Source organism: Pantoea sp. Pa-EAmG, assembly GCF_030024295.1.
In the GTDB taxonomy this organism is placed as follows: domain Bacteria; phylum Pseudomonadota; class Gammaproteobacteria; order Enterobacterales; family Enterobacteriaceae; genus Pantoea; species Pantoea dispersa.
Genome location: NZ_JASEWO010000013.1, coordinates 1 through 46,216, shown reverse-complemented (window position 1 = coordinate 46,216; position 46,216 = coordinate 1). Strand labels below are relative to the sequence as shown.

At 58.2% G+C, this 46,216-nt stretch carries 42 protein-coding genes and 1 tRNA gene; 15 read left to right on the top strand and 28 right to left on the bottom strand.

What is annotated here, in order from left to right; all coding sequences use genetic code 11:
- Positions 1–95 precede the first annotated feature (95 nt).
- On the top strand, positions 96–1,013 hold the full coding sequence (locus tag QMM04_RS03650) for an alpha/beta hydrolase (RefSeq protein ID WP_150361092.1): 918 nt from the start codon (positions 96–98) through the stop codon (positions 1,011–1,013).
- 222 nt (positions 1,014–1,235) lie between these two features.
- Here the strand turns inward: QMM04_RS03650 and QMM04_RS03645 are convergent, their stop codons facing one another.
- On the bottom strand, positions 1,236–1,868 hold the full coding sequence (locus QMM04_RS03645; protein WP_058758170.1) for a response regulator: 633 nt from the start codon (positions 1,866–1,868) through the stop codon (positions 1,236–1,238).
- 395 nt (positions 1,869–2,263) lie between these two features.
- Between QMM04_RS03645 and QMM04_RS03640 the strand changes: the two genes are divergently transcribed.
- Positions 2,264–2,728, top strand: a complete 465-nt coding sequence (locus QMM04_RS03640) for an Rrf2 family transcriptional regulator (protein ID WP_104189531.1) — start codon at positions 2,264–2,266, stop codon at positions 2,726–2,728.
- Positions 2,729–2,740: 12 nt separating this feature from the next.
- Here the strand turns inward: QMM04_RS03640 and QMM04_RS03635 are convergent, their stop codons facing one another.
- The gene (locus QMM04_RS03635) at positions 2,741–3,118 is read right to left on the bottom strand and encodes a hypothetical protein (RefSeq protein WP_021506874.1); all 378 of its coding nucleotides are present in this window, start codon (positions 3,116–3,118) and stop codon (positions 2,741–2,743) included.
- 233 nt (positions 3,119–3,351) lie between these two features.
- Between QMM04_RS03635 and QMM04_RS03630 the strand changes: the two genes are divergently transcribed.
- Positions 3,352–3,750 carry a helix-turn-helix domain-containing protein gene (locus QMM04_RS03630; protein ID WP_104189533.1) on the top strand — a complete coding sequence of 133 codons (399 nt, stop codon included), beginning with the start codon at positions 3,352–3,354 and terminating at the stop codon, positions 3,748–3,750.
- Here the strand turns inward: QMM04_RS03630 and QMM04_RS03625 are convergent.
- The 6 genes from QMM04_RS03625 to xylF form a co-directional block, all read right to left on the bottom strand.
- On the bottom strand, positions 3,707–4,555 hold the full coding sequence (locus QMM04_RS03625) for an AraC family transcriptional regulator (protein WP_058775596.1): 849 nt from the start codon (positions 4,553–4,555) through the stop codon (positions 3,707–3,709). The two genes, QMM04_RS03630 and QMM04_RS03625, sit on opposite strands and share 44 nt — an antisense overlap.
- A 20-nt stretch (positions 4,556–4,575) precedes the next feature.
- A tRNA-Sec gene (locus QMM04_RS03620) sits at positions 4,576–4,670 on the bottom strand.
- Positions 4,671–4,730: 60 nt separating this feature from the next.
- Positions 4,731–5,909 carry a D-xylose utilization transcriptional activator XylR gene (xylR, locus tag QMM04_RS03615; protein WP_058775595.1) on the bottom strand — a complete coding sequence of 393 codons (1,179 nt, stop codon included), beginning with the start codon at positions 5,907–5,909 and terminating at the stop codon, positions 4,731–4,733.
- Between the two features lie 93 nt (positions 5,910–6,002).
- Complete coding sequence (gene xylH, locus QMM04_RS03610; protein ID WP_058758166.1) at positions 6,003–7,184, bottom strand: xylose ABC transporter permease XylH; 1,182 nt, start codon at positions 7,182–7,184, stop codon at positions 6,003–6,005.
- The gene (locus QMM04_RS03605; RefSeq protein WP_282995654.1) at positions 7,177–8,697 is read right to left on the bottom strand and encodes a xylose ABC transporter ATP-binding protein; all 1,521 of its coding nucleotides are present in this window, start codon (positions 8,695–8,697) and stop codon (positions 7,177–7,179) included. Before QMM04_RS03605 ends, xylH begins: the two co-directional genes overlap by 8 nt.
- 27 nt (positions 8,698–8,724) lie before the next feature.
- On the bottom strand, positions 8,725–9,717 hold the full coding sequence (xylF, locus tag QMM04_RS03600) for a D-xylose ABC transporter substrate-binding protein (protein ID WP_058758164.1): 993 nt from the start codon (positions 9,715–9,717) through the stop codon (positions 8,725–8,727).
- A gap of 357 nt (positions 9,718–10,074) precedes the next feature.
- On the opposite strand from xylF, the gene xylA reads away from it, so the two are divergent.
- The 3 genes from xylA (at position 10,075) to QMM04_RS03585 (ending at position 13,929) form a co-directional block, all read left to right on the top strand.
- Entirely contained in the window at positions 10,075–11,397 is a 1,323-nt protein-coding gene (xylA, locus tag QMM04_RS03595) for a xylose isomerase (protein WP_282995653.1), read from the top strand.
- Between the two features lie 17 nt (positions 11,398–11,414).
- Positions 11,415–12,857, top strand: coding sequence for a xylulokinase (gene xylB / locus QMM04_RS03590; protein WP_282995652.1), 1,443 nt, complete (start codon positions 11,415–11,417; stop codon positions 12,855–12,857).
- A 139-nt stretch (positions 12,858–12,996) separates the two neighbouring features.
- The gene (locus QMM04_RS03585; protein WP_141496809.1) at positions 12,997–13,929 is read left to right on the top strand and encodes a helix-turn-helix domain-containing protein; all 933 of its coding nucleotides are present in this window, start codon (positions 12,997–12,999) and stop codon (positions 13,927–13,929) included.
- On the opposite strand, the gene QMM04_RS03580 is transcribed toward QMM04_RS03585, so the two are convergent.
- Positions 13,914–14,909, bottom strand: coding sequence for an acyltransferase (locus QMM04_RS03580; RefSeq protein ID WP_282995651.1), 996 nt, complete (start codon positions 14,907–14,909; stop codon positions 13,914–13,916). The two genes, QMM04_RS03585 and QMM04_RS03580, sit on opposite strands and share 16 nt — an antisense overlap.
- A gap of 204 nt (positions 14,910–15,113) precedes the next feature.
- Between QMM04_RS03580 and glyQ the strand changes: the two genes are divergently transcribed.
- Both glyQ and glyS read left to right on the top strand, forming a co-directional pair.
- Positions 15,114–16,025 carry a glycine--tRNA ligase subunit alpha gene (gene glyQ, locus QMM04_RS03575; protein ID WP_021506863.1) on the top strand — a complete coding sequence of 304 codons (912 nt, stop codon included), beginning with the start codon at positions 15,114–15,116 and terminating at the stop codon, positions 16,023–16,025.
- Positions 16,026–16,034: 9 nt separating this feature from the next.
- Complete coding sequence (gene glyS / locus QMM04_RS03570) at positions 16,035–18,104, top strand: glycine--tRNA ligase subunit beta (protein WP_282995650.1); 2,070 nt, start codon at positions 16,035–16,037, stop codon at positions 18,102–18,104.
- Between the two features lie 51 nt (positions 18,105–18,155).
- Here the strand turns inward: glyS and selB are convergent, their stop codons facing one another.
- The 7 genes from selB to fdnG all read right to left on the bottom strand — a co-directional run bounded on the left by selB (position 18,156) and on the right by fdnG (position 27,647).
- Complete coding sequence (selB, locus tag QMM04_RS03565; RefSeq protein ID WP_282995649.1) at positions 18,156–20,009, bottom strand: selenocysteine-specific translation elongation factor; 1,854 nt, start codon at positions 20,007–20,009, stop codon at positions 18,156–18,158.
- On the bottom strand, positions 20,006–21,385 hold the full coding sequence (gene selA, locus QMM04_RS03560; RefSeq protein ID WP_058775588.1) for an L-seryl-tRNA(Sec) selenium transferase: 1,380 nt from the start codon (positions 21,383–21,385) through the stop codon (positions 20,006–20,008). Before selA ends, selB begins: the two co-directional genes overlap by 4 nt.
- Positions 21,386–21,393: 8 nt before the next feature.
- A complete protein-coding gene (locus QMM04_RS03555) occupies positions 21,394–22,005 on the bottom strand; it encodes a glutathione S-transferase (protein WP_021506859.1) in 612 nt (203 codons plus the stop codon).
- Between the two features lie 115 nt (positions 22,006–22,120).
- On the bottom strand, positions 22,121–23,047 hold the full coding sequence (gene fdhE / locus QMM04_RS03550; RefSeq protein WP_282995648.1) for a formate dehydrogenase accessory protein FdhE: 927 nt from the start codon (positions 23,045–23,047) through the stop codon (positions 22,121–22,123).
- Positions 23,047–23,688, bottom strand: a complete 642-nt coding sequence (gene fdoI / locus QMM04_RS03545) for a formate dehydrogenase cytochrome b556 subunit (RefSeq protein WP_031279592.1) — start codon at positions 23,686–23,688, stop codon at positions 23,047–23,049. Before fdoI ends, fdhE begins: the two co-directional genes overlap by 1 nt.
- On the bottom strand, positions 23,688–24,587 hold the full coding sequence (gene fdxH, locus QMM04_RS03540; protein WP_282995647.1) for a formate dehydrogenase subunit beta: 900 nt from the start codon (positions 24,585–24,587) through the stop codon (positions 23,688–23,690). The genes fdoI and fdxH overlap by 1 nt, the downstream gene beginning before the upstream one ends.
- Positions 24,588–24,599: 12 nt before the next feature.
- Entirely contained in the window at positions 24,600–27,647 is a 3,048-nt protein-coding gene (gene fdnG, locus QMM04_RS03535) for a formate dehydrogenase-N subunit alpha (protein ID WP_275027366.1), read from the bottom strand.
- Positions 27,648–27,790: 143 nt separating this feature from the next.
- Between fdnG and fdhD the strand changes: the two genes are divergently transcribed.
- Both fdhD and QMM04_RS03525 read left to right on the top strand, forming a co-directional pair.
- On the top strand, positions 27,791–28,621 hold the full coding sequence (gene fdhD, locus QMM04_RS03530) for a formate dehydrogenase accessory sulfurtransferase FdhD (RefSeq protein WP_058758153.1): 831 nt from the start codon (positions 27,791–27,793) through the stop codon (positions 28,619–28,621).
- 205 nt (positions 28,622–28,826) lie between these two features.
- On the top strand, positions 28,827–29,942 hold the full coding sequence (locus QMM04_RS03525) for a glycosyltransferase family 9 protein (RefSeq protein ID WP_282995646.1): 1,116 nt from the start codon (positions 28,827–28,829) through the stop codon (positions 29,940–29,942).
- 51 nt (positions 29,943–29,993) lie between these two features.
- Here QMM04_RS03525 and QMM04_RS03520 read toward each other — a convergent pair whose 3' ends face one another.
- Positions 29,994–30,767, bottom strand: a complete 774-nt coding sequence (locus tag QMM04_RS03520; protein WP_088516188.1) for a DeoR/GlpR family DNA-binding transcription regulator — start codon at positions 30,765–30,767, stop codon at positions 29,994–29,996.
- Between the two features lie 173 nt (positions 30,768–30,940).
- On the opposite strand from QMM04_RS03520, the gene QMM04_RS03515 reads away from it, so the two are divergent.
- Entirely contained in the window at positions 30,941–32,281 is a 1,341-nt protein-coding gene (locus tag QMM04_RS03515; protein ID WP_058758150.1) for an aspartate aminotransferase family protein, read from the top strand.
- Positions 32,282–32,373: 92 nt separating this feature from the next.
- On the opposite strand, the gene alsE is transcribed toward QMM04_RS03515, so the two are convergent.
- The 4 genes from alsE to QMM04_RS03495 are packed head-to-tail and all read right to left on the bottom strand — an operon-like array spanning position 32,374 to position 35,128.
- A complete protein-coding gene (alsE, locus tag QMM04_RS03510; RefSeq protein ID WP_021506849.1) occupies positions 32,374–33,054 on the bottom strand; it encodes a D-allulose 6-phosphate 3-epimerase in 681 nt (226 codons plus the stop codon).
- Positions 33,055–33,103: 49 nt separating this feature from the next.
- On the bottom strand, positions 33,104–34,366 hold the full coding sequence (locus QMM04_RS03505; RefSeq protein WP_058758148.1) for a PTS ascorbate transporter subunit IIC: 1,263 nt from the start codon (positions 34,364–34,366) through the stop codon (positions 33,104–33,106).
- Positions 34,367–34,401: 35 nt separating this feature from the next.
- Positions 34,402–34,668 carry a PTS sugar transporter subunit IIB gene (locus tag QMM04_RS03500; RefSeq protein ID WP_021313417.1) on the bottom strand — a complete coding sequence of 89 codons (267 nt, stop codon included), beginning with the start codon at positions 34,666–34,668 and terminating at the stop codon, positions 34,402–34,404.
- 19 nt (positions 34,669–34,687) lie between these two features.
- Positions 34,688–35,128: a PTS sugar transporter subunit IIA gene (locus QMM04_RS03495; protein ID WP_021506847.1), complete on the bottom strand. Its 441-nt coding sequence runs from the start codon at positions 35,126–35,128 to the stop codon at positions 34,688–34,690.
- Positions 35,129–35,440: 312 nt separating this feature from the next.
- Here QMM04_RS03495 and QMM04_RS03490 point away from each other — a divergent pair, with 312 nt between their 5' ends.
- The 3 genes from QMM04_RS03490 (at position 35,441) to QMM04_RS03480 (ending at position 38,382) form a co-directional block, all read left to right on the top strand.
- Entirely contained in the window at positions 35,441–36,466 is a 1,026-nt protein-coding gene (locus tag QMM04_RS03490; RefSeq protein ID WP_021506846.1) for a LacI family DNA-binding transcriptional regulator, read from the top strand.
- A 158-nt stretch (positions 36,467–36,624) separates the two neighbouring features.
- Positions 36,625–37,242 carry a superoxide dismutase [Mn] gene (sodA, locus tag QMM04_RS03485; protein ID WP_021506845.1) on the top strand — a complete coding sequence of 206 codons (618 nt, stop codon included), beginning with the start codon at positions 36,625–36,627 and terminating at the stop codon, positions 37,240–37,242.
- A gap of 177 nt (positions 37,243–37,419) precedes the next feature.
- On the top strand, positions 37,420–38,382 hold the full coding sequence (locus QMM04_RS03480) for a VirK/YbjX family protein (RefSeq protein WP_127833451.1): 963 nt from the start codon (positions 37,420–37,422) through the stop codon (positions 38,380–38,382).
- Between the two features lie 6 nt (positions 38,383–38,388).
- Here the strand turns inward: QMM04_RS03480 and QMM04_RS03475 are convergent, their stop codons facing one another.
- The 6 genes from QMM04_RS03475 to priA form a co-directional block, all read right to left on the bottom strand.
- Positions 38,389–38,751 carry a YibL family ribosome-associated protein gene (locus tag QMM04_RS03475; RefSeq protein ID WP_021506843.1) on the bottom strand — a complete coding sequence of 121 codons (363 nt, stop codon included), beginning with the start codon at positions 38,749–38,751 and terminating at the stop codon, positions 38,389–38,391.
- 149 nt (positions 38,752–38,900) lie between these two features.
- Positions 38,901–40,235 carry an HslU--HslV peptidase ATPase subunit gene (gene hslU / locus QMM04_RS03470; protein ID WP_021506842.1) on the bottom strand — a complete coding sequence of 445 codons (1,335 nt, stop codon included), beginning with the start codon at positions 40,233–40,235 and terminating at the stop codon, positions 38,901–38,903.
- Between the two features lie 11 nt (positions 40,236–40,246).
- Positions 40,247–40,777: an ATP-dependent protease subunit HslV gene (gene hslV, locus QMM04_RS03465; RefSeq protein WP_125310719.1), complete on the bottom strand. Its 531-nt coding sequence runs from the start codon at positions 40,775–40,777 to the stop codon at positions 40,247–40,249.
- A gap of 142 nt (positions 40,778–40,919) precedes the next feature.
- Positions 40,920–41,822 (bottom strand): cell division protein FtsN, encoded by a 903-nt coding sequence (ftsN, locus tag QMM04_RS03460; RefSeq protein ID WP_072209006.1) that lies wholly within the window; start codon positions 41,820–41,822, stop codon positions 40,920–40,922.
- A gap of 153 nt (positions 41,823–41,975) precedes the next feature.
- A complete protein-coding gene (cytR, locus tag QMM04_RS03455) occupies positions 41,976–43,013 on the bottom strand; it encodes a DNA-binding transcriptional regulator CytR (protein ID WP_021506839.1) in 1,038 nt (345 codons plus the stop codon).
- A 166-nt stretch (positions 43,014–43,179) separates the two neighbouring features.
- Complete coding sequence (priA, locus tag QMM04_RS03450) at positions 43,180–45,378, bottom strand: primosomal protein N' (protein WP_282995644.1); 2,199 nt, start codon at positions 45,376–45,378, stop codon at positions 43,180–43,182.
- A 276-nt stretch (positions 45,379–45,654) separates the two neighbouring features.
- On the opposite strand from priA, the gene rpmE reads away from it, so the two are divergent.
- Positions 45,655–45,870, top strand: coding sequence for a 50S ribosomal protein L31 (gene rpmE / locus QMM04_RS03445; RefSeq protein WP_021506837.1), 216 nt, complete (start codon positions 45,655–45,657; stop codon positions 45,868–45,870).
- 77 nt (positions 45,871–45,947) lie between these two features.
- Here the strand turns inward: rpmE and metJ are convergent.
- Positions 45,948–46,216 (bottom strand): met regulon transcriptional regulator MetJ (gene metJ, locus QMM04_RS03440; RefSeq protein WP_282995643.1); only part of this gene is annotated, 269 nt, incomplete at its 5' end.

Below are 46,216 nucleotides of genomic sequence, written 5' to 3'. Positions count from 1 at the left end.
TCATTATCTCGCGGGGGCCGGAGCGTCACTGAGCGATTTTATCCGCTCAGTTTGACTTTTGTTACTGTTTTTATTCAGGATTTGGAGCCAGTGCGATGAGAGGGTTGCGGATATTTAGCCTGTTTTTTTTACTGTATCTTCCGGCCGCGTTTGCCAATAAGGAAATTCCGATCTGGCCAGATGAAGTGTCAGCAAATAATAAATTTATTAATTTTAGTAAAAACCCGGCCATTAATAACCGGGCTGTTACCCACGTCGATGCGCCACAAATGATTTATGTTCCGGCAACAGGAAAAAATAATCATGCGGCGGTGCTAATCATTCCCGGTGGGGGTTTTTCTTATATTATGAAAGATCTTGAAGGGCTGGACGTGGCCAACGTGCTTAGCCAGCAGGGCTACGCTTCATTTGTGTTAATTTATCGTCTGCCACACGACGGTTCAGCGCAGTATCGCCAGCAGGCTTTTGCCGATACCCAGCGAGCGCTGCGGCTGATTCGGGCCAATGCGCAGCAGTACCAGGTAGCGCCTGACCGCATTGGCGTGATGGGCTTTTCCGCCGGTGCCTTTCTCGCCGCCAATCTGAGCAACACTCCCGATGAAGCTAACTATCAGGCGGTCGATGCGCAGGATAAGGTGTCGGCGCGCCCGGATTTCAGCGCGCTAATCTATCCGGTGCTGTCGCTGAAACAGGGCGTGACCCATCCAGGCACGCGCGCGGCGCTGTACGGAAAAGATCTCAGTGCCCAACAAATGGCGCAGCTTTCGCAGGAAGATCGCGTCAGCGCACACACGCCGCCGACTTTTCTGGTGCAGGCGCTGAATGATGGCACCGCCTCACCGCAAAACGCGCTGGGCATGTTCAGCGCACTGCGGCAGAACAAGGTCAACGTGGAGCTGCATCTGTTCCAGCAGGGCGGTCACGGCTTTGGCACCGGCCAGAAGCAACACCTGCCGGTGCAAAACTGGCTCACCCTGTTCCACGCCTGGCAAAGCAGCCTGGTGAAGCGGTAAGCGGGAAGCGCCGCGGTAACGCAGATGCCGCAGAGGAAACGGAATTCCTCCCTGGGCAGTTATACGGTGTCTGCCAGCACACCGTCGGTTAGCCTGGCAAGGATTTGATGATAACTGCTGCACGGCAACTTACCGATCAACACACGGTTATGGTTACCGGCCTGAGCGAGAGGGTGAGCGCTACGTCAAACGGCTGTGTCTCGATAACTCTTTGCAGACGATTTATGAGGCTTCCATTTGATTGCGGTGTACGAAAGCAAATAAATCACTCATGGTTTTGCAGTGAAGTTTATCCATTAACCGGCTTTTATAGGTACTGACGGTTTTATTACTGACGCCCATCCGCGCCGCGATGCGCATATTATTCAGGCCCTTAATAATGTGATGAAAAACCTGAAACTCCTGTGGTGACAATGATTCAATCATTTTTTTCTCCGCCAGCGTGCTTTCCTGCTCCATTTGCTGCATAAAACCGCCCAGCGGGAAATAACCGTAACCACGTTGTGTCGCCTGAATAGCAGTGGCGATCTCTGGCATATCGGTTTTTTTACTGACAAAGCCATTGGCGCCGCTGCGCAGGCTCTGCACGGCATACACGTTTTCATTTTTCCCGGAAATAACGATGATTTTTCCTGGAAAACTCTGATCGCGCAACGACTTAACCACTTCAATTCCGTCCAGCGACGGCAGGTCGATATCAATGATGACGATATCCGGCTGCTGCTGCTGAATCAACGTTACCGCTTCCCGGCCATCGGCGCTTTCGGCCAGCACCGTATGTCCATTTTGTTCCAGCAAATAACGAACGGCCATCCGCGCGATCGGATGGTCATCAACCACAACGACCTGAGCCATAGTTAACCTTTTCCTGATGAGTGAATGACAGGTCAAACTTTAGCCGCTCGCTGAATTTTATATATTGCGTATGATCAAGAACAATAAAATAATTATTTGTAGTCTATGTCCTACAAGATTAAATTAATTATAAAAGGGAAATGGTTATTCCGCCTGGAGGAGTTATCTTTCCTGGTGGGAAATAAATATTCCCTTTCTGTCACTCACTTCATTAATTAACTTATGCCCAATCGCCTTTTCACCGTAATTTCTTTTACTGTGGCGGTCTGCCTTTTCCCATTTGGCAGCCTGATTAACGCGGATGCCTGGTCAGGGCGCCATCCACCCTCAGCCGGGATAAATTGTTGCCGCCAGCGTGGTTTGCTACAGTAGCGGGAATTTCAGAGGAAACGTCCATGCCACGCGATAACCGCCTGTCCCGCTCGCTGCACGCGCTCATTCATCTTGATCGTCACGTTAAACGCGCTACTTCCGATGCCATGGCAAAAATGCTCGGCACCAATCCGGTGGTGGTGCGTCGCATGATGTCGGGGCTGCGTGAAAAGGGGTATCTGGTGTCGGAAAAGGGGCACGGCGGCGGCTGGGAGCTGCGCGCGGACCTGCGCGATATCACGCTGCTGGATGTGTACCAGGCCATCGGCTCCCCGGCGCTGTTCAGCATTGGCCCGACGGCCGATCCTTCGCCCTGCCTGGTGGAACATGCGGTGGACGCCCGGCTTGACCAGGCGCTGGGTGAAGCCGAAGCGCTACTGCTGCAGCGCTTCAGCCAGATTACCGTGGCGGACATCGCCGACGATTACCTGCAAAAAATGGCCAGCCTTGGGCTGGATCCGCACATCTTTCCGCGCTGCAGCGACTAGCCGGCGCGGCCGTTAATCCTGCTTCTGCAATTTGATCTGCGCGTCATGCTTCATCACATGCGTGGTGACGGCGGCCTGAAACACTTTAAACATCATACCGCTGACAAACGTGGTCAGCGTCAGCGTGATGAAGGCTGTCATGATCCAGTCGACCAGCGGCCAACCGCTGTTCAGCAGCGTCGGGTGGTAAATCAGCATCGCGGCAAACACCACCCAATGGCTCAGGCAATAGAAACAGTGAAACAGATGACCGAGCAAGGCGTGTTTGCGTGCGGTCCAGGCGCGCAAACCGGCAAACAGTTCGGTCTGTGTCATGGTCATCGCGATGCTGGCTGAGGCCAGCGCAATCGCCAGGCACACACCCGTGTCAGAGAGTAAAAAGGCATGCATAGATTTTCTCCTTTGTGACGATTGGCGCAGCGGAAAGAACGGCGGCTTATCCATCATGTAACTTACAATATTACATGATGTGTGCTGGCGCAACAGCGTGTTCTCCCCGCCAGAGTAGTGGCATGTAAATTGGCGAGTTATCGCTATTTATTGGCTTTATGCGCAAACACAGCCAGTCGTCCTGTTTTTACAATGTCGCAGATTGAGTCGCACCACGGCATCAGGAGGAGAGGATGGATATTCACGCAGCCGTTATGCATCAGCTGATGATGTGGATAGAGGCGAATATTGAACAAAAGCTCATGCTGGAGACGGTCGCGCGGCGGGCCGGTTATTCGCAGTGGCATTTGCAGCGGCTGTTCCGCAGCTACACTGGCGTGGCGCTGGGAGCCTATATCCGTGAACGCAAGCTGACGGCTTCCGTCATCACCCTGCTCAGCAGTAATACGTCGCTGATGCAGATTGCGCTGCAGTTTGGCTTCGATTCACAGCAAACCTACTGCCGCACCTTTCGGCGCATGTTTGACCTGCCGCCCGGCGCGTTTCGCCGCAAATACCGGCACAGCCTGCCACCGATTGACGGTCCGGCTAGCCTGCTGATGCTGCATTCGCAGAGTCGGCTGGCGTCGTAAAGTATTTGCCTGGCGTTGAGCCGAAGGCGGCGCGAAACGCGCTGATATAGCTGCTGACGCTGTCGAAGCCCACCTGCCAGGCAACCTGCTGCACGCTGTGGCCTGCCGCCAGCCCTTCCAGCGATTTCAGCAGGCGCGACACCTGACGATATTTACTCAGGCTCATGCCAACCGCGCTGGACCAGTGGCGACTCAGGCTGCGCGCGCTCAGACCAGCCCACTGCGCCAGCTCCGGCCCGGTGCGTGTATCAGCCGGATCGTCCATCAGCAGGCGTGCAATCTGCCGCAGGCGTGGCTCTTCCGGCAGCGGCAGGGTGAGTTCCTGCGGCGTGGATTCGTACAGTTCATCAAGAAACACCTGACCCAACCGGGCATAGCGCGCGCTGCTCCACAGTTCAGGCTCCAGCACCGCCAGCCGTTCAGCCAGCGGCTCCAGTACTGTCGGGCAGGAGAGCAGCACCGGCCGATCCGGCAGCGGCGCAGCCAGCGCTTCGTCAATCAGTACCGTCCAGCCCAGCACGCGCCCCGGCCCGACAAGGGCGTGGTCAAACCACGGCGGAATCCAGCCGACCAGCCGCGGCGGATTAGCAAAAATGCCCGACGAGGTGTTCACCGTCATCAATCCCTGGCGCAGACAAAACAGCTGACCGGCGGCATGACGATGCGTGCGTCGCTCGCGATCCAGCTCCTTCGACAGTGACACGGCAATGACTTTGGGCGCATCCGGTCGCATCAGCCGTTGGCGCAGCTCTTCCTTACGCGGATCGCCAGAGAACGGAAGGTTGTCGGATGGATGGATGAGCATGGCTGGGCCTGAGTGGTGAGTGGCGGAAGATCACAGGAGTCGAACCTGCCCGGGACCGCTGGCGGCCCCAACCGGATTTGAAATCCGGCCGCCTCACCGGAGACGACGATCTTCCTTTGAAGATGCCGCGCAGTATAGCGGCAATTGGCGGCAAAATCTTGATCGCAGCGGGGCGTTATTGCACCTTCTCGCCGTGATGCTGCCGATACTCCTTTGGCGTGGTGGCGTAGCTTTTCTTAAACACCGAATAGAAGTACTGCAGGGAAGGATAGCCGCACATCTGCGAAATTTCATTAATATTCAATGAAGAGCAGGCCAGCAGTTCACGCGCTTTCTCCAGCTTTTCTCGGTGAATCATGGCGTGAATGGTGTCGCCGGTCTCATCGCGAAAACGCTTTTCCAGATTGGAGCGCGACATGCCAATCGCATCCAGCACCTGTTCGACCTTGATGCCTTTACAGGCGTTAAAGCGGATGTAATGCATCGCCTGAATCACCGCCGGATCGCGCAGCGAGCGAAAATCCGTAGAGCGGCGGGCAATGACTTTCACCGGCGGCACCAGAATACGTTGCAGCGGCAGCGTTTGCCGATCGAGCAGGCGATGCAACAGCTTGGCGGCCTGATAACCCATCTGGCGCGTGCCCTGGGCCACCGAAGAGAGCGCCACGCGGGACAGATAGCGCGTCAGCTCTTCGTTATCGATGCCGATTACGCTGAGCTTCTCCGGCACCGGAATTTTCAGGTATTCACAAGCCTGCAGCAAATGACGTGCACGCGCGTCGGTCACCGCGATAATGCCGGTCTGCGGCGGCAGCGTTTGCAGCCAGTCGGCGAGGCGGTTTTGCGCGTGCTGCCAGTTTTCCGGCGCGGTTTCCATCCCCTGATACACCACACCCTGGTAGCGCTCGCGCATCACCAGCTGGCGAAACGCCTGCTCGCGCTCCTGCGCCCAGCGTTTGCCACTGGCGGCGGGCAGGCCGTAAAACGCAAAGCGATGAATGCCTTTCTCTTTCAGATGCAGAAAGGCACTCTCCACCAGCGCAGCGTTGTCGGTGGCGATGTAGTGCACCGGCGGATAATCCTGCTGCCGGTGATAAGAGCCACCAACGCCGACAATCGGCACCGGCACATTGCTGAGCAGGCTCTCGATTGAGCTGTCGTCGTAATCCGCAATGACGCCGTCCCCCAGCCATTCGCGGATGTTGTCGATGCGGCAGCGGAAATCCTCTTCAATGAATATATCCCAGTCGGTTTGCGAAGCCTGCAGATACTCGCCGACCCCTTCCACTACCTGGCGGTCATACACCTTGTTGGCGTTAAACAGCAGCGTAATACGGTAACGTTTTTCGTGCATCGTGGCGCGCTCCCTTAAACCTGTTGCGCATTGCATAGCACGGCGGAAAAGGCAGCAGAAATTGTTTGCGCCACATTGTGATCGCCCACGCGATTACACCCGGCGGCGCGTGGCCGTATCCATCCACACCGCCAGCAGTAAAATCGCCCCTTTGACGATGTACTGCCAGAAGGTCGGCACGTCCATCATGCTCATGCCGTTATCCAGAGACGCCATGATGAAGGCGCCCATCACCGCGCCGGCCACCGAACCGACGCCGCCCGCCAGGCTGGTGCCGCCAATCACGCAGGCAGCGATGGCGTCCAGTTCGGCAATATTGCCCGCCGAGGGCGAGCCAGCACCAAGACGTGAGCTGAGGATCAGGCCGGCGATAGCCACCATGACGCCGTTGATGGCGAACACCGCCAGCTTGGTGCGTGCCACGTTGATGCCCGACAGGCGCGCTGCATCAATGTTGCCGCCGATGGCGTAAATCCGTCGTCCGAAGGCGGTGCGCGTGGCCATAAACATGCCGCCAAGCAGCAGCAGTGCCAGCAGCAGGACCGGTGTCGGCACGCCGCGGTAATCGTTTAGCAACCAGATGGCACCCAGCACCAGAACAGCGGTAATCGCCTGGCGTGCCACCGTGCCGCTGGCGGCCGGTTGTGATAACCCCAGCTGCTGGCGACGCAGCCGCAGCCGCCATTGCCAGAGAATAAACAGCGCCAGACCGGCGAAGCCGAAGCCAAAGCCAACACCGCCCGGCAAATAGCTTTGCCCGATCTGCGACATCGCCGGCGTCGTTGGCGCTACGGTGGTGCCATCGGTAATACCAACCAGAATGCCGCGAAACGCCAGCATGCCCGCCAGCGTAACGATGAACGAGGGCACTTTACGGTACGCGACCCACCAGCCATTCCAGGTGCCCAGCAGCAGGCCAAGCACCAGCGTTACTACGATGGTCAGCGGCAGCGGCCAGCCGAGCCAGACGTCAAAGATGGCCGCGGCACCGCCCAGCAGGCCCATCATCGAACCGACGGAAAGGTCGATCTCCGCCGAGATAATGACAAACACCATGCCCACCGCGAGGATGCCAGTGATGGCGGTCTGGCGCAGCAGGTTAGAGACGTTGCGTGGGCTAAGCCAGGCACCGTCTGTGGTCCAGGTGAAGAACAGAGCGATAAGCACAATCGCTCCCAGCATCACCAGCACCTGCAGATTGAAGCGCGGAAACTTGCCCGGCGCTGGCTTACCCGGGGTACCGGACAGGCTCTGGCTACTTTCAGTTTTAAGCATAATGTTCGCTCCGCAGGGCAGCTTCCATGACCTGCTCCTGAGTCAGGTTGTCGTTAATCAGATCGGCTTTGATTTGCCCTTCGTGCATCACCAATACGCGGTCACTCAGACCCAGCACTTCAGGCAGTTCGGAGGAGATAACAATCACCGCGATGCCCTGCTGCACCAGCGCGTTAATCAGCAGATAGATCTCCTGGCGAGCGCCGACGTCGATGCCGCGCGTCGGTTCGTCCAGAATCAAAATGCGCGGATTGAGCAGCAGGCATTTGGCGAGGATCGCTTTTTGCTGATTGCCCCCGCTGAGTCGGCCAATCGCCAGCTCGGGTGAAGAGGTTTTGACACGCAGACGGCGGATAGCATCGTTGATCGCCTGCTGCTCCTGCGCTTCATCCAGCGTGGAGAAGCGATGGCTGTATTGATCCAGCGCGGCCAGCGTGATGTTTTTCCCCACGCCCATCAGTGGCACGATGCCATCTTTTTTCCGGTCCTCCGGCACCATGGCGATGCCGTGCGCAATCGCTGCCCGGCAATCGTCGATCTTCACCTGCTGGCCATCAATCCATATTTCGCCCTGCCAGCGACCGGGCCAGACACCAAACAGGCACTGGACCGTTTCGGTGCGTCCTGCGCCCACCAGCCCGGCAATACCGAGAATTTCGCCGCGCTTCAGGCTGAACGACACATTATTAACGCGGCGCACGTGGCGGTTGACCGGATGCCAGGCGGTGAGGTTTTCGACTTTCAGTACCGTTTTGCCGATCTCGTGCGGCTGGTGCGGATAGAGTGCGGTGAGCTCGCGACCCACCATCATCGTGATGATGTCATCTTCACTCAGCCCGGCCGCTGGCCGTGTGGCGATATGCTGACCATCGCGAATCACACAGATGGTGTCCGAAATCGCTTTGACCTCATTAAGCTTGTGGGAGATGTAGATGCAGGCAATACCGTGCTCGCGCAGGTTAGTGATAATCCCAAGCAGCACTTCGGTTTCCTGTTCGGTGAGCGACGAGGTCGGCTCATCAAGAATTAGCAATCGCACCTGCTTATTCAGCGCCCGCGCGATCTCTACCAGTTGCTGCTGGCCAAGGCCGAGCTCGCCAACTTTGGTGGCAGGCGAAACGTTAAGTTTGACCCGCTCCAGCAGCTGCTGGCAGCGCAGCGTCATGGTTTCATCATCGACCATACCGAAGCGACCGAGCTCGGCACCGAGGAAAATGTTCTCCATGACCGTAAGCTGCCGCACCAGCGCCAGCTCCTGATGAATAATCACAATGCCTTTGCGCTCGGTGTCGCGGATGGTTTGCGCCTCGATGCGATCGCCGGCAAAGCGAATTTCGCCGTCAAATTCGCCGTGCGGGTAAAGCCCGCACAGCACTTTCATCAGCGTCGATTTGCCCGAGCCGTTCTCACCGCACAGCGACATGACTTCACCGGCTTCGAGCCGCAGGCTGACGGCATCCAGCGCTTTCACCGCGCCGAAACACTTGGTGATGTTGTTCATTTCCAGCAGCATCGATCTGCTCCTTCGCGTTTCAGGCGCTTAGAGTTCGCTCTGTTTATGGAAGCCGTCTTTCACTACGGTGCTTTCGATGTTGTCTTTGTTGACCGGAATCGGCTTCAGCAGGCGCGACGGCACCTCTTTCAGGCCATTATTCAGCTTGCTGTTGCTGGCGGGCGTTTTGCCATCGCCCAGTTCCACTGCAATTTTTGCCGCTTCGGTGGCAAGTTCGGTGATGGGTTTGTACACCGTCATGGTTTGCGTGCCGTTCATGATGCGTTTGATGGCGGCGAGATCGGCGTCCTGACCGGAAATGGCGACTTTGCCCGCCAGTCCCTGCGCGCTCAGCGCCTGAATGGCCCCACCGGCGGTGGCATCGTTGGAGGCAACGACGGCATCAATGTGGTTGCTGTTAGCGGTCAGCGCGTTTTCCATGATTTTCAGCGCATTCTCTGGCAGCCAGGCATCAACCCACTGATCGCCCACCACTTTAATGCTGCCGTTATCGATGTAAGGTTTTAACACTTTCATCTGGCCGGCACGGAAAAGACGCGCGTTATTATCCACCGGCGATCCGCCCATCAAAAAGTAGTTCCCTTTAGGTACCTGTTTAACCAGACTTTCGGCCTGCAGTTCGCCGACCTTTTCATTATCAAACGAGATATAAAAATCGATATCAGCATTATTAATCATGCGGTCATAAGCGAGGACTTTAATGCCTTCGCGTTTCGCTTCGGCCACCACATTACTCAATACCTGACCGTTATAAGGAATGATGACCAGCACATCGACACCGCGGTTGATCATATTTTCAATCTGCGAGATTTGCGTCTCTTCATTGCCGTTGGCCGACTGGACAAATACTTTGGCCCCAGACTTTTCCGCCTGGCTGACAAAAATGTCCCGGTCTTTCTGCCAGCGTTCCAGACGTAAATCATCGATCGCCATACCGATTTTCACTTCTTTCGCCAGCCCAGCGTGGCTGAACAGGGCCAGTGCAGCGCTGAGGGCTAACAGCGTGTGTCTCATTTTCATCATGGTCATCCTGTAGGTTGAGGCTATTGTCGTTGTAAGGCTATGAACCAAGCGGATGAATTGTTGCCTTGCGTTTCAGATAACATCAATTACTGATTTTTATCCTGCTATTACGTTTTTTTGTTTATTTGTGATTCTTTGAGCGCGATCGAAATTTTACGCGGCCATCTGTTAAATCTTGCAGCGGCGCTGCGCGCCGGCACGCGATGTAATTAAATACATGGATTTGCGAGCTGCCGCACAAATAATAATTATCTTAAGTTCAGTGTGAAATATCGTAATTGAGCTGAACGCTTACGCCTCCGCAAAATAACGCTTCACTGCTGACCATTCGGGTCTGATGCTAAGGAGCACAACATGCACGCTTATTTCGACCAGCTTGAGCGCGTTGGTTATGAAGGGGCCAATACCACTAACGCACTGGCGTTTCGTCATTACAATCCGCAGGAAGTGATTCTGGGTAAAACCATGGCGGAACACCTGCGTTTTGCCGCCTGTTACTGGCACACGTTCTGCTGGAACGGGGCGGATATGTTCGGCGTGGGGGCCTTTGATCGCCCGTGGCAGAAAAATGGCGATGCGCTGCAGCTGGCGAAGCTCAAAGCGGATGTCGCGTTCGAGTTCTTTTACAAACTCAACGTGCCTTATTACTGCTTCCATGATGTCGATGTGTCACCGGAAGGTGATTCGCTGCGCAGCTACCAGGAAAACCTGGCGGTAATGACCGATAAACTGCTGGAAAAACAGCAGGAAACCGGCGTCAGATTGCTGTGGGGCACCGCGAACTGCTTTACGCATCCCCGCTATGCGGCCGGCGCGGCGACCAGCCCGGATCCGGAAATTTTCGCCTGGGCAGCCAGCCAGGTGTGCAGCGCGATGCAGGCGACGCAGACGCTGGGCGGTGAAAACTATGTGCTGTGGGGCGGACGCGAAGGATACGAGACGCTGCTGAATACCGATTTGCGGCAGGAGCGCGAGCAGATCGGGCGCTTCATGCAGATGGTGGTGGAGCACAAGCATAAAATCGGTTTCCAGGGGATGCTGCTGATTGAGCCGAAGCCGCAGGAGCCGACTAAACATCAGTATGACTTTGATGTCGCGACGGTCTACGGTTTCCTCCGCCAGTTTGGCCTGGAAAAAGAGATCAAAGTGAATGTGGAAGCCAACCATGCCACGCTGGCGGGTCACTCTTTCCATCATGAAATTGCGACGGCGATTGCGCTGGGCATCTTCGGTTCGGTCGATGCCAACCGCGGTGACAGCCAGTGCGGCTGGGATACTGACCAGTTCCCGAACAGCGTCGAAGAAAACGCGCTGGTGATATACGAAATCCTTAAAGCGGGCGGGTTCACCACCGGCGGCTTAAACTTTGATGCCAAAGTACGGCGCCAGAGCACCGACAAATACGATCTGTTTTATGGCCACATCGGCGCGATGGATACCATGGCGCTGGCACTGAAAGTGGCGGCACGTATGGTGAGCGATGGCGAGCTGGATAAGCGCGTGGCGCAGCGCTATAGCGGCTGGAATGGTGAGTTCGGCCAGCAAATTCTGAAAGGAGAGTTTTCTCTTGCCTCGCTGGCGGCGCATGCTCAGCAGCAGCAACTCAATCCGCAGCATCGCAGCGGACGCCAGGAGCAGCTGGAAAATCTGGTGAATCACTATCTGTATAATTTCTAACCCATCGGGAGCGAAGCATGGTTATCGGGATCGATTTAGGCACCTCCGGCGTTAAAGTGGCGCTGCTGGATGCGCACGGCCAGGTTCAGGCAACGGCCAGCGCGCCGCTGCAGGTGACGCGTCCGCAGCCGCTATGGAGCGAACAGGATCCCGAAAGCTGGTGGCAGGCCACCGATAGTGCCATGCAGGCGCTGGCGCAGCAGCACGATTTACGCCACGTCAGCGCCATCGGCTTTAGCGGTCAGATGCACGGCGCGACGCTGCTGGACGCCGCGCATCAGGTGCTGCGTCCGGCGATATTGTGGAACGATGGGCGCAGCAGCGCGCAGTGTCACGAGCTGGAGCAGCGCGTGCCATCGTCACGTCAGATTACCGGCAACCTGATGATGCCGGGTTTTACCGCGCCCAAATTGTTGTGGGTACAGCAGCATGAACCGGCGATATTTGCGCAGGTAGCAAAAGTGCTGCTGCCGAAAGATTATCTGCGCTGGCGGATGAGCGGCGATTTCGCCACCGATATGTCAGATGCGGCGGGAACGATGTGGCTGGATGTGGCACAGCGCGACTGGAGCGATGCAATGCTGGCGGCGTGCGGGCTGAACCGCAGCCACATGCCGCAGCTGTTTGAGGGCAACCAGATTACCGGCACGCTGCTGCCGGAAATTGCGGCACGCTGGGGGATGGAGCCGGTGCCGCTGATGGCCGGCGGCGGCGACAATGCGGCTGGCGCCGTGGGCGTTGGCATGGTTGAGCCAGGGCAGGGCATGCTGTCGCTCGGCACCTCCGGCGTCTATTTTCTGGTGAGCGAAGGCTATCTCAGCAATCCGCAACGCGCCGTGCACAGTTTCTGTCATGCGCTGCCGCAGCGCTGGCATCTGATGTCAGTGATGCTGAGTGCCGCCGCCTGTCTGGACTGGGCCGCTGCACTGACCGGCTGCGATGATGTGCCGCACCTGCTGGCCGAAGCTGAACGCGCCAGCGCGCAGGCCACGCCGGTGTGGTTTTTGCCTTATCTTTCCGGCGAGCGCACGCCGCACAATAATCCGCAGGCACAGGGAGCTTTCTTTGGCCTGACGCACCAGCACGGCCGGCCGGAACTGGCGCGCGCGGTGCTGGAAGGCGTGGGTTTTGCACTGGCGGAAGGCATGGATGCGGTGCATGAGTGTGGCGTACTGCCCAACACGGTGATGCTGATTGGCGGCGGTGCGCGCAGCGCGTACTGGCGGCAGATGCTGGCGGACATCAGCGGACTGACGCTGGATTATTGTCACGGCGGCGAGGTGGGGCCGGCGCTCGGTGCCGCGCGCCTGGCGCAGCTGGCGGTGGACCCGGCCAGCGAATGGCCGGCACCGGCGTTAGTGCAGCGCCATCAGCCGGACGCCGCGCAGCATCAGGCTTATCAGCCGCGCCGTGCGCGCTTTGCGCAGCTATACCAGCAGCTGTTACCACTGATGTCCTGATTTGGCTGACGCATGGCCGGATGAGGTCGCAAGGCGTCAACAGAGTCGGGTATGATGGGAAGAATCAATGAAGATACGTGGCCGGATTTGGCTGCGCATCTTCGCCCATCGTTACCCTTCATCGCCTGAGGAACCCACCATGCCGCAGCCCGTCTATTTTCTTGTCCTGCCGGGCGTCATGGCGCTCGACCTCACCGGGCCGGCAGAAACGCTGCAGCTGGCGGGCGGACATTTTGCGCTGCACTACATCGGCCCGCAGGCGAGCGTCACCTGCTCGACCGGCATGACCATTGCTGATATTGCACCGCTGCCCGCCACGCTACCTGATAACAGTCTGCTGATTGTGCCCGGCGTGTTCGATTCCCGCATCTGGTTCGATACCGGGGCTGCCGGGCAGGCGCGCGACTGGCTGCGCCAGCAACGCAGCGCGATTCATACGCGGCGCATTACCCTCGTGTGTATTTGCTCCGGCGCGCTGCTCTCCGCGCAGGCTGGTCTGCTGGATGGCGTACAGTGCACCACGCACCATGATGTGTTGCCGCGCCTGAAAGCCGCCGCGCCGGCTGCGCTGGTGAAAGACAACCGTGTGTTTGTGGAAGATGCCGGCATCTGGACCAGCGCGGGGATTACTGCGGGTATCGATCTGGCGCTGCACCTGATCAACCGTCTGTGCGGCGCGCGGCAGGCGCTGACGGTGGCGCGGGAGATGGTGGTGTGGTTCCGCCGCTCGGGTGACGATCCGCAACTGTCGCCATGGCTGCGTTATCGTAATCATCTGCATCCGGCGATTCATCGCGCGCAGGACGCGATGATTGCACATCCGGAACATGACTGGTCGCTGGGCGCGTTGGCCGAACGCGCCCACGTCAGCGAGCGCCATCTGACGCGCCTGTTTCGCCAGCATCTGGGTATCAGCGTGCGGGAATATCACGAGCAGCTGCGGCTGGTGATTGCGCGCCAGCGCCAGCAGCAGGGGGAAGCGGCGGAGAAAGCGGCGCTGGCCGCCGGCTTCTCCTCGGCACGCCAGCTGCGCCGCGCCCGGCAGCGCTGGGACGATCAGCTCACCAGATGATGCTTGTCCACGCGTTTCAGCAGCATCGCCAGCAGCAGACTGCCCAGCAGGGTTACGCCAAAGACCCACGGCAGATCGAGCCACGGCCGTGACATATCGTCGTAATGATGGGTACGCAGATAGTGAATGAACAGCGCATGGAAACCATAAATCGGCAGCGAATAGCGTGAAATGGTCGCCAGCAGCGGCAGCGGCCGGTGGTTCAGCACATTTTTAAACAGCACCAGCAGGCTTATCGCCGCGATAAACACCAGTGGGCCACAGTAAAGATACCAGGTGTCATTAAACGCGCCGTTAATCTTCAGCATCTGTCTGGTGCCAAGTGCGATACCGATGACGCAGGTGATAAAACTCAGCCCGGCCAGCCAGCTGATGCCGCGCCTGTCGGTATCCATCACGCCAATTGCCCGTCCAAGCAGCGCGTACAGCAGGTAGTAAATCGAGTCGCCGCTGACATACAGATTGACCGGCAGCCAGTGGAACGGCCCCAGCGACTGGCTGACGGTGTTCGGATTGGCGATCACCGCGAGGATCAGCACCAGCAGCGCCACATAGCGCGGCGGCACGTTTTTCACCTGAATCAGCGGAGACAGCAGGTAGATGCCGATAATGGCGAAGAAGAACCACAGATGGTAGAACACCGGCTTCTGCAATAGCTTCAGCAGCGATCGGCCTTCACTGATTGGCGTCAGCCAGGTGATGTAGGCCAGCGCGACGGCGCTGTAGAACAGCAGGCACAGCACAATGCGCAGCAGATGGCGGCCCTGCGCGCTGCGTTCGCCAAAGAACAGATAACCGGAAATCATGAAGAACAGCGGCACGCAGACGCGCGAAGCCGAGTTAAGCAGATTGGCGACGTCCCAGCTGGGTCCGGTGACTGCCATCGGTCCGGTGATGTACCAGGTGGTGGTGTGAATGACGATCACCATCAGACAGGCGACCGCGCGTAAGTTATCAATCCAGCAGATTTTTTGCGACATGGCTTCCTCGTGCGTACTCCGTGCGAAGAAGGGTAGCCAGTGCACAGCGGGCCAACAACCCCCGCAGCCTGGATTTCGGAGCTCTCTGTTAACCGCCGCACAACCGCACCCGCCTGCGCCAGGATTTCCGGCTGCACAATGCGCGGTCAAAGGGTATACTGTCGCACTCTTTTTAAATCCACCCGTATCGCGTGCGAATTCAACATGCAAAAGTTTGATACCAAGACCTTTCAGGGCCTGATCCTGACCTTGCAGGATTACTGGGCGCGTCAGGGCTGCACCATCGTCCAACCGCTGGACATGGAAGTGGGCGCTGGCACTTCTCACCCTATGACTTGCCTGCGTGCTCTCGGGCCAGAGCCGATGGCGAGCGCCTACGTGCAGCCATCGCGTCGTCCCACCGATGGCCGCTACGGTGAAAACCCGAACCGTTTACAGCACTACTACCAGTTCCAGGTGGTGATTAAGCCGAACCCGGACAACCTTCAGGAGCTGTACCTCGGATCGCTGAAAGAGCTCGGTATTGACCCTGGCGTGCATGACATTCGCTTCGTCGAAGATAACTGGGAAAACCCAACGCTGGGCGCCTGGGGACTCGGCTGGGAAGTGTGGCTGAACGGCATGGAAGTCACGCAGTTCACCTACTTCCAGCAGGTCGGCGGCCTGGAGTGTAAGCCGGTGACCGGCGAGATCACCTACGGTCTGGAGCGCCTGGCGATGTACATCCAGGGCGTGGACAGCGTGTACGATCTCACCTGGAGCGACGGCGCGTTCGGCAAAACCACTTACGGTGACGTGTTCCACCAGAACGAAGTGGAGCAGTCGACCTACAACTTTGAGTACGCCGACGTCGATTTCCTGTTCAGCTGCTTCGAGCAGTATGAAAAAGAGGCACAGCAGCTGCTGGCGCTGGAAAAACCGCTGCCGCTGCCGGCCTATGAGCGCATTCTCAAAGCCGCGCACAGCTTCAACCTGCTTGATGCGCGCAAAGCGATCTCGGTCACCGAGCGCCAGCGCTATATCCTGCGTATTCGCACCCTGACGAAAGCCGTGGCGGAAGCCTATTATGCCTCCCGCGAGGCACTCGGCTTCCCTATGTGCAACCGTAATAAGTAAGAGGCAGCCATGACCGATAAAACTTTCCTGGTGGAAATTGGCACCGAAGAGTTGCCTCCGAAAGCCCTGCGCAGCCTGGCAGAAGCCTTTGCTGCGCACTTTACCGCTGAGCTCGATAGCGCCGGTCTGGCGCATGGCGACGTCAACTGGTTTGCGGCACCGCGTCGTCTGGCGCTGAAGGTGGCACAGCTGGCGGCCGCGCAGCCCGATCGCGAAGTAGAAAAGCGCGGCCCGGCCGTCGCTGCGGCGTTTGATGCCGAAGGCAAGCCGACTAAAGCGGCAGAAGGCTGGGCACGTGGCAACGGCATCACCGTAGAGCAGGCTGAGCGTCTCAGCACTGACAAAGGCGAGTGGCTGGTGCATCGTGCTGCGGTAAAAGGCGAAAGCGCGCAGGTGCTGCTGCCGGCGATGGTCGCGACCGCGCTGAGCAAGCTGCCGATTCCAAAACTGATGCGCTGGGGCGCCAGCGACGTGCAGTTCGTGCGTCCGGTGCACACCGTGACCCTGCTGCTGGGTGATGAGCTGATTCCGGCCACCATCCTCGGTATTCAGTCCGATCGCGTTATTCGCGGCCACCGCTTCATGGGCGAGCCGGAGTTGACGCTGGACAATGCCGATCAATATCCGCAGCTGCTGCAGGAGCGCGGTAAAGTGATCGCCGATTACGCCACGCGTAAAGCCAAAATCAAAGCCGATGCCGAAGCCGCCGCGCAGCAGCTGGGCGGTAAAGCCGACCTGAGCGACAGCCTGCTGGAAGAGGTGGCTTCGCTGGTGGAGTGGCCGGTGGTGCTGACGGCGAAGTTTGAAGAGAAGTTCCTCGCGGTACCGGCTGAAGCGCTGGTGTACACCATGAAAGGGGATCAGAAGTACTTCCCGGTTTACGCGGAAGATGGCCAGCTGCTGCCCAACTTCATCTTCGTCACCAACATTGAATCGCGCGATCCGCAGCAGATCATTGCCGGTAATGAAAAAGTGGTGCGTCCGCGTCTGGCCGATGCCGAGTTCTTCTTCAACACCGACCGTAAAAAGCGTCTGGAAGATAACCTGCCGCGTCTGGAAACCGTGCTGTTCCAGAAAGAGCTGGGTACGCTGCGTGACAAAACCGACCGTATTCAGGCGCTGGCCGGCTGGATTGCCGCGCAGATTGGCGCTGATGTCAATCACGCCACGCGCGCTGGCCTGCTGTCGAAGTGCGACCTGATGACCAATATGGTGTTCGAGTTCACCGACACCCAGGGTGTGATGGGCATGCACTACGCGCGCCACGATGGCGAAGCGGAAGATGTGGCGGTCGCACTTAACGAGCAGTACCAGCCGCGTTTCGCCGGTGACGATCTGCCGTCCAGCCCGGTGGCCTGCGCCGTGGCGATTGCCGATAAAATGGATACCCTGGCTGGTATCTTCGGCATCGGACAGCATCCGAAAGGCGATAAAGACCCGTTTGCGCTGCGTCGTGCCGCGCTGGGCGTGCTGCGTATCATCGTTGAGAAGAACCTGCCGCTCGATCTGCAAACCCTGACGGAAGAAGCGGTGCGCCTGTACGGCAGCAAGCTGAGCAACGCCAACGTGGTTGATGATGTCATCGACTTCATGCTGGGCCGTTTCCGCGCCTGGTATCAGGAAGAGGGCCACAGCGTTGACACCATTCAGGCGGTGCTGGCGCGTCGTCCAACCCGTCCGGCCGATTTCGATGCACGTATGAAGGCGGTTTCGCACTTCCGTACGCTGGAAGCGGCCTCGGCGCTGGCGGCGGCTAACAAGCGCGTGTCGAATATCCTGGCGAAAGCCACCGAAACCCTGAACGACAGCGTGCAGGCGTCCCTGCTGAAAGAGAACGCTGAAATTCAGCTGGCGACCTTTGTCACCGCGCTGGGCGACAAGCTGCAGCCGTACTTTGCGGAAGGCCGCTATCAGGATGCTCTGGTGGAGCTGGCGCAGTTGCGCGAAGCGGTGGATAACTTCTTCGACAACGTCATGGTGAATGCCGATGACGAAGCGGTGCGTATCAATCGCCTGACGCTGCTGGCGCAACTGCGCGAGCTGTTCCTGCAGGTGGCGGACATTTCGCTGCTGCAGTAAGCGATGGGCAGATGTGAACCGAAGGGACGAGCAATCGTCCCTTTTTTTGTTTCAGGCGGCAGAAGGGATGAACAGGCGCGCGTCGCGCAGCAGGTGATCGTTACCGCGACGGCGGGTGAAGCCGCTGCGGTCAAAGAATTCCAGAATCTGCACCGCGACTTTGCGGCCGGTACCCAGCTGGTTGCGGAAGTCAGCGGCGCTGGTGCTGCCTCCGGCGGCCGCGCGCTGACGAATCAGATCGGCGAAGATCTGGATCTGCGCGCTGCGGTAGTAGCGATCGCGCACGATCGCCGTGATATGGCCAAGACGCGCCGCGGTGAGCAATAAACCGCGAATCTGCTCTTCATCCTGCTGCAGCGCATCGGCAATATCGCGCACCCACAGTGGCTGGTCGCTGAATAGCGGCTCGACCTGCTGCCACAGCGTGGCTTCCTGTGGATTAAAGCGCGGCGCGAAGTCGGGCAGGTGCAGCCAGCCCTGTTTCTGCCGCAGCTCGCCATGTGCCAGCATCTGATCGATTAATCCCGGCACCAGCGGTGCCGGCGCATGCGGCAGCGCCACACGGCGCAGGCGATCGTGGCCGATGCCCGGCAACTCCGGGTGCTGCTGGTGGAAGGCGCTCAGCGCTTCCCGTAAACGCTGCTGCCAGGCGCTGGCCATGGTGTCGCTCATCAGGCTGGTCCCCAGCCGCACCGGATTCAGCGGCGGCAGCAGCGCGTCCAGCGCCGGCGCAGTGAGCTGGCGCGCCCAGCCGAGCTCGTCATACGCGGCCGGTTGATACGCCAGATGCGCCTGCAGGCTGGCGCTGTCATCCCGCGCCGCGGCCAGTTGCTGTAGCCACTGCAGGTAGTCCGGCTGGCGTTTACCGCGCTTTTTGCTGTCGCACAGCAGTACGCGTCCGCCGCCCAGCGTGTGCTGCGCATTGCTGTCGCGAATAATTATCCGATCGTTTTCCGCCAGCCACAGCGGCTGGCTGAGCACCAGTTCAGCCACATCGTCCGTGAGCTGGGTTAAGCGGCCGGTGACGTGGCTGGCCGCGTGATGCAGATGCACCGGCTGTGAGGCCGTTTTCAGCGGTTGCAGCAGGCGCAGTGCAACGATCAGCCGCTGCGTGCCGGCGGGACGTGGCTGCGCCAGCAGCCAGTCGCCGCGCGTAATCTGTGCTTTCTCTACGTCACCGACGATATTCAGCGCGATGCGCTCGCCCGCCTGGGCGCGCGTCACTGGCTGGTTCTGCGCATGCAGCGCCCGCACGCGCAGCGGCAGGTTCAGGCTGCTGAGCCACAGCGTGTCGCCCACCCTGACTTCACCGCTCAGCGCGGTGCCGGTGACCACCAGCCCGGTGCCTTTCAGCGTGAAAGCGCGGTCGATGGCGAGGCGGAAACGGCGACCAGGCTCAAACGCCGGTGCGTTCAGGCTGCTGAGGTGCTGGCGCAGCGTTTCAATGCCCTGCAGCGTATGGCTGCTGGTAACGAACTGCGCTGCCGCTGACCAGCCGAGCTGCTGCGTGAGCTGCGCGACCTGCTGCTGTACCTCCGCGATGCGTGCGGCGTCAACGCGGTCGGCTTTGGTCAGCGCCACGCTCAGCGGCGGCTGTCCGGCGAGGCTCAGCAGTTGTAAGTGCTCACGCGTCTGCGGCATCACGCCATCGTCACAGGCCACCACCAGCAGCGCATGATGAATGCCGCCGATGCCGGCCAGCATGTTGGCGAGAAATTTTTCATGGCCAGGCACATCAATGAAGCCCAGGGTGCGGCCATCGGGCTGCGGCCAGTAGGCATATCCGAGATCGATGGTCATGCCGCGCCGTTTCTCTTCCGGCAGGCGATCGGCATCAACACCGGTCAGGGCCTGCAACAGCGCGGTTTTACCGTGATCGACATGTCCGGCCGTGGCAATAATCATGGTACTAAGGTCCGTATCAGGGCGGCTTCGTCATCAAGGCAGCGTAAATCCAGCCACAGTTTGCCCTCCTGCAGGCGGCCAATCACCGGGCGTGCCAGCTGGCGCCAGCGTTGCGCCAGGGCGTTGAGCTGGCTGCCGTGACCGTCGCGTGGCGTGAAGGTGATAGCAAAGCTGGGCAGACGTTCGACCGGCAGCGAACCGCTGCCAATTTGCGAGGAACAGGCGGCGATCGCCAGCGAAAAATCGGCGCTGAAGGCGTGCTCCAGCGCCGGCATCAGACGTTCAGCCTGTTGCAGAATATCGTGCGCGCTGCGCGTCAGCAGGCGCAGTGTCGGCAGCGCCTCGTGCAGGGTTTCCGGCTGACGGTAGAGCTGCAGCGTCGCTTCCAGCGCCGCCAGCGTCATTTTATCGACGCGCAGTGCGCGCTTCAGCGGATGCTGTTGCAGCTGGTCAATCAGCGCTTTTTTGCCGACGATAATCCCGGCCTGCGGGCCACCCAGCAGTTTGTCACCGGAGAAGCTCACCAGGCTCACGCCGGCCGCAATCAGCTGCTGCGGCATCGGTTCAGGCGGCAATCCGTACGCCGTCATATCCACCAGCGAACCGCTGCCGAGATCGCTGATCACCGGCAGGCCGTGCGCGTCGCCTAACTGCACCAGCTCGGCTTCAGGCACGGCATGGGTAAAGCCCTGAATCTGGTAATTACTGGTATGTACCTTCATCAGCAGGCCGCTATCCCCGCCGATGGCGCCGCGATAATCCTTCAGATGGGTGCGATTGGTGGTGCCGACCTCCACCAATCGGCAGCCTGCCTGGCGCATCACGTCGGGAATGCGGAACGCGCCACCGATCTCCACCAGTTCGCCGCGCGACATAATCACGTCGCGGCCCGCTGCCAGGCTGGCCAGCATCAGCAGCACCGCCGCGGCGTTGTTATTGACGATACAGGCAGCTTCGGCGCCGGTTAGCTCGCACAGCAGTGCGCTGACCGCGCGATCGCGATGGCCGCGCGCCGCGTCGTCCAGCGCATACTCCAGCGTTACCGGCTGGCGCAAACAGGCGCTGACCGCCGCGATTGCGCGATCGCTGAGCTGCGCGCGCCCGAGGTTGGTGTGCAGCACGGTGCCGGTCAGGTTAAACACCGGGCGCAGCGCGCTTTGCTGCTGCTGCTGTGCGCGGCGCAGCGCTTCATCCGGCCAGCTGGCGTGCCAGTGCGGTAACGATTGATGTTGCTGAATGTGGTCGCGCGCCTCCTGCTGCATGCCGCGCAGCTGACGCGTGATAAAGGCGGTACCGGATTGTGCCAGCAGCGGCTGCAGCGCCGGATCGCGCAGCAGGCTGTCGATGGCAGGGAGCTGACTGTAGAGGGCTTTCATCACATCACTTAGTGGGTGGGCGGAACCGTACGGGCAAAGCTTTCCCGCTCGAACAGCGTTTCTGCCAGTTTAACCAGCGCCGGGCGATTGACGCACCAGTTGGGCAGCACGCGGCGAAAATTGAGATAGCCCAGGGTGCAGCCGGTGGCGATATCGGCGAGGTTGAGCGTGCCGCTGTTGAGCAACTCGCCCTGCGCGGCGGCGGTTTCCAGAGCGTCGAGGCCGCGCGCGATTTTCTCGCGATTACGCAGCAGCACCTCTTCCGATTGCCGATCACCGGGACGCATCTGTTCGCGCACGATCATCACCGCCGCATCATTGATGCCGTCGGCCAGCTTCTCCAGCTGGCGGATCTGCAGGGCGCGCAGTGCGTCGTCGGGCAGCAGGGCAGGCGCATCGCCACGCAATTCAATCACCTGAGCAATGATCGAGGAGTCAAACCAGGTCAGCTGCTGGTCATCAATGAAGGCCGGCACTTTACCCAGCGGATTGTACTGCGGGACGTGGCTGTCAGGCTCCCACGGAGAGTGGTTGACGAATTCAAACACCAGGCCCTTTTCCAGCAGGATCACTGAGATTTTGCGCACAAACGGGCTGGTATAGCTGCCAATCAGTTTCATCGAAGTCTCCGTGTGAATGATCAATTCAGGCAACAGGGATGACGCAGGTGAATAAACCTGGTCGCCATGAATGGCGACCCTACCTTGTCCGGCGTCCAATCATGCGCACATGGCATCAATCCCCGGGAAACATAAACGGATTCAGGCTGCTGCGCGCGAATCCTTCCTGCTCCATGCGGGCATCCAGCACCAGCGAGGCGAGATCGTCGGCCACCGGTTCCAGCGCCGGATCTTTCTCCTGGTATAGCATCTTCAGGTAGGTACCGCAGTCGCCGCAGCTTTCGGCTTTCACGGCGGCCTGCTCGCTGTCCAGCGACCAGTAATGCAGATCGCGCGTTTGCTCGCAGTTCGAGCACTTGCTGCGCACCACGTACCACTCGCTTTCGCACAGGTTACAGTGCAGATAGCGCAGACCCTGCTGGCCAACGTCCATGTGCACCACGCTGGCGACCGGCACACTGGCGCACACCGGGCAGAACTGACGGTGTTCGCCATATTCGGCCCGCGCTTTGCCGGGGATCATTGCTGCCATCTGCGCCCAGTAAATTGACAGCGCCGCCCAGATGAACGGGGCTTTATCACTGCTGACCTGGGCGAATTCGCCCTCCAGCAGCGCGCTGGCAAGGGTTTCCAGCTCGGTGGACGAGGCCTTCTCCAGATTCTCCAGTACCGCCAGCGCCTGGCCGCTCATCTCTGGCTTCAGCTCGGCGATCAGCGAATGCAGCAGCCGCTGCCAGTGCACATCGCGCGGGTAAGTGTGGATATCCAGCGGCGGTTTGTCCTGCTGCGCGCTCTCTGCCAGCCGCTGATGCAGATCGATCTGCAGCGGATGGTCATACAGCACGATTTCCTGGGCCTGCGCGATCACCGCGGCAAAACGCAGGTAGTCGCCCAGCGGATTTTTCGCCGCCAGATCACGCAACCGCGCCGCACGGCGGCTGTAGAGATTTTTCAGCCGGGGGAAAAGTAACGGCGGAACTTGCTCCGCCGTGTTCTTTTCGCTCTTCTCCAGCTGCTCCTGCGGGATGATGCGAATACTCATCAGGGACGTTTTTCCTGTTGTGTTTGGCGTTGGCGCTGCTCGCGATACCAGCGTGGGTGATGTTTCTTCGCCCACGCGGCCGGTACCCAGCCCTCAACCATGGCGGTAATGGTGCCTTTCACCCACAGGGCGGCATAAATATGCACCATAATCGTCATGATCAGTGCCACAGCCGAGACCGAATGCACCACCAGCGCGGCGCGAATCAGCGGAATGGTGAAGTACCCGGCGAACCAGGGGCGCCAGATGACAATTCCGCTCGCCAGCAGCAAGACTAAGCTGATGATAGCAGCCCAGAACACACACTTCTGCCCGAAGTTGTATTTCCCGGTATCGCCCACTTCTTCATTACGCACGATTTTGCGGATATTTTTCGCCCATACCAGATCGTCGCGCTGGATAAGATTGTGCTTCCAGTAGCGTAAGAACATGATAATAAAGGCTGCAAACATCACCACGCCAACGAACGGGTGCAGGATACGCGCCAGCTGTGGCGTGCCGAGCACGTGCATCAGCCAGTTAAACGACGGGAAAAAGAAACCCAGTCCGCTGAGCGCGGCAAACACAAAACAGAACGCGACAATCCAGTGATTGATGCGTTCCGGCGCGCTGTAGCGCACCAGACGATCGCGCTTTTTCATTATTCGCGCTCCTCTTTTTCATGCAGGTTTTCGTCGTCGTCCTCTTCCACCCGGTTCGGACCGACACCAACGTAGTGGAACACCGCGGCGGCGAAGGTGGCGGCAAAGCCGATAGCAGCCAGCGGTTTCCAGACGCCTTTCCAGAAGGTGACCGCCGGGCTGATGCTCGGGTTGGCCGGCAGGCCGTGATACAGCTGCGGTTTGTCGGCGTGGTGCAGCACGTACATGACGTGGGTGCCGCCGACGCCAGCCGGATCGTACAGCCCGGCGTTGGCATAGCCGCGCGTGTTCAGCTCGGCGACGCGATCGGCAGCCAGCTGCTGCATATCACTTTTGCTGCCGAAATGAATCGCCCCGGTCGGACAGGTTTTCACGCACGCCGGTTCCTGACCGACGTTAACGCGATCGACGCACAGCGTGCATTTATACACGCGGTTGTCGTCTTTATTCAGCCGCGGCACGTCAAACGGACAGCCGGCGATGCAGTAGCCGCAGCCAATGCACTGTTCCGACTGAAAATCGACGATCCCGTTCGCGTACTGAATAATCGCGCCTTCCGACGGGCAGGCTTTCAGACAGCCGGGATCGGCACAGTGCATGCAGCCATCCTTGCGGATCAGCCACTCCAGCTTGCCGTTCTCCTCGACTTCCGAGAAACGCATCACCGTCCAGGATTTGGCGGTCAAATCCGCCGGGTTGTCATACACCCCGACGTTGTGACCGACCTCATCGCGAATGTCATTCCACTCCGAACACGCCACCTGACAGGCTTTGCAGCCAATACAGGTGGTGACGTCGATCAGCTTGGCCACTTCCTGCTGATGATTACGCGCCTGCGGGGCAGGCGTGAAACCATTGGTGGCGGAGCGGCGGATAATGTCTTGCGATTGATAAGCCATCTTCGTTCTCCGTTACACCTTCTCGACGTTAACCAGGAACGCCTTAAACTCCGGCGTTTGCGTGTTGGCGTCACCGACAAATGGCGTCAGGGTGTTGGCGATAAAGCCTTTTTTCGCCACGCCCTGATAGCCCCAGTGAATCGGGATGCCAATGGTATCGACAGTTTTGCCATCGACGTTGAGCGGACGCAGGCGCTTGGTGACCACCGCTTTGGCTTTGATATAGCCGCGGTTGGAACTCACTTTCACCGTATCGCCCTGAGCGATGCCGAGCTTGTTTGCCAGCTTCTCGCCAATCTCCACAAACTGTTCCGGCTGCGCGATGGCGTTGAGCAACGCGTGTTTGGTCCAGTAGTGGAAATGCTCGGTCAGACGATACGTGGTGCCGACATACGGGAACTGCTCCGCTTTGCCCATCGCCGCCAGATCGTCTTTGAACACGCGCGCGGCCGGGTTGGAGACCACGTCAGGATGCAGCGGATTGGTGCCGAGCGGCGTTTCAAACGGCTCGTAGTGCTCCGGGAACGGTCCTTCTGCCATTTTGTCGATGGCGAACAGGCGGCCCATGCCTTCCGGCTGCATGATAAACGGCCCGACGTTACTGCCCGGCGCGGCCGTGCTGTAGTCCGGAATATCCATACCGCCCCACTTGCTGCCATCCCATTTGAGGATCTGGCGTTTCGGATCCCACGGGTTGCCCTGCGGGTCGGCGGAGGCGCGGTTATACAGGATGCGGCGGTTCAGCGGCCACGCCCAGCTCCAGTTCAGCGTATTACCCAGCCCGCTCGGATCGGTGTTATCGCGGCGCGCCATCTGGTTACCGTCCGGTGTCCAGCTACCGGCGAAAATCCAGCAGCCGCTGCTGGTGCTGCCGTCATCTTTCAGATGAGCAAAGGTGCTGAGCTGCTGGCCTTTTTTCACCAGCAGCGTGCCTTTGTCATCGTAGATGTCCGCCAGCGCTTTGCCGTTGCTCTCCATCGCCACCTCTTCCGAGGCCGGATTGTCGGGCGTCAGGTAGTTCCAGGTCATGTTCAGTACCGGCTCTGGCTGTGCACCGCCTTCGCGCGCATACATCTCACGCAGGCGCAGATAGATACCGGAGAGAATTTCACCGTCGTTGAGCGCTTCGCCCGGCGCATCCTGACCTTTCCAGTGCCACTGCAGCCAGCGGCCGGAGTTGACGATTGAGCCGTTCTCCTCGGCAAAGCAGGTTGACGGCAGACGGAACACTTCGGTCTGAATCTGCGCCGGATCGACATCGTTAAACTCGCCGTGATTTTGCCAGAAGGTCGAGGTTTCGGTGTTGAGCGGGTCGATGGTGACGAGGAACTTCAGCTTCGACAGCGAATCGATCACTTTGCGCTTGTTCGGGAACGACGCCACCGGGTTAAAGCCCTGGCACAGATAGCCGTTGACCTTGCCCTGCGACATCATCTCGAAGTACTGCAGCACGTCGTAGCCTTTGTCCCACTTCGGCAGCCAGTCAAAGCCCCAGCTGTTCTCCGCCTGCGCTTTATCGCCAAAGAAGGCTTTCATCATGCTGACGAAGAATTTCGGGTAGTTGCCCCAGTAATTCACCTGGCCCGGCAGCGTCGGCTTCGGCGTGTTCGCCGCCAGATAGCTGGTGAGATCGGTCTGTTTTTCCGACGGCAGCGTCATATAGCCCGGCAGGCTTTGCGACAGCAGGCCGAGATCGGTCAGACCCTGAATATTGGAGTGTCCGCGCAGCGCATTGACGCCGCCGCCGGCCATCCCCATATTGCCCAGCAGCAGCTGAATCATCGCCATGGTGCGAATGTTCTGCGCCCCGACCGAGTGCTGTGTCCAGCCCAGTGCATACAGGAACGAGGTGGTGCGGTCGCGCGCGCTGGTTTCACCAATCAGCTCACAGACGTGCAGGAAATCCGCTTTTGGCGTGCCGCAGATGCGCTCGACCATTTCCGGCGTATAACGGCTGACGTGCTGCTTCAGCAGATTCCAGACGCAGCGCGGATGGTTCAGGCTGTCATCGCGTTTGGCAAAGCCGTCGTCGCCCAGCTCGTAGTTCCAGCTGGTTTTGTCATATTTGCGATTGGCTTCGTCGTAGCCGCTAAACAGGCCGTCGTCGAAATGGTAATCCTCCCGCACGATCAGGCTGGCATTGGTGTACGCCTGCACATATTCATGCTGGATTTTGTCATTCTGCAGCAGCCACAGCAGCACACCCGACAGGAAGGCAATGTCGGTGCCGGGGCGGATAGGCGTGTAAAAGTCTGCCACCGATGCCGTGCGCGTGAAGCGCGGATCGATAACAATCAGTTTGGCTTTGTTGTGAATTTTGGCTTCCATCGCCCAGCGGAAACCGACCGGATGCGCCTCAGCAGCGTTTCCGCCCATCACCACAACCAGATTGGCATTACGGATGTCGACCCAGTGGTTGGTCATCGCACCGCGACCAAATGTTGGAGCAAGACTTGCTACCGTTGGTCCGTGTCAGACGCGTGCCTGGTTGTCGACCGCCAGCATACCGAGCGATCGGGTAAATTTTTGCGTTAAGTAGCCGGTTTCGTTGCTGGAGGCCGAAGCGCACAGCATGCCGGTGGAGAGCCAGCGGTTTACCGTCACGCCGGCGGCGTTCTGCGCGATAAAGTTGGCGTCGCGATCGGCTTTCATCAGCTGCGCGATGCGCGTAAAGGCGTCATCCCAGCTGATGCGCTGCCATTTGTCGGAGCCTGGCGCACGGTATTCCGGATATTTCAGACGGCTGTCGCTGTGGACAAAATCAAGCAGGCCCGCGCCTTTCGGACAGAGCGCGCCGCGGCTCACCGGATGGTCCGGATCCCCTTCGATGTGGAAAATGGTCTCTTTGGCGTTCTTTGCGCCATCGCCGAGGCTGTACATTAACAGGCCACAGCCGACTGAGCAGTAAGTGCAGGTATTACGGGTTTCGCGGGCACGCAGCAACTTATACTGCCGTGTTTCCGCCAGCGCGGCTTCCGGCGTAAAGCCGAGCAGTGCTGCCGTGGTTCCTGCCATACCGCCAGCGCAGATCTTGAAGAATTTTCTTCGGCTGACGTTCATGGGTAATCCTTGAGTCGACATTGCTGTAATAATTTTTTTGCGCTGGATGGAGCCGGGGTTCAGAATGGCTCCACGCAGGATTGCGTCAAAAGCGACCTGATATTACCACTACTTTAATGTGGTTGTTATGCGAGACGAGAGAAGTGAAAGCGAAACAGCAAAAAAGTAACCAGAATGTGAATGAGATCGCAGGACTGAGCCAGACCACCGTATGGCAGCGCCACGCGATTACTGAAGCGGAAAGCGACTGGCTGGCGCAGGAAGTGCCGGTGGCGCTGGTCTACAACGGTATTTCACACGTGGTGATGATGGCGACGCCGGATAATCTGCAGGCTTTTGCGCTCGGTTTTTCGCTCTCTGAAGGCATTATTGAGCAACCCGGCGAGATCTATGGCATGGATGTGGTGCCGGGCTGCAATGGGTTCGAAGTGCAGATCGAACTCTCCAGCCGGCGTTTTATGGCGCTGAAGGCGCAGCGTCGCGCCATGGCGGGCCGCACCGGTTGCGGTGTATGCGGGGTGGAGCAGCTGGATCAAATCGGCAAGCCGGTGCAGCCGCTGCCGTTTACGCAGACCTTCGATCTGGCCTGCCTCGATAACGGGCTGGCACAGCTGCGCGATTTCCAGCCCATCGGCAATCTGACCGGTTGTACGCACGCCGCCGCGTGGATGTCGCCGCAGGGCGAACTGCAGGGCGGCTGCGAAGACGTGGGTCGCCACGTGGCGCTGGATAAGCTGCTGGGTCAGCGCAGCCAGCAGCACTGGCAGCAGGGCGCGGTGCTGGTTTCCAGCCGCGCCAGCTATGAGATGGTGCAAAAATCTGCCATGTGCGGCGTAGAGATCCTGTTTGCCGTCTCGGCCGCCACCCAGCTGGCGGTTGAAGTGGCCGAGCGCTGTAACCTGACGCTGGTCGGTTTTTCTAAACCGGGACGCGCCACGGTGTACAGCCATCCGCAGCGTCTGATCAACGGTTGATGAGCGATACATGCCGGGAATCTCACCGTTCGCGGCATGCGGCGTACCGGGAGGTGTCAGGCAATCTTTTATTACGCTGCGCTTTTTCTGGTTAGCCTGCTAAATAATATGCATGCAATAGTTTTTAATGTGACATTCTTTTCGATAGGAATGAAGAAGTTGATGCGCTATCATTAACGTCTCAATTAATAATAATATATTCATTATGGCTTTAATTAAAAAGCTGCGGCAGCTGAATCGCAGGCGTAATTATTTAAAGAAAGAGATTAAATATTCTCTTGATCTTTATTTTGCAGCAAGGAAATGGAAAAAGACTTCAAGCCAAAAACCGAATAGACAGGATATCAAATCCATTCTGCTGGTTCGCAATGAAGGTAAAATCGGCGATGCCATCGTTTCTACGTGTTTTCTCAGAGCGCTGTTTGAAGCCGGGTATCGTGTAGATATTCTGGCGGTAAAGGAGAATGAGAGCCTTTTCCGACACAACCCGTATATTCACAACATCTATCTCTCGGAGAGTTTCAGCGATTGTCATCAGCGCGATAAATATGACACCGCCATCGGGAATGAGGTCGTTACCCTTCTGAGAGACAATGCTTACGATTTATTGATCGATACGGCTATCTGGCAAACCGCGCTGTATATGCCCAAAATGATTGCCGATATCAATCCTAAAATGACGCTGGGTTTCAACAAGCCTGGCTGGCTTAAACCTTACGATATCAACATTCAGTTCGATCACCTTAATAACCACGTTAAAAATATCTATCGTGCGGTTCTTGACTATCTTCAGGTTGAGACGGTTGATGGGCTGAATTATGAAATATTTTATCCTGAGCGCATTGATGCCGAAATTCACCAGTCCGGCATGTTTTCCGCTGATGAGCACAATATTTTAATCAATATTTATGCCAGTCATGCCGATCGTGACCTCTCTGAGCAGCAGCTGAATGAGCTAATCGGGGCGATTGTCAGGCACAATGCGGCCACCAATATCGTGGTGCTCGATCACAAAGGCGCGCTGGAACAGGCGTCGCTGCACCCCGCGAAGTTATACCGCGTTCCCTCGCTGTATCACGCTTTCGCTGCGGTTAAGAAAAGTGATTGCGTGATTACTCCCGATACCGCCGTGGTGCATATCTCGGCGGCTTATAACAAAGCCCTGGTTGGCATCTATCAGGACTCACTGAAAAATAATCAGCTGTGGTCGCCTGGCTACAGTAACGGCCATCAGATATTTTCCGATGAGTTTGTTTTTAAAAATGACGGACGGCTGGTTGAGAAAATAAGCCAAAAAATCCATACGCTGGTTCAGCCATAATCGATGAGGTCACTGTGCCGTCAGTACGGTGACCGTGCATCGGGCAGTTCCTTACACCACCTGCACCGCTAACGCCTGCTGCAGAGCGCTGAGCGCACCGGGCTTTGCCGCGCCGCCGTCGCAAATCAACAGATCGATATCGCCGACAGGGGCGTACTGGGTACGGCTGATCACGCCGAGTTTGCTGTGATCCGCCAGCAGCAGGGTGCGGCTGGCCTGCTGTACCATGGCGTGCGCGATGGCGGCTTCATGCGGATGGAAACTGCTGGCGCCGTTTCGTGCGTCGATGCCGACCGGTGACAGCAGCGCCACGTCGGCGCGATATCGATAAATTTCCCCCACCGTCATTTCTCCCCGCGTCTGCTGCGCGCCGGCCATCATCATGCCGCCCAGCAGCAGCACCTGGTTATTCAGGGTTTCATGCTCTTCGGCCGCGCTAAGCGCCAGTGCCGCCTGCAGACTGTTGGTGATGATGGTCAGGCCGGACATGGTGCGCAGCTCTTCAGCCAGCAGCGTGGTGGTGGTGCCGGCATCGAGGAACAGCGTCTGGCCGGGCTGCAGATGTTGTACCGCCGCGGCGGCAATCGCGCGTTTCTCTCTGGCCTGTGCGTTACGGCGCACCTGCAGCGGTGGCTCCGGCGGGCTCTCCAGCGCCACCAGACCGCCATGTACGCGGCGCGCCAGCCCCTGCGCCTCAAGCGAAATGATATCGCGCCGTGCCGTTTCCCGTGAAATGCCCAGCTCTTTGATGATGCGTTCAGTGCTGAGCTGATGTTGCGTGCTCAGCAGCGCGCGGATGCGATGTAAACGGGTTTCCTGCAGCATGACGTTTCCCTGTGGCAGAGCGAAGCTGGGCCTAAGCTTACCTGAGTGTCATCGTGGCGTCATGTGTATTTGGTTGTATTTGTGTATTTGGTTGCATTTTTCACTAAAGCAGGCATGATGTTCGCAGAGATCAGGCTGCAAACACCCCTTTCACCTTCGCAACGGGAGTTACCATGGTTACACGTTCCACCATCATGGATACCAACAGTTTTCGCGCCGAACACGCCGACGCGCTGGATCCGGCCACCCGCACTCTGACGGACAAGCGCAGCAAAGTGCTGGGCGAATCGTATCGTCTGTTTTATCGCAAGCCGGTGCATCTGGTGCGCGGCGAAGGGCAGTATTTGTGGGATGCGGCGGGTAACAAATATCTGGATGTGTATAACAATGTGGCGAGCATCGGCCACTGCCATCCGGCGGTCATTGAGGCGGTGAATCAGCAGATGAAGATGCTGAACACGCACACGCGTTATTTGCACGAGCGCATTCTTGATTACAGCGAAGCGTTGCTGGCGACCACGCCGGAAGCCATCGATCGCGCCATGTATATGTGTACCGGCTCAGAAGCCAACGATTTGGCGATTCGCGTGGCGCGCGCCTGGAGCGGCGGCACCGGCATTATTGTCTCGCAGGAGGCGTACCACGGTACCAGTGATTTGACCTCTGGCGCGTCACCGGCGCTGGGTAGCGGTCAGCCGCTGGCCGCGACCACCCGCCTGGTGCCACCACCGGATGCTTATCGTGTCGATGCGCCCGACCTCGGGGCATGGTTCGCCGATCAGATACAGCAGCAGATTGATGACATGAAAGCGCACGGCATTAAATTCGCCGGTTTCCTCGCCGACTCGATCTTCTCCTCCGACGGCGTGCTGCCTAATCCGCGCGGATTCCTGCAGCAAGCGGTGGATGTGGTGCATGCTAACGGCGGTATTTTTATCGCTGATGAAGTGCAGCCCGGCTTTGCCCGCACCGGCGATGCCTTCTGGGGCTTTGCCCGTCACGGCGTGGTGCCGGATGTGGTCACCACCGGTAAGCCGATGGGCAACGGTATTCCGGTTTCCGGCCTGCTGGCGAAAAGCGACGTGCTGGCCGCGTTCAGCGACGAGATCCCTTATTTCAATACTTTTGGCGGCAACCCGGTGGCGATGGCCGCTGCGCAGGCGGTGCTGACGGTGATTCAGGAAGAGGGGCTGCAGGAGCATAGCCGCGTGGTCGGCGCACAGCTGCTGGCGGAGCTGCAGAAGCTGATGGATCGCCATGACTGCATTGGTGATGTGCGCGGTGCCGGGCTGTTTATTGGGTTTGAGCTGGTGCAGGATCGCAGCAGTAAGACGCCGGACAAAGCGCTGGCGCTGGATTTGATCGAGAAACTGCGCGATCACCATGTGCTGACGTCGGTGGCCGGGCCGTACGGCAACGTGCTGAAACTGCGTCCGCCGCTGGCGTTCCAGAGCGGTGATATCGACTGGCTGGTGGGAGCACTGGATAAGTCGCTGACCGAGCTGGGGCGTTAATTATTCAGATTTCAGGTCGCCATGAATGGCAACCCGACTGCATAATGTGCCAGATGCGCGTTGATGCGCATCTGGCATATATTAAAAGGACATCACGCCGCGGCAGTTTCCTGGGCAAAAATCTGCTCCATCTTCTGCCACGCCTGTGCCACATCATCATCGAGATTGAACAGGCCGGAGGTGCCGACAATAAACACGTCGACGCCCGAGGCGGCAATCTGCTTAAAGGTGCGCGCATTGCACGACCCATCGATTTCGGTCAGATAGTGATAACCGTGCGTTTCCCGCATAGCGATCAGCTGGCGAATTTTGTTCAGCGTTTCCGGAATAAATTTCTGTCCGGCGAAACCGGGATCGACCGACATCACCGTCACTTTATCCAGCAGATGCGCATATTCACGAATGCTGTCGGCTGGCGTAGCCGGATTCAGCACCACGCCGCAGCGACGGCCAGCCTCTTTAATTTGCGTCAGCAGGCGAAAAATTTTGTTATTCGCCGTCTCCGGATGGAAACTGATAATATCCGCACCGGCATCAATGCACATCGGAATAATATCTTCCGGGTGGTTCACCATTAAATGCACATCAATCGGCACATCGGTAATTTTACGCAGGTTCTCAATAAAGAACGGCGACAGCGTAATATTCTTAACATAGCTGCCATCCATAATATCGACATGATAGAACGAGGCGCTGGCGTTCATCGCTTCGATCTGCTCGCGGAAGCGGGTCAAATCCATGCACATCAGGGACGGTGAAAAGCGGGCGTTCATGCTGATTTCCTCATTACGCAAACAGCGCCCGCAGGCGCTGTCTGTGACATCAATGGAAGAACGAAATAATATGGCCGAGCACAATGCCGACGATACCGAAGTCCGCATCACCAAAGGTGGTGGACGCGAAGCCAAGGTCACCCATCAGCGGCAGCAGAATGGCGGGCAGGAAGGAGATCAGCAGCCCCTGGACAAAGGAACCGATGATGGCACCGCGCCGTCCGCCGGTGATGTTGCCGTAGACGCCAGCGGTCGCGCCGCAGAAGAAGTGCGGCACCAGGCCCGGCACAATCACGCTCAGACCGAACAGCGGGCACAGGAACATGCTGATCAGACCGGCGGCGAAGCTGCACAGGAAGCCGATGATCACGGCGTTCGGTGCGAACGGGAAGACCGTCGGGCAATCCAGCGCTGGTTTTGCGTTCGGCACCAGTTTATCGGCGATGCCTTTAAACGCCGGGACGATCTCGGCAATCACCATGCGTACACCGGCAAGAATGATGTAAACACCCGCAGCAAAGGTGATTGACTGGATAATGGCAAAGACGATGAAGTTCTGGCCGCCGCTCACCTGGCTTTCGGTAAACTCTTTACCAGCGACCAGTACCAGCGCGACAAACAGAATCATCATGGTCAGCGAAATCGCCACGGACGAGTCGCGCAGGAAGTTGAGGGTTTTGGGTACTTTCAGCTCTTCAATTGACGGGCTGCCTTTGCCCACCGCTTTGCCGACCAGCGCCGACAGCAGGTAGCCGGTCGAGCCAAAGTGGCCCAGCGCCAGGTCGTCCGAGTTGGTGATTTTGCGGGTGAACGGCTGCAGAATCGCCGGACATACCACCATCATGGTGCCGAGAATCAGCGAGCCGATCAGCACCAGCCAGAAGCCGTGCACGCCGCCCACCGACAGGATCACCGCCAGCATGGCCGACATATACAGCGTATGGTGCCCGGTCAGGAAGATGTATTTCAGCGGCGTGATGCGCGCCAGCACAATATTCACCAGCATACCGAACACCATGATCATCGCGGTTTCGGTACCGTAGTTTTTCTGTGCCAGCGCGGCCATTGCATCAGTATTCGGCACTACGCCCTGAATATTGAACGAGTGCTCGAATAGCTGGCTGAAGATGGTCAGGGTGGCCGCAATTAAGTTGGCCCCGGCGATAAGAATAACAAAACCCATGATGGTTTTTAGCGTACCGGAAATCACATCGGATACCGGTTTCTTTTGCAGTAATAAACCAATCAGGGAAAAAAGGCCGACAAGTATAGCGGGTGTTCCAAGAACATCCTTAATTATAAACTGCAGCATAAATTACTCCGTGTGAGTAAATTTCGTCGGGTCAATTACAGGTTGTCGGCGAGAATTTCTTTGATTCTGGCGTTATCCAGTAAATTGCTCAGGCCAAATACCTGTGCGCTGTGGCTCGACAGCTGGTCAGCGATATCTTTAGCGCTGATGATAATATCGGCCTGCTCAGATTTGGCAGAGGTTAAATCGGTATGACCCACTTCAGCCTCTTTACCCAGCTCCTTAATAATTTTCTTCACGTTCATTTCCACAATGAAGCTGCTGCCTAAACCGTTTCCACACACAATCAGTACTTTTTTCATTTTCAGGTTTCTCTGGTGATTAATCTTTAATGACAGCTTCAATCGCTGGCAGGGTCGATGCCGACAGCAACTGCTGCAGGCGGGATTCGTCGCTGAACACCTCAGCCAGCGCGGTGATCATCTGAATATGATCGTCGCCAGACAGGGCGCACAGCATAATAACGACAAACACCGGGTCGTTTTCATCGGCGGCAAAATTCACACCTTGTTTTACGTGCAGCAGCGACAGGCCGTTTTTGCGCGCACCCTGTTCCGGACGCGCATGCGGCATCGCCAGACCCGGCGCCAGCACATAATAGGGCCCCAGCTCAGCGTGCGACGTAAAGATCGCATCCAGATAAGCCGGGGTAATTGCCCCCTCCGCCAGCAGCGGCTCGGCCGATAAACGCACTGCTTCCTGCCAGTCGCTAACGTCGTCTATTACCCGGATATGTTGCGGTGTCAGCCATTGAGTGAGCATCAGTAATTCCTGTTTATTCGTCGATGCGGTGCACTGTAGGTGATTTTATCGCCTGGGTTCTGTGATGTTGCTCGCAAAAGTTAGCGCTAACACGAATGATGTTAAAAAGTGTGTTAGCGATAACATTTTTGCGCGCGCGGTTTGTCACGCTGAGGCCGGGGTGACATGCTCAGGCCAGCGAAAATTACGCAGCCAATGAGACATGCCCGATTCTGTGGTTTTTAACATGGCACCAATTTGCTTTTGGTTTTAAGCTGCGTGCGGATAAATCGAGCGCTACCCGGAACCAGCAGGGTAGAGACAGGAGAACGCATGACAGAAAAACGACGGCGCAGTACCGGCAAAAGCACGCTGGCCGATGTTGCCCGTTTGGTCGGTGTCAGCGCCATGACGGCGTCGCGCGCTTTGCGTATGCCGGAGAAAGTGTCGCCCGAAATTCGCGCAAGGATCGACGCGGCCGTCGCGGAACTGGCCTATGTGCCCAACGTGCAGGCGCGTAACCTGGCGTCAGCCTCGTCGCGGCTGATCACCATGGTGGTACCCTCATTTGCGACGCCGGGCAGCGCGATTGTGTCAGAGGCGCTGCAGGAGGTGCTGCGGCCGCAGGGCTATAACATGATGCTGGCCGAAGCCAATCATTCGGCGGCGGAGGAGAGCGAGCTGATCGAGATGCTGCTCTCTTACAACCCGGCCGCGATGGTGCACTTCAATTTCGACAATGCCGCCGAAGCGCAGCGCCTGCTGAGCAACTCCGGCCTGCCGGTGATGGACATCGGCGGCGTGCATCAGGATTCTGCCGGCATCAGCATCGGCGTGGACTATGCGAAAGCCATTCGTCAGCTGGTAAACAGCCTGGTGGAGCGCGGCTATCGCCATCCCGGCCTGCTGTGCACACAAACGCATAGCACTATTTTCCGTCAGCTGCTCAATGGCTGGCACAGCGGGATGCTGGCGCTGAATCTGGCACCGCACCGCGTGGTGACCTCACCAAAAATGCCCACCTTTGCCGCCGGCCACAGCCTGCTGGCAGAGATCCGTCTCACCTGGCCGGAACTGGACGTCCTGATCTGTACCAGCGATGAAGTGGCGTGCGGCGCCATCATGGCCTGTCACGCAGCCGGCGTCTCGGTGCCCAGCCAGCTGGCGATTGCCAGCATCGGCGGTGGCCCGCTGGCGGCGGTATGTTCGCCGCCGCTGACCAGCATTGTGCTGCCGTACGAGGAGATGGGGCGCATGGCCGGTAAACGCCTGCTGGCGGCACTCAACGGCGACGAGCCGCCTGCCATCAATGAGCTGCCGGTGCAGCTTAAGCTGCGCGCCAGTACGCACAAGGTGTAGCCGTGTGTGCGCACCTTTTGCCAGATTGATCAAATCCTTATCATTACTAAGGCATTGATAACCCTTTTCCGGATCATGATTTTAACTATAATGATCCGACTGCTTATGCGGCACACCAGCAAGGTTGTGCTGCCAAACACTAAATGGAGAGGAAGAACATGAGTTATTCACTGCCATCCCTGCCGTACGCCTACGACGCACTGGAACCGCACTTCGACAAGCAGACGATGGAAATCCATCACACTAAACATCACCAGACCTACGTTAACAACGCCAACGCGGCGCTGGAAGGTACCGAATTCGCAAACCTGCCGGTTGATGAACTGATCACCAAACTGGATCAGCTGCCAGCAGACAAAAAAGGCCCACTGCGTAACAACGCTGGCGGCCACGCTAACCACAGCCTGTTCTGGAAAGGCCTGAAAACCGGCACCACGCTGCAGGGCGACCTGAAAGCGGCAATCGAAAAAGATTTCGGTAGCGTTGAGAAATTCCAGGAAGAGTTCGAGAAAGCGGCCGCGACCCGTTTTGGCTCTGGCTGGGCGTGGCTGGTGAAAAAAGGCGACAAGCTGGCGGTCGTTTCAACCGCTAACCAGGACAACCCGCTGATGGGCGAAGCCATCGCCGGCGTGTCTGGTTTCCCAATCATCGGTCTGGATGTGTGGGAGCACGCTTACTATCTGAAGTATCAGAACAAGCGCCCTGACTACATCAAAGCGTTCTGGAACGTGGTGAACTGGGACGAAGCAGCGGCACGTTTCGCCTCGGCAAAATAAGTTCTGGCTTACGCTATGTGAATAACCGGTGCCTGCGTGCACCGGTTTTTTTATCGCCATCCTAAACCGCAGCTCAACAAACTCCACGTCATGACCAGGCTAAAGTGGTTATTAACGCGCCGTTGATAATTTGGGGCATACAGTAGCCTTCAGTTATCTCGCGACGTAAAAATAATCATGTCTATTATTACACATTCTGAGCCGGACTCCGTTTCGTCGGCCGCGCTGTTTATACCTTTAGTCAGTGGAAAGCTGCGGCCAAATAAGCTGTGGAATAGCCAGCAATTTCGCCTGAAATTTGCCTTAAGGTCAGCGGTATTTCCACTGACCACCTTTAATTATCTCCATCAGCTGGCCAAACTCTCTTTTCTGCCGCAGCTGTTAAACAGCCAGGGCTTACTGCCGGCTAAGCCGCATCGCCCGTATTTGCGCGCAGGTTTCAGCGTGGCGCAGCGTGCGCAGGCGATTCTCGATCATTATCAATTAATGGATCGGCTGGCGAATAATCAGCTGCGCCAGTTGCTGCTGAGCCCGAGCGGTAATCTCCTTGCCCGTTTCACCGGCAAAAACGAGGAGCAGTTTGCGATTTATTGCTGCTCCGGCCATTACGACCGGGAAGGGGAAATTACGCTGCTGCTTAATTATCAGGATATGACGCTGGCCTCGCTGTCATTCTCTATTATTCAGGAACAGCAGCAGCGCACGCTATTAATTGGGGGCTTGCAGGGGCCGCGGAAACATATTTCCAGTGACGTTATTCGCGATGCCACCAAAGCCGCGCACGGCGTATTTCCCAAGCGTCTGCTGATGGAAGCAGTATTTATTCTGGCGGCACAGTGCGGCGTACAGGCCATTACCGCCGTCGGCGATACCACCCATGTTTTCCGCAGTCTGCGCTACCGTCACAGCAAAGGTGATAAATTCTTTGCCAGCTATAGCGAGTTCTGGCTGTCACTGGGCGGGGAAATGCGGGGTGATGAGCTGTTTACGCTGCCGCTGAGCATGGCACGTAAAGATCTGGAAGAGATTGCCAGCAAGAAGCGCGCGGAGTATCGCCGCCGCTATGCCTTGCTGGATACGCTGGCGCAGCAGGTGCTGCAGGCTGCCGGGGCAGAACGCGACGTGGCCCACGCCGCGTAACGGTAATCAGAACGGCTGCTTCGCGTAGCCGGTCATCACCTTCAGCCCCATCTCGCGTCCCAGCGCGGTCATCGGGTGTACCACCACCAGGCCGCGCACGCTTTTCTTCAGCGCGCCCATGTTCGCCTGCTCTTTTTTGGTGATTTCACGGCTGAACGGCAGCTTTTTCAGCTGCTGGGCTTCTTTGCTCAGTTTCTCTTCGCGCACGTTGCGCAGACGCTCAATCTCCTGCACCAGCGTCTCTTTCTCTTTCAGCAGCGCGCCAAGCTTTTCGGCATCGCCCGCTTCCAGCAGCTGCGGTTCTTTGCGATTCAGCGCGTCCAGCTGGTCGCTGAGACGTTTAATCTCGGCTTTTTCTTGTTCTTTCATTGGGAAAACTCATTAAGGAAAACAGGCAAAGGATACATCAAATCCGCCCGCTTTTGCAGCGCAGCGACAACAGAGGCAACGGGATAATCGGGTGCAGCGCGGCGTGCGGGCAAAAAAATACCCAGCGCAAGGCTGGGTATTGGCTGGAATTACAGAATGAAGCGGCTGAGATCTTCGTCGGCCACCAGTTCATCCAGATGCTGACCAACGTATTCGGCATCGATGGTGATCGATTCGCCGTGGCGATCGCTGGCGTCGTAGGAGATATCTTCCATCAGACGCTCCAGCACGGTGTGCAGACGACGTGCACCGATGTTCTCGGTGGTTTCGTTCACCTGCCACGCCGCTTCGGCGATGCGACGGATGCCGTCTTCAGTGAATTCAACGTTAACGCCTTCGGTGCCCATCAGCGCTTTGTACTGTACGGTCACGGACGCGTTCGGCTCGGTCAGGATGCGTTCGAAATCATTGACCGTCAGCGCCTGCAGCTCAACGCGAATCGGCAGACGACCCTGCAGCTCCGGAATCAGATCCGACGGGCTGGCCACCTGGAACGCACCAGAGGCGATAAACAGGATATGGTCGGTTTTAACCATGCCGTGTTTAGTGGACACGGTGCAGCCTTCCACCAGCGGCAGCAGATCGCGCTGTACGCCTTCACGTGACACATCCGGGCCCGACGACTGGCCGCCGCGCTTACAGATTTTGTCGATTTCGTCGATGAACACGATACCGTGCTGTTCAACCGCGTCGATGGCGTCCTGCTTCAGCTCTTCCGGATTCACCAGCTTGGCCGCTTCTTCTTCAATCAGCAGCTTCATCGCATCTTTGATTTTCAGCTTACGCGGTTTCTGCTTCTGGCCGCCGAGGTTCTGGAACATCGACTGCAGCTGGCTGGTCATCTCTTCCATGCCCGGAGGCGCCATGATTTCAACGCCCATCGGCGCAGCAGCCAGATCGATCTCAATCTCTTTGTCATCCAGCTGGCCTTCGCGCAGTTTTTTGCGGAACGACTGGCGGGCAGCGGACGGCTCAGCGCTCTGCTCCGGCTGGCCCCAGTTGTTTTTCGCTGGCGGGATCAGCACATCCAGAATGCGATCTTCTGCCATCTCTTCGGCGCGATATTTGTTTTTCTCGATCGCCTGGCTGCGCACCATCTTGATGGCGGAGTCCGTCAGATCGCGAATAATCGAATCCACTTCTTTCCCGACATAGCCGACTTCGGTGAATTTAGTGGCTTCAACTTTGATGAATGGCGCATTGGCCAGCTTCGCCAGACGGCGGGCGATTTCGGTTTTACCGACGCCGGTCGGGCCGATCATCAGGATGTTTTTTGGGGTCACTTCATGGCGCAGCTCTTCGTCAAGCTGCATGCGGCGCCAGCGGTTACGCAGCGCAATGGCGACCGCTTTTTTGGCGCCGTCCTGGCCGATGATGAAGCGGTTAAGCTCGCTGACAATCTCGCGTGGAGTCATCTCAGACATGGTTTTGGTCCTTACGCCTTAGACGGTAATTCTTCGAAGTTAATGTTGTGGTTGGTGTAGATGCAGATATCACCGGCGATATTCAGCGCTTTGGCTACGATATCGTGCGCACCCATCTCCGTGTTCTCCAGCAGCGCGCGGGCGGCTGCCTGGGCGTAAGGCCCGCCGGAACCGATGGCAATCAGGTCATTTTCCGGCTGAATCACGTCACCGTTACCGCTGATGATCAACGAGGAGTTTTCATCAGCGACCGCCAGCAGTGCTTCAAGACGGCGCAGCATGCGATCGGTACGCCAGTCTTTTGCCAGTTCGACCGCGGCTTTCACCAAATGACCCTGGTGCATCTCCAGCTTGCGCTCGAACAGTTCAAATAGGGTGAAGGCATCTGCAGTACCGCCAGCAAAACCAGCGATGACTTTGTCGTTGTAGAGACGACGCACTTTCTTAACATTGCCTTTCATCACGGTATTGCCGAGAGTCGCCTGGCCATCACCGCCAATTACGACTCGGCCGTTGCGTCGTACACTTACTATTGTTGTCACGGGCAGACCCCTTGTTGCAGTGGAAAAAAGACACCGCGCAGCGGGCGCGGCGTATCATGCAACCAGATATGGGGTAATCCTGTGGGGTTTCAACCCCCGGCAATATCTGATGCTGCAAATTGCCGGGGGCGAGCAGGGAGGGTTAAGGCAGGGCGAGCGGGATACAGCTGCTGTGGCCGGAGCTGTGCAGGCGCTTCACGGTGCTGTCTGCGCTGCTGCGGTCTTTAAACGGCCCAATCACCACGCGATTCCAGCCGCCGCCAGTCGTGATGCGGCTTTCGAAACCTTCAAACGCCAGACCGGCGCGTACCGATTCCGCCTGATCGGTGCCTTTAAACGAGCCACACTGCACCATCCAGCGCTGGGTGCTCGCTTTCTCTTCCGTTTTGGCTTTGGCGCTCTCCTGCGGCTTCGCCGGCTCGCGAGTGATCGGCGCGGCCTGTTGCTGCTGCTGGCGTGCCGCCTGCTGCTGCAATTCCTGCTGGCGCTGCTGCTGCAACTGTTGCTGACGCTGCTGCTGCTGTAACTGCTGCTGCTGACGCTGCAACTGCTGTTGTTGCTGTTGTGCCTGCTGCTGACGCTGCAGCGTTTGCTGGCGCTGAGCCGGGGTTTGTTCGTTCCACGGCACTTCATTCAGCTGGGTCGGCTGCTGGCGCATATCGGCCTGCATCTGCTCCAGCAGCTGACGCTGTTCGTCGGTCAGCTGGGTTTGCGACTTGATTTCGCCACCGGCAGACGGCTCGGTGGGCGACGGCACGGTCACCTGACGATTTTCCAGCTCTTTGATGTACTTCCAGCGCTCTTCCGGCTTCGGCGGCAGGCCATTACCGTTGGCTTTATGATTCGGAATCACCGGTGTTTCTTCTTTTTTGTGATGCGAGATGAACCATAAACCACCGGCAAAGGTCACCAGCACTGCCACGGCCAGTACTATCATCAGCTTTGAAGTGCCGGAGCCGCCTTTGCTTTTCTTGCTGCGGCCTGCGGGTTTTTTGCGACGCGTCCCTGTTGAACGCCCGCGGCCTACGTAATCTCTCTGTGCCACTTTCGTTCTGATACCCTTCAAAAAAATGCCACTGGGCGTGTAAATGGGGTGTTAATTTTGCCCGGCAAGGAATGCGTCATGTTACTCAAGGGCTGGAACTTTGACCAGCACAGTCTGCCTTCAGAATCTGCTGAAAATGCAGGGTTCCCGCATTCATTTTTCGCGTTTTGCTGCCGGTGCGGTACTGCCGCGGACGCGGAGTTCGGCGTCGAGCAGACGTGAACCGTTGTTGACCCGTTTGCCCTGCAGCTCATCCAGCAGCAGCAGCATCGCTTCGCGGCCAATGGCAAAACGCGGCTGTGCCACGGTGGTCAGGGGCGGATCGTAGTATTGCGCCAGCTCGATATCATCGAAGCCGACCACCGACAGATCCTGCGGAATACGCATTCCCAGCTTACGCGCCTGGTTCATCGCGCCCAGCGCCATCAGATCGCTATGGCAGAACAGGGCTTTCGGCGGCTGCGGCAGGCTCATCAGCTGCTTCAGCGCGCTGGCACCGGCTTCAAAGGTGAAGTCGCCGTGCACAATCAGCGTGGGATCGATGGCGATATTGCTGCGGCGCAGCGCCTGGATGTAGCCCTGCAACCGATACTGGCTGAGCGGGATATGTTCCGGTCCGGTGATGCAGGCGATCTGCCGATGGCCCAGCTGTAACAGATGATTCACCGCTTCAAAGGCCGCGGTCAGGTTATCGATATGCACCGTGGGCAGCGCCATCTCCGGCGCGAACTCGTTGCCCATCACCATGGGCGGCAGATTGCGCTGATCTTCAATACCGGCGTCAAACGGCAGCTGCGAACCCAGTAGTACCATGCCGTCAATCTGGCGCGTCAGCATCAGGTTAAGGAAGGTTTTCTCCTGCTGATCCTGATGCGCGCAGTCACCAATCAGCACCAGATAGCCTTCCTGCGCGGCGGTCACTTCCACGCCGCGGATAATCTCGCTGAAGAAAGGGTCACAGATGTCCGGCACAATCACCAGAATAGTTTGCGTGTCGCCGCGTTTGGCGTTGCGCGCCAGACCGTGCGGCGCATAGCCGACGGCCTGCACCGCCTGTTCCACTTTCTGCCGGGTCGCGGCGGAGACTTTTTCCGGATTCATCAGCGCGCGCGAAACCGTGGCGGTGGAGACGCCAGCCTGCTCGGCCACATCTTTCATGGTGGCTGCCGATGAGGGTTGCTTCTGATCCAACGTTAACTCCTGACGCGGTACAGCGCATAGATATTCACACATAGCCGGCCCAGTGCCGGAACGGGCACTATTGTTAACCCAACGCCGTGTGAGGTTGTTACTTAATTTGCATAAAAATTGTGACTTGTGCGACTTTTTTCGATCTGGCTCGCAGATGTGGCGCGGCTTAACTCTCGGTGGGGTCGATATCCAGCGTCCATTTGACTTTGCGCGCGGCGGGCAGGGTGGTGACCAGCGGCAATGAACTGCTCAGCAACTGCTGCAGCCGCTTGCGCGACGGATGCTGTAGCAGCAGTTGCCAGCGCCAGCGTCCGCTGCGCTTCGGTGCCAGCGCCGGCACCGGCCCCATCAGCCACATCGCCCCATCTTTGAGCGGGCTGGCTTCCAGCAGGTTACGCAGCTGAGTAAGGAACTCCGCCGCCTGCGCGTTATCCAGATCTTCAGCGCGAAACAGTGCGTGGCTGGTCCACGGCGGCAGCTGCACTGACTGGCGCTCCAGCAGCGTCTGATCGGCAAACGCAAAATAGCCGCGATGCAGCAGCGTTTGCAGCAGTGGATGCTCCGGATGGTGCGTCTGTAGTAACACTTCGCCCTGCTTACCGGCGCGGCCGGCGCGGCCGGCGACCTGTGTGTAGAGCTGGGCAAAGCGCTCGGCGGCACGGAAATCGGCGGAAAACAGCGCGCCATCGACATCCAGCAGCGATACCAGCGTCACGTCCGGGAAGTGATGGCCTTTGGCCAGCATCTGCGTGCCGACCAGAATGCGCGCTCCGCCGCGATGCACATCGGCCAGATGCTGTTCCAGCGCGCCTTTGCGACTGGTGGTGTCGCGATCGATGCGCGACACCGGCACGCCAGGAAACAGCGTGCTGAGCTGCTGCTCCAGCTGTTCCGTGCCCACGCCGACCGGCAGCAGATGGGTTGAACCGCAGCCCGGACACTGATGCGGCAGCGGACGCTGGCTGTCGCAGTGGTGACAGCGCAGCTGACGATGCTGCTGATGCAGCGTGTAATAACTGTCGCAGCGCTGACACTCCGCCAGCCAGCCGCAGTCGTGGCACATCAGCGCCGGCGAAAAGCCGCGGCGATTGAGAAACAGCAGAACCTGATTATCCGCCTGCAGGTGCTGGCGCATCTTGCCCAGCAGCGCCGGCGCAAGACCGCCTTTCAGTTGCTGTCCCTTGAGATCGATTAGCTGCTGCAGCGCCGGTTTGGCGTTACCGGCGCGTTTGGTCAGGTTGAGCTGGCGATATTTGCCGACACGCACGTTGTGCAGCGTCTCCAGCGCCGGCGTCGCCGATCCCATCACAATCGGCACATCTTCTTCGTGAGCGCGGAATACCGCCAGATCGCGCGCCTGGTAGCGCCAGCCTTCCTGCTGTTTGTAGGAGCTGTCGTGTTCTTCATCAATGATGATCACGCCCGGCCGCGCCAGCGGTGTGAACAGCGCGGATCGTGTGCCGATGACGATGGCGGTCTCGCCGCTGCGCGCGCGCAACCAGACCGCCAGACGCTCGCTGTCATTGAGCGCCGAGTGCAGCACATCAATCGGCGCATCGAAGCGTTCACGGAAACGAGCGATGGTTTGCGGCGTCAGGCCAATTTCCGGCACCAGCACCAGCGCCTGTTTACCGCGCGCCAGCACATTCTCCAGCACGCTGAGATAGACCTCGGTTTTACCCGATCCGGTAATGCCTGCCAGCAGCCACGCGGCGTAATGTTCGTCCTCACTGCGAATGGCGCCCACCGCCATCGCCTGATCGGTATTCAGTCGCAGCCGTTCACCTTTCACCGCGAAACTGGCGCGCCAGTCGTGCTGCTGTGGCGCATGTTCGCGCAGGTCGCACAGCCCTTTGGCACGCAGTGCCTGCAGCGCGGCATCGGTAAAATCCTGCTCGCCGATCTGGTGACGATACAGCGGCCGCTGACGCAACGCCGCCAGCGCCTGCTGCTGTTTCGGCGCGCGCTTCAGGCTTTCCAGCGCCACTTCGCGCCCGGCTTCGTTCACCACCCACTGCCACAGCGGCGCTTCCTGGGCCGGCTTGCCCTGACGCAGCAGCACCGGCAGCGCATGGCTGAGCACTTCGCCGAGCGGAGAGTGATAGTAGCCGGCGGCCCAGTTGAGGATGCGCCACAGCGCCGGCGAAAACAGCGAGCGGTCATCGAGTAACGCATCAATCTGTTTCAGCTGGGCAAGGGGGAGATCGCTGGTGGCGCGCGTGCTAACCACGATGCCCGTCATTTTCCGGTTGCCGAACGGTACGCTCACGCGCGCGCCGGCCACCGGCTGCGGCGCATCGGCGGGCAGCAGGTAGTCAAACAGGCGAGGCAGCGGAACGGGCAGGGCAACCTGAACAACGGGCATGTCGATCTCTATCCGGTTCTGTAAAAAGGAGAAGTAGTGTACACGCTGGCGTCACCCCCGTCATACTTCAGCGCGCGGCGGCGCTGGCTGCAGGCGTTTACCCGGAGTGGCAGAGCGCGGCGCATTGCGCGGATTTGATCAATGCGCTCATTTTCTGTATACTATGCCGCCTTTGATGAGATGACTCGTCAAAGATACACCATTTATTAACCGCGTGTGGTGCTGTGCAGGTTCGCCTGGCACGGAGAGCGACACGGCCTTTTATGAGGTTCTCCCATGAAACAAGGTATTCACCCGAAATACGAAGCTGTGACCATCACCTGCTCTTGCGGCAACGTGATCAACACCCGTTCAACCATGACTGGTACCCTGAACCTGGACGTGTGCGGCAAATGCCACCCGTTCTACACTGGTAAGCAGCGTGTTGTTGATTCTGGTGGTCGTGTTGATCGCTTCAACAAGCGTTTCAGCATCCCAGGCAGCAAGAAATAAGATTATTTGCCGGCGAATCTTCACGATTCGGTTGCAAGAAAAAACCCAGCCTCGGCTGGGTTTTTTTATTTCTGGCCTCAGTATTCCCAGCTGTCGGGATCGATGCCCATCTCACGCATAATCTGTTTTGCTTCTTCCGGAATCTCGTCGCTGCGCTCTTTACGCAGATCAACATCATTCGGCAGCGGTTGCCCGGTGAAGGCATGCAAAAAGGCTTCGCACAGCAGTTCGCTGTTGGTGGCGTGACGCAGATTGTTCACCTGACGGCGGGTACGCTCATCCGTTAAAATCTTCAGCACTTTCAGCGGGATAGAAACTGTAATCTTCTTAACCTGCTCGCTCTTCT

What these genes read in the sequence shown, in the direction of transcription:
- QMM04_RS03650 (WP_150361092.1), top strand. Translation starts at nt 96, where the DNA reads ATGAGAGGGTTGCGGATATTTAGCCTGTTTTTTTTACTGTATCTTCCG.
- QMM04_RS03645 (WP_058758170.1), bottom strand. Translation starts at nt 1,868, where the DNA reads ATGGCTCAGGTCGTTGTGGTTGATGACCATCCGATCGCGCGGATGGCC.
- QMM04_RS03640 (WP_104189531.1), top strand. Translation starts at nt 2,264, where the DNA reads ATGCCACGCGATAACCGCCTGTCCCGCTCGCTGCACGCGCTCATTCAT.
- QMM04_RS03635 (WP_021506874.1), bottom strand. Translation starts at nt 3,118, where the DNA reads ATGCATGCCTTTTTACTCTCTGACACGGGTGTGTGCCTGGCGATTGCG.
- QMM04_RS03630 (WP_104189533.1), top strand. Translation starts at nt 3,352, where the DNA reads ATGGATATTCACGCAGCCGTTATGCATCAGCTGATGATGTGGATAGAG.
- QMM04_RS03625 (WP_058775596.1), bottom strand. Translation starts at nt 4,555, where the DNA reads ATGCTCATCCATCCATCCGACAACCTTCCGTTCTCTGGCGATCCGCGT.
- xylR (WP_058775595.1), bottom strand. Translation starts at nt 5,909, where the DNA reads ATGCACGAAAAACGTTACCGTATTACGCTGCTGTTTAACGCCAACAAG.
- xylH (WP_058758166.1), bottom strand. Translation starts at nt 7,184, where the DNA reads ATGCTTAAAACTGAAAGTAGCCAGAGCCTGTCCGGTACCCCGGGTAAG.
- QMM04_RS03605 (WP_282995654.1), bottom strand. Translation starts at nt 8,697, where the DNA reads ATGCTGCTGGAAATGAACAACATCACCAAGTGTTTCGGCGCGGTGAAA.
- xylF (WP_058758164.1), bottom strand. Translation starts at nt 9,717, where the DNA reads ATGAAAATGAGACACACGCTGTTAGCCCTCAGCGCTGCACTGGCCCTG.
- xylA (WP_282995653.1), top strand. Translation starts at nt 10,075, where the DNA reads ATGCACGCTTATTTCGACCAGCTTGAGCGCGTTGGTTATGAAGGGGCC.
- xylB (WP_282995652.1), top strand. Translation starts at nt 11,415, where the DNA reads ATGGTTATCGGGATCGATTTAGGCACCTCCGGCGTTAAAGTGGCGCTG.
- QMM04_RS03585 (WP_141496809.1), top strand. Translation starts at nt 12,997, where the DNA reads ATGCCGCAGCCCGTCTATTTTCTTGTCCTGCCGGGCGTCATGGCGCTC.
- QMM04_RS03580 (WP_282995651.1), bottom strand. Translation starts at nt 14,909, where the DNA reads ATGTCGCAAAAAATCTGCTGGATTGATAACTTACGCGCGGTCGCCTGT.
- glyQ (WP_021506863.1), top strand. Translation starts at nt 15,114, where the DNA reads ATGCAAAAGTTTGATACCAAGACCTTTCAGGGCCTGATCCTGACCTTG.
- glyS (WP_282995650.1), top strand. Translation starts at nt 16,035, where the DNA reads ATGACCGATAAAACTTTCCTGGTGGAAATTGGCACCGAAGAGTTGCCT.
- selB (WP_282995649.1), bottom strand. Translation starts at nt 20,009, where the DNA reads ATGATTATTGCCACGGCCGGACATGTCGATCACGGTAAAACCGCGCTG.
- selA (WP_058775588.1), bottom strand. Translation starts at nt 21,385, where the DNA reads ATGAAAGCCCTCTACAGTCAGCTCCCTGCCATCGACAGCCTGCTGCGC.
- QMM04_RS03555 (WP_021506859.1), bottom strand. Translation starts at nt 22,005, where the DNA reads ATGAAACTGATTGGCAGCTATACCAGCCCGTTTGTGCGCAAAATCTCA.
- fdhE (WP_282995648.1), bottom strand. Translation starts at nt 23,047, where the DNA reads ATGAGTATTCGCATCATCCCGCAGGAGCAGCTGGAGAAGAGCGAAAAG.
- fdoI (WP_031279592.1), bottom strand. Translation starts at nt 23,688, where the DNA reads ATGAAAAAGCGCGATCGTCTGGTGCGCTACAGCGCGCCGGAACGCATC.
- fdxH (WP_282995647.1), bottom strand. Translation starts at nt 24,587, where the DNA reads ATGGCTTATCAATCGCAAGACATTATCCGCCGCTCCGCCACCAATGGT.
- QMM04_RS03525 (WP_282995646.1), top strand. Translation starts at nt 28,827, where the DNA reads ATGGCTTTAATTAAAAAGCTGCGGCAGCTGAATCGCAGGCGTAATTAT.
- QMM04_RS03520 (WP_088516188.1), bottom strand. Translation starts at nt 30,767, where the DNA reads ATGCTGCAGGAAACCCGTTTACATCGCATCCGCGCGCTGCTGAGCACG.
- QMM04_RS03515 (WP_058758150.1), top strand. Translation starts at nt 30,941, where the DNA reads ATGGTTACACGTTCCACCATCATGGATACCAACAGTTTTCGCGCCGAA.
- alsE (WP_021506849.1), bottom strand. Translation starts at nt 33,054, where the DNA reads ATGAACGCCCGCTTTTCACCGTCCCTGATGTGCATGGATTTGACCCGC.
- QMM04_RS03505 (WP_058758148.1), bottom strand. Translation starts at nt 34,366, where the DNA reads ATGCTGCAGTTTATAATTAAGGATGTTCTTGGAACACCCGCTATACTT.
- QMM04_RS03500 (WP_021313417.1), bottom strand. Translation starts at nt 34,668, where the DNA reads ATGAAAAAAGTACTGATTGTGTGTGGAAACGGTTTAGGCAGCAGCTTC.
- QMM04_RS03495 (WP_021506847.1), bottom strand. Translation starts at nt 35,128, where the DNA reads ATGCTCACTCAATGGCTGACACCGCAACATATCCGGGTAATAGACGAC.
- QMM04_RS03490 (WP_021506846.1), top strand. Translation starts at nt 35,441, where the DNA reads ATGACAGAAAAACGACGGCGCAGTACCGGCAAAAGCACGCTGGCCGAT.
- sodA (WP_021506845.1), top strand. Translation starts at nt 36,625, where the DNA reads ATGAGTTATTCACTGCCATCCCTGCCGTACGCCTACGACGCACTGGAA.
- QMM04_RS03480 (WP_127833451.1), top strand. Translation starts at nt 37,420, where the DNA reads ATGTCTATTATTACACATTCTGAGCCGGACTCCGTTTCGTCGGCCGCG.
- QMM04_RS03475 (WP_021506843.1), bottom strand. Translation starts at nt 38,751, where the DNA reads ATGAAAGAACAAGAAAAAGCCGAGATTAAACGTCTCAGCGACCAGCTG.
- hslU (WP_021506842.1), bottom strand. Translation starts at nt 40,235, where the DNA reads ATGTCTGAGATGACTCCACGCGAGATTGTCAGCGAGCTTAACCGCTTC.
- priA (WP_282995644.1), bottom strand. Translation starts at nt 45,378, where the DNA reads ATGCCCGTTGTTCAGGTTGCCCTGCCCGTTCCGCTGCCTCGCCTGTTT.
- rpmE (WP_021506837.1), top strand. Translation starts at nt 45,655, where the DNA reads ATGAAACAAGGTATTCACCCGAAATACGAAGCTGTGACCATCACCTGC.